This window comes from Marivita sp. NO-S04 (assembly GCF_059070475.1).
Genome location: NZ_JBKAEE010000002.1, coordinates 57672 through 115342, shown reverse-complemented (window position 1 = coordinate 115342; position 57671 = coordinate 57672). Strand labels below are relative to the sequence as shown.

Genomic DNA, 57671 nt, shown 5'->3' with positions numbered 1-57671 from the left:
AAATTGCTTTTCCCAGAAGGCGACGCAAACCCCGATAGACATGTGTTCGGCAGAAAAGCACTCACGTAAAACGCGAGTACGATTGCACAGCCATGGGAATTAGACTCTCCTTTTTCTGTATGTCGAACTGCGGTTCGGATCAGACGGGAAGATTCTTGATGTACAAGACGACTCATTGAGTTCTTCCTCAGGCCCAGAGAGCTCTGTATTAAAATTATACATGTTATTCTATAAAGATATAATCTATAATTTTAGTATTTAATTTACTATCTAAAATTAGATATAAAGGCTTTAGAGTATATTTCGCATTGCCAAGTATTCACTTTTTTCATTTATTAACAAGTGCTTAATGTATTGTTGCACATGGTATATAAAACACTGTACATTTCACTTGTCGCACAGCTTTTGATCAATTAGATCCTCAATACAGTTGACCCCTCTTCCTAAAAGCCGCGAATGGAATTTTCGCATGGCATGCTCTTTGAGCATGAATGGGGAGATACACGAAATCGTTATTACAGGGTAACTTCATGACCCTGAATCAAAAGGAAAAAGAACCATGGCGTTCAACCTAAGTGCACTGACCGCACAACAACAAGCCGCTGCGATCTACATCGGGTATTATGACCGTGCACCAGATCCGTATGGTATGGATTTCTGGGAAGCAGCAGTCAGAAATCCCCTTGTATCACTTGTGGAAATAGCCACATATTTCTCAGCCCAAGAAGAGACCTATGCAGTACACCCGTTTTTTGTCACACCATCAGCAAGTGCTGCAAACGCATTCATTTCCGAACTGTACCTGAACCTGTTCAACCGCGCACCTGATGTACCAGGCTTGACATTCTGGAGCGGTGTTCTTCAGCAATCCATCGATGGCACGGGTCCACTTTCAGTGGGTGAGATCATCCTCGCGATCATCGAGGGCGCACAAAACTCCGCTGAAGGTCAGGACATCACGACGCTTCTGAACAAGATCGAAGTCGCAAATGCCTGGACAGATGGAGCGGAAGCTGCTGGCCTGACGGCGCCAAACTCGTATGGTGACAGCGAAGTCGCACAGGCCAGCGCAAAATCGATCATTAACGATGTGACATTCGCATCATCCTCCGTGGACACAGCCAAAGCAGAAATCACATCGACTTTTGAAAACTTTGTGGATGGCTCGAAATTCACACTCACTACAGATGCTCCTTCGATCCTCGAAGGTGACAGCGGCACAAAAGTACTCGTGTTCAAGGCGACTTTGGACGAAGCGCCAAACCAGGCGATTTCGGTGAACTACGAAACCCTGTCCAGCGGCACCGCTGCTTCGGGTGATGACTTTATCGCTGCCGCAGGCGTGGTCACTTTTGCCCCGGGTCAAACCGTCGCGACTGTATCTGTGACAGTTCTTGGGGATGCGACGTTCGAAGCTGATGAGACAATTCAGGTGAAATTCTCTGGCGCGCGGCTCACAGCCGACGTTACCGCCACCGGCACCATCACCAACGATGACATTGATCCGCAAGTTGCTCTCGGCGCTGCATACACCGCCGCAAAGGCCACCTATGATGCAGCCGTCGCTGCAGCTGCGACCTCAAGCGCCGCCGCAACGGACGCTCAAACCGCTGCTGATCTGGCGGAAGCAGCCGTCAACAGCTTGGCAACAGCCAACGCCTACAGCACAGCCGCGCAGGCTGCACAAACAGCCGCTGTAGCTGCTCAGGCTGATGCCGCTGCCGTAGTTACGACTGCCGCCGCTGTCCAAGCAGCCGCAGCAGCGACACTGTCTATCGCTGATGATGCGGACGTTGCTGGGGTCAGTGCAACAGCCCTTGCGGCGAAAGCTGCCGCAGATACCGCAAAATCGGTGGCAGATGCCGAGGTTGCAAACGCTGCGGCTCAGATCGTCAATTATACGGGTCAAACATATACGCTCACCACTGGCGTTGACAGTTTCACCGCCACGGGCAGCAATGACACATTCAACGCCCTGCCCGGTGCGGCGAATGCCAACACGCTGACAGCACTTGACAACATCGATGGTGGCGCAGGAATTGACACATTGAATGTCGCAGAAATCGGCGCCGCGGGTGTAAGCGCCTACGTCCTCAACACTGCCGCGACAATCTCCAACGTTGAAATCCTGAATTACACTGTTTCAACCGACGATATCGGTGACACTGTGACAGCAGACGTTTCAGATTGGGGCGACTTCACGACCGTAAACATCGTGGTCGCAGGAACAGATGCCCCCGTTGCTGGCCTGACAACAAAGGCCAACGTGACCTCAGCGAGCGTAACCGGCGCAACGACTGCGGCAATCACTGACTCCGCTGCTGCCGGCCTGGACAAGCTGGCATCGGTTTCTCTCGTGAACACAACCGGTCTTGCAACCATCACGTCGGATGTAATGACATCCCTTTCCATGACGGGCGCATCGGGTGGCGCAACAATTCTGGCTGGCGCCGCAACCCGCAATCTGACCGTGAACCTGAACGCGACCACTGCCGGCACGATCACAGACGCTGAAGCAACAAGCGTCACGGTCAATGCAACCGGTGCGGCCACAACGGGTGTCACTCTGACCGCTGCCAAGGCAACCAGCGTCACCCTAAACGCTGATGAAGCGCTGACCCTTGCAGATATCAACGTTGCTGCAGCCGCCAACATCGCCATCACTGGCGAGGCCCTGACAACAATCACTGCGGCGTCGACTGTGACCGCCCTGACCAGCATCGATGCAAGTGGATCAACTGGCGGTGCGGATGTCGACGGCTTCGTTCTTGGGACTGGTGTGGCATTTACAGGCGGCGATGGTGCAGATGCCATTCAGCTTGGTGCAACCACCAAGGCCATCACCATGGGTGCAGGTGACGATCTGGTAACAATGACGGCAGCGGTTGGTACTGGTGGATCTGTCAATGCAGGCGACGGGACTGACACATTGTCGTTGAGTGCGGCCGACGCAGTCGCGTTTTCCGCCAATGCCACTTTTGAAGCGGGCATCTCCAATTTCGAAACGCTCTCCATCGGCCAGGTGGCAGATGCTGCTGCGACGGCCAACATCGACCTCGCTAACCTGGATGATATCAGCACGGTAATCTTCGCTGGTATTGATGACGGCGGCACATTGGCAAACGTTGTGAATATGAACAACTTTGCAGCCGGGGGTACCCTGACACTGACCGGGGCCATCCTTGTAACCGACAGGCTCAACGTGAACGTCAAGGATGCCGCCATTGGCTTAGCAGATACGTTCAACCTGGTGATGAACGACAATACCGACATCACGAATACGGGTGACCTTGTCATTGCCGATGTCGAAACGCTAACCATCACATCCGATGATGCGGACGACACCGGTGGGAACACACCAAACAGGCCAGAGGTCACTGCTGCTGCTGCGACCACGGTAAACGTGAATGGCGATATGGGTGTTGATTTCACCGCCTCTACATTTGGCGCCATAACAACCCTTGATGCCTCAGGCGTCACCTTGGGGGATGTCGATTATACGGGTGCCGCGGGAACGGAGGGTGCCAGCACGGCTGTCACCACGTTTGCAGCCATGTTTGCCACAACCGGGGTCAGCATCACTGGCGGCGTCGGCGATGACGTGCTCATTGGCAATTCAACGACTGGCACGACCGATAACATCATCGGTGGCGACGGGGATGACGTCATCACCGGGGCGGCAGGTGACGATGTTCTCACCGGTGGCACAGGCGATGACCTTCTGACAGGTGCCGCTGGTGCCGATGTCCTGACAGGTGGAGCGGGCAACGACATCTTCGATTACAATGCATCCTCGAACTCGACGCTCATCAATCTCGATGTGATTGCTGACTTCTTCGCAAACACGGTCGGCAATGGAACAGCCGGGGCGGCAGATGACAGCGGCGCCACCACAACTGCTGCAGACCGCAACGGGGATGTCATCGATATCTCTGGCATCGGAGCATTCACCAAGATCGATGTGAGTGTTCAGAGCAATGCCTCGGATGCCCAGACATTCCTGCAGAACTTGGCTGTCGCCAGCGTAGCGGATGCGGGCAACCTCTTCGTGGGTGCGGCGCTCGATGCAAGCAGCGGACGCCTCTATCTGGACTTCGATGAGGATGGCACGGTCGACAGCGTGATCGAGCTGACGGGCGTAACCACCATCGATGAGGCCGCCTTCATCATTTGATCCCGCGCCCTGAAAGGGGTCCCAACCAAATCGGTTGACAAGACATCAAACCCCCGGCCAATGCTGGGGGTTTTCATTTTCCAATTTGAGACAGGTGAGTAGGGTCAGGACTCATAGCCAGTAAATGACGAGTGCAGCAAGCGCGATGGCTGATAGGAACACTTTCGGACACCTGTCGTATCGTGTCGCCACACGCCGCCAATCCTTCAGCCTGCCGAACATGATCTCGATCCGGTTGCGCCGTTTGTATCGGCGCTTGTCGTACTTGACGGATTTCTTGCGCTGCTTTCGGCTTGGGATGCAGGCGCGTATCCCTTTGTCTTTCAACGCTTCTCTGAACCAGTCGGCGTCGTATCCGCGGTCCCCGAGCAGCCAGTCGACATCCGGCAGACTGCTCAACAATGCCCGTGCGCCGATGTAGTCGCTGACCTGGCCCGCCGTGACGAACAGGTTAAGGGGCCGGCCCTGGCTGTCGCAGATGGCATGCAATTTGGTGTTCATGCCTCCCTTGGTCCGACCAATCAGGCGTCCACGCCCCCCTTTTTCACGCCCATGCTGGTCGCTGTTCGGTGGGCCTTCAGGTAAGTGGCGTCGATCATAACAGTCTTCGCCTCGACGTGCTCGGCGGCCAGACCGGCCATCATCCGCGCGAAGATGCCCTTGTCGCTCCACCGTTTCCAACGGTTGTACAGCGTCTTATGCGGCCCATAGGCAGCAGGGGCATCGCGCCACCGTAAACCATTGCGATTGATGAAGATAATCCCGCTCAAAACACGTCGATCATCAACGCGGGGCTTGCCGTGGGACTTGGGGAAGAAAGGCTCAAGACGCGCCATCTGCGCATCGCTCAGCCAGAAAAGATCAGACATGTTCACAGCTCGTTTTTCGAACCGTGAATCACGCCGCTGTTCCGAAATCAATGGGTCCTGAGCCTAACACTGCCCAAATACATGAGGCCGTCTTCTGACCCGAGCACTGGCGGAGAGAACTCAATCTCTTGAACCAGAAGTTTCAAAACTCGGTCTGGAGTACATCCAATTTTGATTTTTGAATTCAGGTAATGATCAGGGTCTTTAAGATTGCATATATGGGCTATGGTGTGAAATCGGTTCAGAAATTCTTCAACACGATACTTATTTGAGAACTGGCTTGCAAAACTGACATTTCGCAGATGACGTGGAAATTTCGCAAGAGCTGGTACGAGGTCATCCAAATTGCGGGCATTCAGAAGTTGAGGGCCGATATCGGGATTTTCAAAAAGCACCTTGTAGAGATCAAGGTACCAATGATTGGCATGAGGTTTTACTCCAAGGCGCTTTAAAATGGTGATCATGGATTTTGGCAGTGTTCCATATGACACTTCCAGCAGACGTTCAGATTTTACAAATTGAAGCTGTGACGCCAGAACGTCGACATCGATTTCTAGATTTAGCTTTGCGATCACGGCGTACCAAACTTGGCGTCGGGAGGCAGGTGTCGTCAAAATGATGTCCGGGTTGAGAGGAAAATTCGTAAAAGTCGATTAGAAAAATGTCCGCACAGATAACAAATGTCATCATAATTTGCTGTTTTTGGTGATTGTTTCTTATTTGCGCCCATGAGCACCTCACAATGCTATTTCAATTGGAGGTGCTGCTATCACAAAATTCGAAAGATTGGCAGTGCTTCATGGATGTATGATCATAGTGTGTGCTGCTCAAATCACACCAGATGGACGAGAATACTTTTAGAATACTTTTCTGTCAGAAAATCGCACATCGACCAGAAATAAGGTCAAGATGGTTGACCTAAATACACCCAGATAGGTTACAGCCACTCTATCTCAAATGCGAAAATCTTGTGACCAATTCATCTTTAAGCTTTATGACCTGACGATCTATGAGCTGGTATTCAAACAGCCATTGGACCAGCTCGTAAGGTATATCGGTCAAGTCGAAGTAGTCGTGATGTATATCTTCATTCATGGATTAGTTTAATCATAGGATTGACAATCAACCCTTATGGAGCGTGAGTCAGTTGAGCCAAGGGAAAGACAGAGGTCAATCAATAGTGACCCCTGCCCTTTTGATCAGTTTTCCTTGGCCAGCTCAGCCTGAAGCGCTTGAGCATAGGCATTCCGGGCGGTCTGCTGGATCGCAAGTTCCTGCTGGGTGGAAGCAATCTTTTGATCAACAACCTGCAGATTCATCAGCTGCGCCTTTGCGGCCTCGGACAGGGTTTCGGTATCGTAGTCAGTGCCATCGATCTTGATCATCGGCATAGGTGTCTCCTTCTTCGGGTTGGTGAATTTTGTTTGCGGTCCAACAGATTCAGGTCACCTGCGGGACAGAGCATAATTTCGTGCAAGCTGTTGTTTCATCGATGTTTATAGGGATTTTTCTGCAGCTGCAACACCCCGATACCGGGTTGAAAACCGGAACCGGGCAGATCGGGAGAACAGACTGGACCGGGCGTATCTAACCCCACTTCTTGGCCTTGCTGGTCGAACACCCTTCCCCCTGATCCGGAGGTTCCGGCACGAAAAAACCCCCGCCTTGTGAGCGGGGGTTTCGAGAGCCTTCTCCCGATCACCGTATCGAACGGTGAACAGGGAAATTGTGCCTTTAGATCAGGTGAATATCACCAGCGACCTGCGTGAGCGACAGATCAGCTGCAGGAACGCCAACCAACTGAACAAGCTGAATGTCTGCGTCAGTATTGCTTTCCGACGCAACAAATGAGCTTTCAGCCACACCGTCGCCATTAGCGTCTACTTTGAAAATAAACACCTCATCGGCGTTTCCTGCAGCCGCATCACTCCGCAATGCTTCAGCAATCAACAACATATCTGCAGCAGTTTCTGCAAACACCTCTGTTGTTCCAACAGTGGCCGCCTCGTCGAACAGAGTGACAACACCAGTGTTTGAAATCAAGAAGGACTCGATAGTAACACCGTCAGTACGAGTGATCGCTGCTGTGAAGTTTGTCTGCACAAGTGCATCTGCGAGGTCGATGGCGCCCGGTGCACCTGAGACGATGTCAAGTCTGTCAACACCGACCTCAAAATCAGTGATGATTTCGAAGTCAGATGTAGCAAGAACCGGTGCGAGACTTTGGATATCAAGAACAAAGGTATCAATCCCTGCACCACCAGTCATGGTATTCGAGCCATCGCCACCAGTGATGATGTCGTTACCCGCACCAGCATTGATCACGTCGTTACCAGCAGCACCGTTGATGTTGTCGTTACCGTCGCCGGAATTGATCGTGTCAGCTGCTGCGCCACCAAGGATGATATCCGCTGCAGTACCCGTCGTGATCGTGTTGGCTCCGATAGCACCAGTAACGTTGGTAATGTCGTTTCCACTTGTGATCGTCAAAGCTTCCGTCTGAACCGAGAAGTCGAACGCAAACGCACCACTGATCGAGATGTTTTCAACGTTGACAAGATCAGTATCGAGCAAAGCTGCAGCTGTTACGGCAGCTGTGAAAATTGCCGTATCCGTGCCGTCACCACCATCAATGATGTCAGTGTTGTCTACATTCAGTGTATCGTTACCGGTCCCACCGACGATAAAGTCAATACCAGCACCACCTGTGGCAGTCATGCCACCAGCGCCGAGAGCGATATAGTCAGACAGCGAGGTGCCGATAACTGTTTCAACATTGCGAAGAGAGTCTACGTTGTCGAAAGCTGCGGCCTTTGCAGGACCCGTACCTTCAACAATGTAACCCGCAGTGCCGGCGGCGATACCGGTCGAACCTGTAGCACCAGCAATTGCACCAGCACCAAATGCAGCACTTATCTGAGCATCAGTGACTTCAGCACCTGTCAGGTTCACACCAATACCACTCAGTTCCGAGACAGCAGATGCCGCCTGTTCATGCGATGTAACCGCAGTGATGTCAGCAAACGAAATGGTGTCTGTACCTGCACCACCATCCACTGTGTCAGCACCGGCACCCGTCTGGATGACGTCATTGCCGAGACCTGCAGTCACAGAGTCGTTGCCAAAACCAGATGTGATGGTTTCATTGCCGGTACCTGCGGTGAACACAAACCCATCTCTCTGACCTGTGGTCGTGACAGATGCGCCGCTGCCGACTGTGATCGCTTCAACGTTCGTGATGATCGAGTCATCCGTGTTGAGAACGATTGTCGAGCCTGCAGAGACGGCAATCGTGTCAACGCCTGTTCCACCGTCGATGCGGTCGTTCGCATCAGCAGCCGTCGAGGTGTAGTTGATCGTATCGTCGCCTGCGCCTGCAGTGATGGTGTCAACACCTTCACCACCGGATGTAGTCACTAAACGACTAACTGATTGAGTTGACTCGAAATTATTTCACATGCCCACTAAGCAGAATAAAATTAGAACACTTTCACAGCGAAATCTCCGCCCGCACCACTTTAAGAAGAGCAAAAAACCACACAAAACATGGGTGAAATTGACCTCAATCTTGCTTAAATAGAAATTATTCCAGTATAAGCTTTATTCGTTGACTATACACCATAAAACAATTATAATTACTTTCAGTTTTCGAAAAATCACTACATGTCGTTTCCGAAAACTATCTCACAATAAAAGGAAAAATTTATCGACTGAAAGGATATCTATGCCAAAATTCTCGACCAAAAGTGACTTTGATAAAATAATGAATAAATCACATGTAGCAAAGACAATCTATACATACAGCAAAAATAATCAACTGCTACTTGAGTGCAGCACCACTAAGGCAAGTATCGTCTTTCGGGAGCGTATAAATAAAAAATACCAAAAAAGATGCATTGGCCGAGCCAATGGAAAAACGTATGATGAAATCATGAAGATATTTCATGATTGTCTTGCAAATGGTATTTCAAATAACCTCAACGACACACGTTTATCACTTGGAGATTATTTCTACAAGGAATACGTACCGGCCGTCAACTCATACAAAAGATCAATCGACCAAGATAAGTCATTCATGAAGCTGCATATCCTTCCAGTTCTTGGAACGACCGAAATCTCAAAAATATCTAAATCTGATATTCAAAATCTTATAAAAGTGCTTGCGGCTAAAGGGCAGAAACCGATGACACAACGACGACTTATCTACTGCCTAAGTGCCGTCCTAACACATGCAGTTTCATGCGATATCATATCAACAAACCCTATCATGCAAGTTAAAAAGCCGACCACAAAAACAAGTGTTGGAAAGGTTCCTGATTTCGACACATTTAAAAAAATGTTAGCGGCGTCACGTTCCTACGAAGATCGAATTATTGGAAGCTTGATCACAGCAGCTATCAGAACAGGAGCACGACTTTCTGAAATCAAAAATGCAAAATGGGATGAAATCGATTTTACTACAATGACATGGTTTTTTCCAATCACCAAATCAAATACATCTCGAACAATCTCTATCCCCCCGGACTTGGCGACCGACCTAAAGAACCTGCAGGCTCAACGTCCATACACCACATATGTTTTTGAATCAAAAAAAGCCAAGAAACCGATTGCAAAGCCACATGATCAATGGAAAAAATTCTTGGAAACAAATGGTTTTCCAGACATGAGATTTCATGATCTCCGACATAGCTTTGCAACCTATACACTCGAACAGGCCAATTTCACCCTTATTGAGTTAAGGGATCATCTTGGACACTCAAGCGTGGCAACCACACAGATTTATACGAAAGCAAGCCACAAAAGTACAGCAAGCAAACTTGAAGCGTTTATGATATAAACTGATTAAATACAAACATAAGGCTTTATTGTAGTAGACCTCGGTGGATTCTGAGGAACGAACCAACAAATTAAAAAATGTAAAAGCGGAAACCCACCGCTTTTTTAATCATGGAAAATGAAAGGAAAGATGAAATGAACCAAATCCAATACCAATAGTCACTATTCAATATCTCCTGTGCTATTTCTCATATAAATAATGCTCAAAATAAGTTATTCCATGTGTATTTTGCAACCAAGCACTACAACACAAATATAGATTATCTTTTTCAACAACTACGAACCATTGCCAAGAAGACAAATCAAGAAGTACCCGGAATATTGGTATGCGAAGATTTTGCAGATTCACGATCAAACAAACCAATCATGAATGATGGACGACATGCTCACCTTCTATTCTTTTTTGTTGATCATCCAAAGCTATACTTACTAACTGGCAAAGCACAGGAATTACTTCCCGCCTACTTTAAAGAATATGAGCCAAAAACCAGCATCGCAAGAACAGTACAATATGCAACAAAAATAGATGGTTACGAAACCAACCGAGATGGCGTTATTTCAGCATATGCTTTTCCATTAGATTATTTGCCTCGGAGCAAAAAACGAAAATACATGAAGGACAATATTGAAAAATATGTAGAGCTGCTCAAGAAGACAAACTTTATCGAAAGGAAATACAAATGAAACTACGGGACATCTATGAGCATCTTAAAAAATTATACTTGACATCGAGTTACTCAGAATTTTCGAGAAAATGGTGCAAAAGATCATGTAACTATTTGTCCGACACCGGCATATATAGAAATCGGCATCCAAGCACCAATGTTTTGAATAATATTATCATGCATCTCGACTACACGATCCATTGCATAAACCGGCTGCCAACAAATTTACATACTTCATTTCAAGTCAATATTGACGCAATTATCAACGCACGAAACATGCTTGCTCGGAACATGCTTGATAAACCCAGTACTTTTACAATCCCGACCAGCTTCAAACACCAAGAAATCCAATACCATAACCACTTCATCAACATCAGTCGAAAGGAAAAAAATGACAATAGAGATTGTGATCCCGAATTTTACCCATGAATTCTCTCAATACAACATTATGGAAATAATTTTTGATTAGGGAATCAATGTTACGCCCCTTGACATTATTTCATATACCTATTCAGTGGACAATGTTTTGCACATAACAATCAATAGGCCATAATATCAAATATCCATTGATCAGATTCAAAACTCAATAAACTGAACAATAAATAACCAAGTTGATTTCAAAATATCGAAAGCAGTATAATAAATTATACTGCTTTCTCAGTCTATATAATCATCGATATACGCTCAGAGATCGAAACATTATTCTGCTGCAATATTTCATTCATCTTTTCTTGAATTGCACCATCCACAAACAAATTGTCTTTATCTTCTGCTTCATAAAATTGCCATGAGTTATCGGCTAATTTCTGAATTGAGAATATAATTTCGTGACCATCAAATTTCAGATGATAGTGCTGATGGGCATTACAATGAGCAAGTTCGATACGATTTTCCAAGCAATTATTAAAGCTCTGTGCCGCATCAAGCATATCCTTGACGCTACCTAAATATTTAAGTCCATCCACTTTTTGCAAAACAGCTGGAGAAAACTTTATATCCTCATACATTAAACGAAGGACACGATCTGGGTTACATCCACTATTCATCTTAGATACGAGATATTGGTTTGGATCATTCAGACTGATTAGACCAGCAAGTACATTGAATTTCTGAAGAAAATCTTCCACCCGTTGCCGAGCATGAAATTTTGAAACAAAACCTACATTACGAAGATGACTAGGAAATTTAGCAAGAGCTGGAATGACATCGCTCAAGTGGCGAATATTCACCAGTTCATGACCAGTGGCGGGATTTTCTGTGAGCACCTGATACAAATCGAGATACCATTGATTAGCTTGAGGTGTCACACCAATTCGCTTTAGAATTGTCGCCATAAATTTTGGCGCTGAACCAAATGCCGATTTCAGCAAACACTCAGACTTCATGAACTGCAATTGTGATGCACTTGGAAGGGGAAGGTTAGCATGCAGATTTTTAGCGATTACAGCGTACCAAAATTGACGCCGATGTGCAGGAGTAGTCAAAATAACGTCGCTGTTGGACGGAAAAATATCTAAAATATGTTTGGTGAACGCACCACAAAGGTACTGGATATCTTCATAATATACTGACTCATCGTGTTTTATGCCCATGCACACCTCAAGCTGTAATTTCAACCAAATCTGTGTGTATCACAGATTATCGTGAAATGGCAGGCATCGTTATAACAAGATATCGTTTGTGACTCCCCAATCACATACTACTCCACAGAATACTTTTGGAGCACTTTCCGACCGGGAGAGCGTCACCTTTATGAGCACAACATCCACCTACCTCGATCTGATGACCTCTACTCGTGGTCAACCTGACTTCTTCTCATGGTTGAAAATATAAAATCTATTTCATTAGATAGCCGATTTATGTCATCACTGACGATCTGATACTCAAGAAGCCATTTCCTGATCTCGTAAGGCACGTCTGAGAGATCGGGCTGATCGGGATCGCCTGGGGTGTCGGGCATGGGGATGTCTTGAAATCGGGCCGGGACACCGGGAGCGGGTCACCTGGCCGGGGGGGAGTGTGGCAGGGGTGTTGCCCCTGCCCTCTCGGTCAGTTCTGCTGGGTCAGTTCGGACTGAAGCGCCTGGGCATAGGCATTCCGGGCGGTCTGCTGGATCGCAAGTTCCTGCTGGGTGGCAGCAATCTTTTGATCAACAACCTGCAGGTTCAGCAGCTGCGCCTTTGCGGCGTCCGACAGGGTTTCGGTATCGTAGTCAGTGCCATCGATCTTGATCATGGGCATGGGTGTCTCCTTCTTCGGGTGGGTGAATTTGGTCTATAATCCGACAGGGTCGGGGCACCTGCGGGACAGGGCCTGATTTTGTGCAAGCTGTTGTTTTATCACTGTTTATAGGGTTCTTTCTGCAGCTGCAACACCCCGATAGCCGGTTGAAAACCGGAACCGGGCTGATCGGGAGAACAGACTGGACCCGGCGTATCCACCCCCACCTCTTGGCCCTGCTGGTCGAACACCCTTCCCCCTGATCCAGCGGTTCCGGCACGAAAAAACCCCCGCCTTGCGAGCGGGGGTTTCGAGAGCCTTCTCCCGATCACCGTACAGAACGGTAATACGAGGTGAATGTGCCATTAGATCAGGTGGATATCACCAGCGACCTGCGTGAGCGACAGATCAGCGGCTGCAACACCAACCAGCTGTACGTACTGGACGTTGGCGTTGGTAGCGTTTTCCGACACAACAAACGAGCTTTCAGCCACACCGTTGCCATCAGCGTCTACCTTGAAGATGAACACTTCATCGACGTTGAGGCCGTCATCCCGCAGAGCCCGAGCGATCAACAGCATGTCTTCAGCTGTTTCTGCAAACACCTCTGTTGTTCCAACCGCCGCTGCCTCGTCAAACAATGTAACGACACCAGTTGCCGAGATCGAGAAAGACTCAATCGTTACAAGGTCCGAACGTGTAATAGCCGCTCCAAAGTTCGTTTGCACAGCCGCATCTGCGAGGTCGATGGCGCCCGGTGCACCAGAGATGATATCAAGCGAGTCAACACCCACTTCGAAGTCAGTGATGACATCAAGATCAGCACCAAGAGCGGCAGTGATTTCGCCAGCTGTCGGAACTGCAGCTGCAGCTGCAACAAGTGCAAAGTCCGTCAGCACAAACCGATCAGAGCCCGTACCACCTGTCATTGTGTCACTACCTGCACCACCGTCAATGATGTCGTTGCCCGCACCACCATTGATGACGTCGTTGCCCAAAGCACCAGTGATGTTATCGTTTCCGTCGCCGGAATTGATCGTATCTACAACGCCGCCACCAGCAATGATGTCCGCTGCACTACCGGTCGTGATCGTGTTTGCTGCTGTTGCCGAACCAGTGAAGTTGATTGCAACGTCCGCTGTTGTGTAGCTCGCTGCCTGTGTATGTGCAGCAAAGCTATACGTTCCAGCGGCAGTAAGCGACACGTTCTCGACACCGGTCATGACGTTAACAGCCATAGTACCGCCTGCTGCGAATACCGCTGTGTCCGTACCGGCACCACCAGCAATTGCCAAGTCAGTGAAGTCCGCATTCAGCGTATCATTGCCACTGCCACCGATCAAAGCGTCAGTGCCAGCACCACCAGTAGCTGTCATACCACCAGCACCCAAGGCAATGAAGTCATTCAGTGACGAACCGATTACCGTCTCAATGTTGCTGAGTGTATCGATTGCGTTGAAACCGGTGTCTGCAGCAGCAGCAAGATACCCAGCGGTACCAGCGCCGATCCCCGTTGAAGTTGCAGCACCTGCTACACTAGCACCAAGACCGATACCTGCAGCACCACCAATAACAATATTAGCAATTGCTGCGCCAGAAAGGTTGACTCCAACACCTGTGATATTGGCAGCACCACCAGCAGCCAGTGTCAGACCATGCGATGTCGCAGCGGTGATGTCAGCAAACGAAATGGTGTCTGTACCTGCACCACCATCCACTGTGTCAGCACCGGCACCCGTCAGGATGACGTCATTGCCGAGACCTGCAGTAACCGAGTCGTTGCCTGCGCCAGATGTGATGGTTTCGTTGCCGCTACCAGCTGTAAACACGAACCCGTCGGTCTGACCTGTGGTCGTGACAGAGGCACCGCTGCCGACTGTGATCACTTCAACGTTCGTGATGATCGAGTCATCCGTGTTGAACACGATCGCAGAACCCGCAGAGACGGCAATCGTGTCAACGCCTGTTCCACCGTCGATGCGGTCGTTCGCATCAGCAGCCGTCGAGGTGTAGTTGATCGTATCGTCGCCTGCACCTGCAGTGATGGTATCAACACCTTCACCACCGGTGATGGTATCGCTACCTGTGCCGCCATTGATGACGTCATCGCCCGCTGCAGCGTTCATGTTCGCACCGGTTGCACCGGAGATCATGATGTCTGCCTGGTCCGTACCCACGAAACGTTCCACGTTCGAGAAGTTCGTCACCATGCCCGAGCCGACATTGCCGTCGTCGTTGGAGCGTGTGTAGGCCGTGTTGGCAACAACAATCTCGTCAGAGTTTGCGTTGCTTCCGTCTTTGCCGTTCAGGAACGCATCGCCGGAACCCACGTTGATGATGATACCAGCCGCTTCTGTCGTGCCGGCCAGATCAAAGCTCAGAACGTCGCCCGAACCTGCACCCAGGTTGATGGTGTTTGTGCCGGAATTGCCATTCGCACCGGTACCGACAAAGACGGTATCCGCACCTGCACCACCGGTCACAACATCGTTCATGCTGGACAGCAGAGTAACCGTGTTGGAGCCGTCACCCAAGGTAACAACAGTACCAGCACCGCTTGTTTTCGCGTTGCTGACGGTCAGATTGGTCGAGCCGGTGTTGGTCGAGTTGATGGCCTTCGTGTAGCCTGCAGTGCCAGAGCCCAGCAGAACAGTGTTGAAGGTCGCTGCGATCGCACCACCACCCGACAGGGTGACCGTGTCGATGTCGCCGGCATCGTTGGTCAGAACGAGACCAGAGATGTCACCATCTGCAGCGGCCAGCGTGACATTGGTCACACCACCAACGTTGTTTGCAGCAACGGCACCCAGGAACACGTCCTCGGTTGCAGCCACATTGATCGAGGACAGACCGGTCGACGCAGCGTTGCCACCGATGGCGCCAACTGTGACTTCACCACCTGTCGAGTCGATGTTCAGGCTTGTGAGCGATTCTGCTTCTTCAATCGTTCCAACGGTCACGGCTGCACCGGTTGCGTTGAGGTTCAGCGTTTCCAGACGCGAGGAAGACGCCACGTTACCAAGGACAACGTTATCCGTTGCGTTTGTCGCAACACCAGCGTTGTTGATGGTCAACGATTTGACAACGTCAGACACAACGCCGTCGTTCAGCGACGTGTCGTCCAGCGTCACTGTCGGAGCAGAGCTACCAGCAACGATGACACCGTTTGCATTTGCAGCGCCGAGACCGTTCTGCACGTTCAGCGTGACGTCGGAGACGTTTGTGAAGCTGATCGCATCGTCAGCCGCATTGTGCTGTGTTGCCAGATCCACCACGAGGACAGCGTCTGTCGCCGAGTTGCGGTACCCGATGTTGATGTCGCCGCTTGTGGACAGGTCGGATGTGCGCAGCGATGTGCCGTTGATAAGGTTCGACAACGTAATGCCGGTCGAGCCACCAGCGACGTTGAACTCTGGCGTGGCTGTTGCTTTTGCCATGTCGATGTTCGTCGCGCCACCATCGAGCGTCTTGATGAATTCCATGCCAAGAAGCTCGGCCTGGGCACCACCGGTGGAGTTCCCGAGGTGAAGGGTGTCAGTCCCCGCGCCCATCACGATGGCGGAGCTGTTGGTCAGAGCGCTGTCCAGTGTGACAAGGTCGTTGCCTGCACCAGTCAGGATTGTCGTTGCACCAGCCGAGTGGATGTCTGCAGTCGACACGTAACGCGCATCGATTGTGGTGATTGTGCTTGCAAATGCGTTCGTGTTTTCAATCGCCGCATCGCCTTCGATGATCAGGGTACGGACGTTAGCGCCGACGACATCGGTGATGACGTTTTCGGCAGTACCGTTCGAGATCAGGCGGATGGTTTCAACGGTTGTTGCCGGTGTCAGCGTGAATGTGCCGCCTGCAACGCCATTGGACAGCTCGACGCCGACTTCATCTGCGAGACCGGTTGTCGCGAGATCGTTGATGCCGACAGTGATGTTGGTGCCGACGGTGCCGTTGAACTCGTAGGACGGCTCGGTTGTCTGAACGTCGGTGAGGATGACGTCACCTTCGCCGATGACCTGGTAGGTCTGCACACCGTCCCAGTTGGTGACACGGATCTCACGCTCGCCCGACAATGCGTTCAGCACGACGGTCTCGATGTTCTGGACGGTCACGTTGGACGCGATGTTCTCGATCAGTTCGACATTCAGCACGTCAGCGTCGGTTGTCGACGGGTCGATGATGGTATCGCCGATGCTGAGCTCGAGAACCACACCGGTCACGGTGTCGCTGCCACGGGTCAGTTCGACGATGTCGGCGTTCGGTGTCAGATCGACGGTCACGCCCGGGAAGAGCCCGTCAAATGCGGAGACGATCACGGTCTTGGCGTCATCTACGGTGGACGATGCGGAGGTCACGTTGTCGATGATCGACTTAGCGCTGTTCTGTGCGATCTCGCTGTCGCCATAGGAGTTCGGCTCGGTCAGGCCAACCTCGATGGCTTGAGCCGTCCAGGCGTTTGCAACTTCGATCTTGTTCAGAAGCGTCGTGATGTCCTGACCTTCGAGAGTGTTCTGGGCACCCTGAATGATCTCGAGGATGATTTCACCAACCGAGAACGCGTTTGTGCCAGCGATCGACCCCTGAAGAACCGAGCTCCAGAAATTCAGACCAGCCGCATCGGGCGTACGGTTGAACAGGTTCAGGTACAGCTCGGAAATGAACGCGTTTGCAGCATCAGCCGACGGCTCGACGAAGAACGGGTGCACTGCATATGTTTCTTCCTGGGCCGCAAAATAGGTTGCGATATCCACAAGCGGAACAACCGGGTTTGCGACTGCGCCCTCCCAAAAGTCCATACCATACGGATCCGGTGCGCGATCATAGTAACCGATGTAGATTGCCGCAGCCTGCTGTTGTGCAGTCAATGCGCTTAGATTGAACGCCATAAGTGTAGCTTCCTTTTAGGTTCAGGGACGCAGCGGCGCGCCCTAAAACGATTGCGTGTAGCTCCACAACCAACCCCCCAGATGAATTCCACTGGATGCGATTCAAATTCTGCGGTCGCAGAGCTCCGGGCTTGGGTTTAATTGGTGAATAGAAACGCCACAAGAAGAAATATACAGTGCTTTATATACCTCCTCAAATTTAATTTTAAATCATTGATATAATGAGAAAAAATATTTTGATGCCTGAAGAGATGGGGTGTGCATTTATTTTCGTGTTATGGCAAAGTGGTTGATTAGAAATAAAAATATGATATAATATTATCTTTATATATTTTATGTGGAAAAAGTTTTCCCTGTTCACTCACAGATACAAGAACTCAATCAATAAATCGCAGAATACCGGCTGAATTTCGCCGACACGCACTGCACGCGTCGCCTGTGTCCCATTGAGTTGAGGGTCCTGTTCCGGATGATTTTTGGAAGTTGTTTGTCACCTGAGATTGAGGCGCAGATATCGGATGACAGCGAATTTGTTGGGCGATGCGAGGTTGTGGAGCCTGGTCGTGGAAACCGACGGTGGCCCGATGGCTTGAAGGCATAGATGTTTCTCGTCTCGAGCGCGCGTTAATGATCTCGCGCGGCATCATGACATTGTGCCCCTGTAGCGCGACACGTCAGAACGTTCGTATGGCGACATCTAGGTTTACGATGTTTCGCCTTGGCTTGATCGATTTCCCGGCATTGGTCGCCGGGGGAGGACGATGGGTCATCTTCGAGATGAGGAACGAACGGCAATGTCGGTTTTGCTAGAGCAAGGCCATTCCCAGAGCGCGGTGGCGCGGCTGCTGGGGGTGAGTGAAGGGACGGTCCGGTATCATCGCAAGCGCATGAAGCGCGCCGTGGTCGACGACCGGAGCAAGCAGATGCCGAAGGCAGCAGCCTTCGCGGATGTGATTGAGGCCTGGCGGTTGCAACAGGTTGGAGGCCGGATCAATCTTGCCGTCCTGCACGACTGGCTCCGCCGGGAGCATGGCTACACCGGCAGCCTGAAGTCTATACAGCGGTATTGGAAACGCACGTATCCGGCACCGAAGATCCGGGCGCGGCGTCGGGTCGAGACACCGCCGGGCGCGCAGGCCCAGGTGGACTGGGTGGAATTCCCCGGCGTGACCCTCGGGCGTGAAGAGGTCGACCTGGTCGCGCTGATCGTGACGCTGTCGTGGAGCCGTAAGCGGGCGGTGGTCTGGGCAAGAAGCAAGGACATGCTGTCGTGGCAGTCCTGCCAGATCGGATGCCTGCGGCGTCTGGGCGGCGTGCCGGCGGTCCTGCGCATCGACAACGTCAAGACTGCGATCGCGACCGGGGGCGGCAGCTGGGGCAAGATCAACGAGACCTATCGCCGTTTCGCGACCCAGCTGCGATTTCACGTCGATGCGTGCCAGCCCCGTCATCCGCAAGGCAAGGGCAAGGTCGAACGGCACGCTCAGGATCTACGTTTGGTTGTCGATCCCCGAAAGGAGCATTTCGACGAGCTTGCTGCGCTACAGGCGGCAACAGATAGCCGTCTCGAGGACCGAGCACACGAGCTGAGCTGCCCGATGACCGGAACGCCGATCGCGGAGGCTTGAGAGCAGGAGCGCTGCTTGCTGACCCCATTGCCGGCTGCCATGCCGGATCCGTTCGATGTCGTTGTGTACCGACCGGTCGGTATCGACTGCATGGTAAACTTCGAAGGTCGCCGCTACAGCGTGCCGTTTCGGTTTGTCGGCCAGTTGGTGGAGGTGCGCGGCCTCGCCGGACGGGTACAGGTGCTGAAGGACACGGTCGTGATCGCAGATCATGCCCGCGGCACGGCCGAACTGCTGGTGCGGGACGAGGCCCACTACGAGGGCGAGAGCACTGACCGCGTCGAGGCCCCGATGCCGTTGGGTCGCATGGCCGGCGCCTGCAGGAGATCGCCGCCAGCGGCGTTCAGCATCGCTCCCTCGACCTCTACGCGCGCCTTGCAGAGGTCGCGCGATGACCGGGCCGCGCGTGAAGCTCGACATCGACGGCACCCGCGACACTCTCGGCGCCCTGGGGCTGAGCTACGCCGCAGAGGCACTGGATGCGTTGCTGGCCGAGGCGGTCCAGGCGGGGATGCCGGCGCATATGTTTCTGAACCGCCTGCTCGAGGCCGAACGCTCTGGTAGGGAAGAGCGCCGCGTCAGAACGATGCTGAAGTCGGCGAAGATCCCGACCGGACAAACGCTGGAGAACTTCGACTTCGCTTTCCAGCCAGCGATCGAGCGGTCGCGCATCGACACCTTGGCCACTGGGGCGTGGATTCGCAACGCCGAGGTGATCCTGATGCAGGGGCCGCCCGGCGTGGGGAAGTCGCATCTGTTGTGCGGCCTCGGCATCCGAGCGATCCAACTCGGGTTCTCGGTGCAGTATTTCCGTTTTGACGAACTGCTGACTGTTCTGCGAGCGGATGCCCATCTTCCGCCAGCCCGACTGAAAAGCCGGAAATATATGTCCAGCGCGCTGCTGCTGGTGGATGAGATGGGCTACGACCCGATGAACCGCGAGGACGCCAGCTTGTTCTTCCGGTTGGTCAGCTACCGCTACGGCCGCGGCGCCATGGTAATCACGACAAACAAGAGCATCCGCGACTGGACCGAACTCTTGGCCGGGGATGAGGTCTTGGCAACTGCCATCCTCGACCGCCTGCTACACTGGTCGCACGTTCTCAACATTAAGGGACGCAGCTATAGGTTGCGCGACCTCAAGGACGCCCTGAAGGGGTGAACCCACAGCCCAACGGCCCACGGGCCCGGGAGCGCGCGCTCTGACTCTTGGGGGTCAGCGCGCGTTCCCGGGCCCGTTCCGTTGCGCGACACCTCGTAAAACTGGGTGTCGCCTTAGCTCGTAAGACTGGGTGTCTCTTGACAATTTTTGTCGCGGGACAGCGGCTGCCAATCGTGATCGCCACGAAGCCGATAGATTTCCGCCGTGGCCATGACGGTCTGGCGGCAAAAGGGCAAAACGAGCTGGGGCTCGATCCACATTCCGGTCTGACAGTTGTCTTTCGCTCCAAGCGCGGAGACAGGTTGAAACTACGCCTCTTTGGCAAAGAACGGCTAGGACGCCACGCCTCCTCAGACTTTGTCCGTCCTTGAGTGAAGAAGCTCTTTTGAAGACTGTCCAAGCCGCGAGGCTCTCAGATTGATGCCCTCATTGGACATGCCACGCAACAACTCCTACCTGACGTTTGCCAAACTCAAGAGGCTAAATGCACCAAAGAGGTCATGCCGGTGCACCTAGAGATGCGGACTTGTCGCGAGCTCAAGGACAGCAATCGGCTCCACGGAAACGACCGCAACAGGAAGATCGGCGCCACATCCGTTCGCTCAACAAAATCTGGCAGATTACAGTTTGAAATTGCCAAGATCAGACACCCCGGATCACATTCTTTCACACCGCCACGAGGACGTTTGCCATCGGCAAAATCCTGCTGTATAGTGAATCACTGGATGTGTTCGTTTCGAAGGGGCGGACGTTTTACACCCGAAGCTGCCAATTAAGGGTATAACCATGCTTGCAGAGCTGCATAAATCAACGCCTGAAGAGGCAAAGGAACAGCGAGCGACTTTGGGTCTTTGGCTGAAATCACTGCGCGAAGCCAAGGGGCTGTCGCAGCGCGATCTCGCTGACCGTCTGTCGCTCGACTACTACACGTTCATCTCCCAGCTCGAGAACGGCCGGGGCAAGATTCCGTCGCATCGCTATGCCGAATGGGCTGAAGCTCTCGATCAGGAGCCACGCAACTTTGTGCGAGAACTTCTACGTTATTATGAGCCCCTGACCTACCAAATCCTTTTTGAAGATGCTGGTTGACTTCGTCAGCTGCCTTGTGGACGCGTCTTAGCGCTTTGTACGGACTGCATGTTGTCTGGATAGGTTTGGTAATTTGACGTATAAAAAGATGCACGATTAGGTTGGATCGGGACAGCTCTGAGATGGCGAAAATTCTATCATTCACGCAAAAGGAAAATTCTCTTCCAGAGCAGCATTTCCTGAACCCTGAAGCGCAGACATTGTCCTTCCACGTAAATGAGGATGGCGCCGTCAGCTTGGGTGGTCTTGTCACCACATCCCTGCCAAGCCTCTTCCCCGATCCCAAGAAGGATTGGAGCAATCAGGAATTGGCGAACCTTTTCCGTGTGCGCCAGCTTCTCAATGCAGCCAATGTACCAGTTGAAACGGATCGTGGCGTCACTGACGAAGGTGATCCGTGGTTTGTCTTTTGCCAACCCAGTGGAGAAGTCTTCATTCATCTCTGCCGGATCGATGGACTCTATGTGCTTGACAGCCCCAATGTGCTGCGGCCCCTGCGTGGGATGAATTTCAATGATCTGATTGCGGATTTTACCAATCAGGCCATTCCAGCTCGCGCGTCCGGAGAAGACACGGAACGTCGCGTGATCAGCTTGGACCGCGGTGGCAAGGTGAGTTTGCATCCATCAGCAATGCTGGCCGCCTTGGTGTGGACCCTGTTTCTTGCGTCCGAAGACCTGGTGCTTTTGGCGCCCGAAGAAACCGGGGCCGATCTGGACAGCCTACTGGATTTGGGCGGACTGGTGTCGCTTGACAGCACAGACGCCATCTTTATGGATTTGGATGTTAACAGCTTCTCAACAGGATTTGATCACTCGGGCAAGGAGACAAGCTCAGAAGCCTCATTTGGCCCCGTGGATACAGGCGGCCAGTCCGCATTTCGCGACAGCTCGCAACAACAAGGCCTGGCAGCTCATAGCAATGCCTTTGCTCTCGGTCTCAGCACCATTGCAATCGCAATGGGCTTCATGTCCGAAACTGTCTTGCTCGACAATCAGCGCAAAGTTCTTGAAGGTCTCAAAGAGCTGGGCCTTTCCAAGTTTGGAGAAAACGAAAAGGGAAGTGCTGACACCGGGTCACTGAACAACAGCCCAGAAGACAACACCATGTTGGCAATGCTAGCCGACTTTATTGGTCAGGATGGTCTGCAAGACCAGGCAAAGATATCCGCGGGCCAGTCTGACACTCAGACAATGCCCATTGAAGAGAATCTTGCTCACCTCACAGCTGACGTCATTGATGAAGCGACAATTTTCAAAGCCAAGACGCCTACATCGGTGATGGTCCGAGACAAATCCGTAGCATCTGACAAAGAGACGTCAATCATTAAAGCTGAGAGTAAGAATGATGTTGCCTTTTCGTTTGTAACAGAGTCCACTGGTCACATCCTGAAAAGTGAGCCGGACAGCCTGCCAGAGTTCCTTACAAAAATCTCTCCAACATGGCAGCCGCTCATGGAAGAGTTCAAGCTTGGGCAAACCACCATCAAAGCCAGCTTTGACATCAATGAATTCGACGGCTTTGCCATTTTCGAACTCATTGAAACGCCCGCCATAGAACGGACCACAAGTGTCAGAGAATTTGACACCTTGGCTCTGCGCCTGATTGAGTTTCTCGAAGCGAAGGACGGCGATATAGGCTTCATCGAACTTGCGAATGAAGTCATCATGATTGATCGGACAGCCGTAACAGGCGGTCAGACAGAATACATCCAGTGGGAAGCAGCTGATGGTCGCACGATATCCTTTATCGGATTGGCGGCGGATTTCGAGCAGTTCAACATGATTGCCTGATCATCGGGAAAAACCCGAATAAAAAAGACCGACGCTCTGACAAGAGCGCCGGTCTTTTTTATTGGATCAAAAGCAAAGGAGGACTCTGCCCTTTATAGATCACTCTTCGATCATGCTCTTGCGGACCGCATCCATCAAGGGAGAGACGATAAAATTCGCAACGGTACGTTCTCCAGTGGTGATGATCACATCCGCAGGCATGCCTGCCGTGATGCGGTCCCGAATCTCTTCCGGGATGTCATTCTCATCCACAGTTACGCGCGCCAGAAAGTAAGGCGGTTCATTGGGGTTTTCGGGCGTGATCACATCGCCAGAAACGCTTTCGACCTCACCCAACATGATCGGCGTCAGCTTGGTCTTGAAGGCAGTGAAGCGAACCTCGGTCAAAAGACCTGGCGCCACATTGTCCTTGTCGATCGGCGACACACGCGCATTGATGACCAACTCTTCATCCTCTGGAACCAGTTCCATCAAGACATCACCGGGGCGCACAACCGATCCGACCGTATGCACCTTGAGATTCTGGATCGAGCCAGACCCAGGAGCGCGAATTTCTGTACGATTGAGCACGTCAGCTGCCACTTTGCGGCGCTCCTGCAATTCACTGATCTCCGCACGGATCTGCTCGAGCTCGGTATTGGCGCGCTGTCTGTATTCCTGGGTCAGCTGCAGGATCTGCAGCTCAGTTTCCCCAATACTGGCCCGAGCCTGTGCAATATCCGAAATCACCTGGCCCAGATTGGCCTCGATCTCGATCATCTCGTCTTCGCGCTGGCTGAGCACGTTGCCTTGAATCAGACCACGACTTTCCCCATCGCGCATCCGGTCCAGCATTTCTGTGTAATTTTCGATGCGGCGCTGGAAGGCAGATTTCTGTAACTCCAACCCTTCGATCTGTACCTCGATCTGACCCATCCGCGCACGCAGAATATCTTCCTGCGATTTCAGGATCGAACGACCCTCCCGAAAGAGATCAAGCTGGTCTTCCTGAACAGCGCCGACAATCTGGTTTTCGCGGGAAACCAGATCTGCCGGAAACGAAATCTCTTCGGCCAGCTTGCGTTCGGCCAGAAGGCGCGCTTCTATCATGCGGGCCACGTCCAGACGGGTGGACAGGACGTCAAGGTTGGATTGCGCCTCGACGGAACTCAGACGCAGCAGCACATCCCCCTGATCAACACGCGTTGCTTCGGAAACGAGGATCTCCTCGACGATCCCTCCCTCGAAATGCTGCACGACACGACGGTTCCCTTCGAGCGATATCGTCGCGGGTGCAACAACAGCACTGTCGAGCTTGGCGACAGCAGCCCAGCTTCCGAGAACCCCGAAGGTCAGAAAAATCAGAACATAGCCCGCCAGAGCAACTGGTTTGGGACTTGGTTTATTGGCCATTGGCGTATCAGCTCCTTAAGAGCAATCGTCTTACAGATAGAGGCGGATCAGGCGCGCGGCTTGTCCACCATGCTCACGACAGCCGGAGATGCCGTCACGGCAGAAACTGCCTCTTTCTTTTGCTGCTCCTGTTGGGCTTGTGCCTGCTGTTGAGCTTGCGCAAAGATCTCGCGTGTCGGGCCGAACTTCTCAACCTGACCATTGACCAGCATCAGCGCCTTGTCCGATAGAGCCAGAAGGTTCGCCTTGTGTGTGACCAGAATAACGGTCTTGCCGCGCTTCTTCATCTCCTGGATGCAGTTCGCCAGTGCCTGTTCGCCATGGGCGTCGAGATTGGAGTTCGGCTCGTCCAGCACGATCAGGCTGGGTTCCCGGAACACCGCACGCGCCAGACCAACACGCTGCCGCTGACCACCCGACAGGCCATTGCCACCATCCCCCACATCAGTGTCATAACCATCGCTCAACGTTGCGATCATCTCGTGTGCGCCAGACAAAGTGGCGGCTGCCACAATTTCCTTGTCTTCAACCCCCTCGATGAACCGCGAGATGTTTTCTGACACTGTACCGCGGAACAGCTTAACGTCCTGCGGCATGTAGCCCATGTAGCGGCCCAATTGCTCGGCATCCCAATGGTGCAGTTCGACCCCTTCAAGGCGCACGGCGCCCGATTGCGGCTGCATTGCCCCGACAAGGTGGCGCACCAATGTCGACTTGCCCGAGCCGCTTGGTCCAATGACCGCGAGGACTTCACCCTGCGGGATCGCAAAGGAAATACCCTTGAGGATCGGCTTTTTTGAACCAGGAGCCGAGGCAATCAGGTTCTGGACCACGAGATTGCCTTTGGGAGCGGGCAGCTGCATCCGCTGTTCCTCGTCGCCAAGCCCCTCGAAGATTTCGGTCAGTCGCCTGTGCGATTGGCGTGCAGCCACAAATTGTTTCCACTGACCCACCGCCTGTTCCACAGGCGCCAGCGCACGGCCCATGATGATGGAGGCGGCGATCATGATCCCGGGCGAGATCTGCTGCTGGATCGCCAGATAGGCACCGACGCCAAGAATGGCGATCTGCAGGGACATGCGAACAAACTTGGTCGAGGCCATGATGGCCCCTGCCCTGCCCGAAGCCTTGGCTTGCGCATTGAGCACAGTGTCATGCTGCTTGAGCCAACGGTTGGTCAGCGGCTTTTCCATGCCGAGCGCACGGATCACTTCGGCGTTCTGCACTGTTGTGTTGACGAAATGCGCTGCTCCGGCATTGGCTGTGCCCGCCTCCTGCAGAAGACCGCGTGTGGCGAACTCGTTTGCCAGCGCCAGAGCAAAGATGACAACGGCACCGACAGTTGCCACCAGACCAAGCCACGGATGGAAGGCAAAGACCAGCGCCAGGAACAAGGGAACCCAAGGCGCGTCAAAGAACGCGAGGATCCCCTGCCCCGTCATGAATTCGCGCACCCGGTCCACATCCTGCAATGTCGCATGCGCGCCCGAGTTCGGTGCAAGCAATTGTTTGCGCACCACGCGGTTGAAGGCCGGATTGGCCAACATGTCGTCGAACTCCAGCCCCGCCCGCACGAGCATCTTGGAGCGGATGAATTCGAGAATCCCGTAGGTGACCAGCAAAGCCACCGCGATGCCGGTGATCATCAGCAGGGTGAATTCGTTCCGGCTGGCCAGCACGCGGTCGTAGACCTGCAGCATGTAAAGCGGCCCGACAAACATCAGGAGGTTCGAAAAGAAACTGAAGATCACCGTGGCAAGGATGATCGCCTTGAACCGTCCGTAAGCTTGTTTGAGGGGTGACGTGGCTTTCATGCGCAAACGTCCTTTCGGCTTAAAGCTGATCGGTTTCGATACTATCTGCTCGAAAACCGTCTGATTGTCGAATTCCATACACCAGACGTGCAAATGATGCAATTGACCTGCATCGCCTACCCTCGCACAGAGTGATGAAAATACAGTATGTCGGGCCGGGACATAAGGTCCGGCCCGCAAGAATGCGCTTACGCGTCCTTGGGCAGCGCGTTCTTGAGCGCCTGGGCATAGGCGTTACGGGCCGTCTGGGCCACTGCAAGCTCGCGCTTGAGGTCCGCCATTTTCTGTTCGCAATACTGCACGTTTTGGATGTGGGTCTTTGCCTCATCCGAGAGCACCTCGGTGTCGTATTGCTTGCCGTCAATGGTCACTTTGGCCATGTGCGTGGTCCTTTTCTCTGAAGTCGGAATATGCGTCGCGGGATGCTTATCCAACCCGCCGGGCGGATGCAAACCACCCCCAAAAAGAAAGCCCCCGGGGACGCCGGGGGCTTTCGACTCTCAGGTCCAAAGCCCCAAAAGGCTTTGGAAATGCGTCTTATACCAAGAAGTTGTAGAAGCCTTGATCGATCAGATCGTTATAGTCTCCCGATGCAACAAGGTTGACTTCTGCAAGGCTATCGAGCGAGTCGCCAAAGTCCATGGACCCCAGCAGCGAAGCCGATACCGGTGCGTCGTCAGTCTCTCCATCCCACGTCAGGAGGAAGAACTTGTACTCACCGTCATTCGCCTCGTTCTCGACGCCGAGGATCGCTGTTGCATTCCCAACCAGGGACGGCGTGTTGCCAGTCTTGGTGTAGGTGTCATCAGCATTGAAACCTGCAGCAGTCAGATCACCGAAGTTATCGGTTGTCGTGTTGAACAGAGCTGCAACATCTGCTGCCGTGATTGTAGCAAATGTCTCGCCTGCCGTTGTGGTGCTGTTCAGATCGACCAGAACCACTTCGTTTGCACGGACAACATCTGTTGGTGCAGTGTCGTCACCTGCAGGGTTGTCCAACGTCACGTCGATCAGTTCATTCGAGTCTGCTCCCGGTGCAGCCGAGTCGTTAAACTGGCTGGTCAGATAAGCCGTGAAGTCGAGGAAGTCGATGCCCGAGCCAACAACGACATCAACCGGCGTACCATCCACAGGGCCAACACCGAAGCTGGAAGTCGGGAAGTTCTGAACCGAGATTCCAAGTGCATTAACGTCGTCAACCGAAATCGTTGGCGCACCCGCCAGATCGGCCGAAAGCACCTGAATTGTTGTACCACCAACAACCGACGCAACTGTATAGCCAACAGCATCGTTGATTGCGCCAACAACTCCTGCCGCAACCTGTGCTGCTGTTTGGGCCGTGGAGAATGAGTACACTGCAGTTACAAGAGTACCATCCAAAGTAAGCCCGACAGTTACTTCTGTGGCCACAGCACCAGAAGCGCTTGGTGCAACCGTACCTGAGAAGTTCACTGCAAACTCCTGCGGAGTAACAGGCACAGTCGACACGTCACCCGCTTCGAAGTTCATCACGGTGTCGTTGCCGAAGTTCGAACCCGTCAAAACGATGGTCTCGTTGCTTGCGCCGTTGATCAGTGCATTGTTGCCACCATCGGTGAACTCAGTCGGCATTGTCGCAACCGAGTCTGTCGACAGAACGATGAGGTCGTCACCAGCGCCGCCGTTAATGACGTTGTCATTTTCGGTAGTGTCAGCCGTGCCTGCTGTCTTCTGGTTGTCGTCAGCAGAGTTTGCATCACCTGCAACGCTCAGACCATCATACCAGAGATTTGCATCCGCACTGTCGGTCAGATCGGCACCGGGAGCGGTTGTATCATCCTGATAAGCCGCCGGCGATGTGGTGCTGAAGCTTGTTGTGCCCCACAGATCGGTCAGCGACAAATCAGAATCTCCGAACACGGATTGTGCTTCGTCCAGTACGGAGTTTGCATAGGTGCTCGATGCCGCATCAACGGTGCTGATATCAATCCGCAGGTCGGTCGGTGCAAATGCGCCCGACGTGTTGGAGCTGATTGTCAGCGTATTGTTCGAAGCAATGGAAACCGTCAGAAGCTGGCTGAGGATCGCATCGCTTTCGATCGCGTCGATGATGGCGAGATTCACGTCACGCTGCGTACCGAAATACTGGTTGCCGTTCAGCAAGCTGCTGATCGTTGCAGTCGCTTCGTAGCCGTCATCACCTGCAATGGCACCTGCTGCCGCTTCGGCCATGACACCACCACCTGCTGCCAGGTTGGCAAGGCCAGCACCGGACAGGGTTACCGTGATGGTTGCACCACCGATATAGGCCAGCGACGGCTGAACGCCGGGCAGGTCATCCGTGGTGATGCCACCCAGGCCACCCTGAGCATCGACACGCACGTTGTCGAAGTTGAAGGCCCACAGAGCCGTAGCAGTACCACCATCCGTGAAGACAGTGTCGTTGCCCGAACCTGTTTCGATATTGGCATTGCCAACACCATCTACGTCGACAAAGTCGTCACCAGACCCGGTTTCGATATTGACGTTGTCCAGGATCGCCTGGTTGAGTTGGTTGTTGTTGTTGTCTTCTGGATCAAACGTAAATTGAACAACAACAGCATCGTCACCGTCACCTGTTGCGACGTTCAGCGAAGAACCTGCGTAGTCCAGCGCGTCACCATCAAGATCAATATTGATGTCGTCATCACCAGCACCAGTGGTCACGCTGAAGGCTGTATCGGTCTCGTTGCCGTCATAGTCGATGCCAAGTGTGACATCGCCACCGCCCTGTGCCGTGATCGTGTCCACGTTGACCAGGCCATTCAGGGTCAGGTCGCCAAGGAACGCATCCGCGTTGATCAGGCTCAGGGTGCCGCCGAAGCCTTCACGTACTTCGAGGCTGGCATAGGTGTCGCCCGCTGCGAAGACCGGATCGGTTGCGATATTGACAACATCCAGCGCGCCAAGTGTCGACTGGATCGTACCGAGGCTGGACGGCTTGGTCATGCCACCGTTCGGATCGTCGTTGCCAGCGCCCAGAACGTTGATGTTGAACACTTCGATGCCGCCAGCAATGCCGTCCTGAACGGACTTCGCCTTGCCACCGACGATCAGATCACCACCGTCGCCACCGCGGCCGACCTTGTGCAGGTCGATGTTGACAGAGATCGGTTCATCGATTGTGCTCTGACCGGAGCTCTGGAAGCGGCCGAAGACGTCGTATTCACCGATTTCTTCTTCGATCCGCGAGAAGCCCAGAGCTGTCAGCTCGGACCCGTCACCGGACTCCACCACGATTGCCGGGATCGGATCGGATTCGGAACCATCGTCGATGAAGGTTGTGGTTGTGCGTGTTGCGTCCAGGAAGATCCGCGTGCCGGCAGGCAGGGTGCCATCGGCGATCAAGGCCTGAAGCGGTGCCTGAAGCGCGTTCACAAAGCCCTGGTGCGTGCCCGCGATGTTTGCCTCGTCGGATTCGAGAACAATTTCGGTTGTGGTGCCGTCAGCGTTCGCAATGCTGAAACGGATACCGTCGACGTCGATGTTGTTCAAACGGTCGGTCAGGCCAGCGAGTTCTGCATCTTCGTCGAGGAGGAAGTACAGGATTTCGCTTTCATTGGACTGGCCCGACAGCAGGTAGTCGTTGTCGAACAGAACAGTCAGGTCGGACGCGTCGTAGTCGCTGTTGAAGTTGTCCGTGTGATCCATCGTGATGGTGATCTCGGACGTATTCCGTGCAACGCCGCCTTCAGCTTCCGGAGCGGTAAGAGTGGTCAGGTTTTCGATCGTCAGGTCGCCATCGGAGAAATAGGAACCGATTTCCTTGTGACCGGTGATGTTCTTCGCATCGACGATGATATCGGGGCCATCTTCTCCTTTGCCAAGAATGCTGGGGCCGTCGAAAAAGACCGGGCTTTCGTAACCACCAAATCCGAAATCACGTGCTTCGATGTCGATCTCTTCGATCGCTTTGATGCGGGGCGAATTGTCGGTCATCCCGACACTGTTGGTGCCCAGGAATTCGAAGGTCAGTTCGGCATAGAGGCGGTCATTTCCTGCGCCACTGCCCAGACGATCCGCGGATGCCAGCGAGTTGGAGATGCCGCCCGCAAACGGGTTCTGCTGGATGTAGGCATTGAATTCGTCATCATCGGCAGTGCCGGTGATCACGTCTGTTGCCGATGTCAGCAGGAATTCTTCACCCGGAACCGGCGCCGGCTCGAAGAAGTTGTCGATGGTCTGCTTGGCGGCAACGACAGTCGCCTGTACGTCGGTCACACCTTCGATGATCGACTTGGCGCTGTTCTGAGCAGCGGTATCGGTGGTGTAGTCGATGGCGGCTGCGTCAGCTGCATTGGTCCAGCTTGTCGCAACTTCGATCTTGTTCAGGATCGTTGTGCGGTCGTTGCCTTCGGCAGAATCCTGGGCACCCTCGATGATGGAGAGAATGATCTCGCCGACGGTCAATGCGCCTGTGCCATCGATGGCAGCAAGCAGTGCTTCACTCCAGAACTCGAGACCAGCCTCATCGGGCGCCCGGTTGAAAAGGTTCAGATAAACCTCGGAGATGAACGCGTTCGCCTGCTCCGCTGTCGGGTCGCTCAGAAACGGGTACGCGATCAGCGTTTCGGGCTGCGTTGCGAAATCCGTGGCGATGTCCGCAAGGCTCAGATTGGGGTTGGCAACGGCGCCTTCCCAGAAATCCTCACCCACGGGATCTGCCGCGCGGTCGTAGTAACCGATGTAAATCGCTGCGAGCTGTTGCTCGGTGGTCAGCGTGCTTAGGTCGAGAGCCATAGCTTGTCTTCCTCTTAAAATTCGGTGCCCGATTCAATCGGCCCCATCAACGATCATTGTTGCTCGCCGAAAAACCCCAGCATCTTGTTTATGTCGTTAGGGTGTCATTTAGAACAACTGAGCATCGTTCGAATATTTAGATGCTTTCTGAACAAGGGAAAATGTATAGCAAATTACACACCCCCAGACGGCTTTTGATGAAGTTAATGTTTTTAATATATTTTTTTATTTAGCTGCGTGCACTGGTTGCGGAATAGCAACAAACGTGAGGAAAAATCAGCACCCTTTTGATACTTGCAGCGCTCGTGAGAGAGGGCGAACGCCACGTCGCGCACGGCTGCGCCCAATGATGGAGGGCGCGGCTGCTGGGGAGACTTTGATCACTGAGGAGCCGCCGCCCTTGAATATCCGGTTTTACCGTTTACCGGATTTTAACATGTATTGGATATTTTGTTTTATTGGATTATTCATATAATCCGATTTGTTTACATACCGGATAATTATATTTACCAGATATTTTTTGTCATCGGATTTTATTATTTACCGGATTTACAATTATATCCGATTACTCTATAAATCCGATAAAACCGTAAATCCGGTCATCAATAAAATCGGATAAGCCAAGAGGACTCTACCGTGCCAACCATCGTCGTGGCCTCTCCCAAGGGGGGCGCAGGGAAATCAACCACCGCAGTACTCCTCGCAACCGAGCTCGCACATGAGGGCATCCCCGTGACCATGCTCGATTGCGACCCGAACAGGTCGCTCTCCCTCTGGGCGGGGCAATCAGACCTGCCAAGAAACATCAATGTCTTGTCAAACATCACCGAGGCCGACATCGTCCGGACGATCAAATCAAACGATCAGGATGGCCACATCGTCGTGGTCGACCTGGAGGGTGTGGCCTCGCGTCTAGTCAGCCGCGCCATCAGTCAAGCCGACATTGTGCTCACTCCCATGCGCGCCACCACGCTTGACGCCACCATCGGAGCTCGAGCCCTGCAACTCATCGCCGAGGAAGAAGAAGCGCTCGACCGGAAAATTCCCCACGCCGTCGTCTTCACCATGACCAAGGCAATCGTCTCAAAACAGCACAAAGGCATCGAAGCATCGCTCCGCGACCAGGGTGTCGACGTGATCGACCCACCCTTGATGGAACGCGCAGCCTTTTCCGGTCTCTTCGCCTTTGGCGGCGATCTCTACTCCATGCCAGAACAAGGCAATATGGACGGAGCACGCGACAATGCCCGCGCCTTCGCCATGCAGGTCTACAAACGTCTGGCACAGGAGGACTAACCCATGTCCGAGAGCAACCCGTTCAGCATCTCCTTGAACCCCGGCAAACTGCGCACGAAGCCAAAAGACACAAGTCCCGGCACCGTCGCCCGAACAGATGAAGCTGCCGAAAAACACGGCTTCGTCGATCGCAGCCCCCAAAAGCGCCGAGGGCGCAAACCCAGTCCCCGCACCGGTCAGGTCCACGCCAAGGTGATGCCGGATGTGGCAAAGGAAATCGCCGCCGAAGCACGGTTCCGTGGCGTGCAACAAGGTGTCATCATCGAAGAGGCCTGGGCCTTGTACAAATTGCAAAACAACCCGTGACGTCGCCGCACGTGGCTGCGCTCTTCGGACAATTCACGGTCAGCTTCGGCTTGAAAGGCCCAGCAGGATGCGCGATGCCACAGCCGGTGAACACACAAAAGATCATGTCCTGGATCGGCATGACATGTCGCATACACGTCGAAGGGGAGGGGACCGCACATGACACAAGAGTATTTGTCCCAGCCAGACCCTGGGTTGACCCAGCACCAACCATCCGTGGACGACCGCCTTGCCGCGCCAGCCCGAGAGACAGCCCCCCCGGCCACACAAAGACCGGCAAAAACTGGAGCCCTCGCCAACGTCACCGCACGCTTGACCGGAGCCCCCAAGACGGACCAGCACCCCGCATCCTCCGCAGAAGCAGGACCAAGACCCATGAGCACCCGCCGCAAACTCACGCCCCTCAAACGTCTGGAACGCTATGTGTCGGCCATCTTCAAACTGGGCCGGACCGAGTACATGGCCAAGGATGCCCGCAGGCGCATTGAACGCGCCGAGCTGCGCATGGACGACATCGAGGGCGAGCTGGGACGCTTCGGCCGCGACATCCGCGAAACCTGGCGCAGCTCCGAGGAGACGGAGCGCAGCGTGACCGAACTCCGGCACATGCTCCAGGGCACCGGAGGAACAGGTTCCAAACTGCTCGATGACATCGCCCTCCTGCAACAGCGGCTCGACCAGCATCGCGTGCTGACCGACAGCCTTGTGCACGAATTCCGCAATAAGCGCGCACATCTCCAGGATACCTTTCGGTCTGAAACCTCATTGATGGCGCGTGTATTCTCCGATCTCTCACGCCGGGTCGACATGATCGGGCAGCGGAGCGGCATGGCTCCCGAGGATCTGGCCACCCCGGCATCCCCAATCAACCTGCCTGCATCCGAGGGTTTTGAAGCCTTCAAGGACAGCTTCTACCACCGGCTGGAAAACCGCTATCGCGGGTCGGTCGACGAGATCGCGGACCGGCTGCGCATCTACCTGCCCGATGTGGAAGCCGCCGTGATGCGTACGGGGGGCAAGCCGGTCATGGATATCGGCTGTGGGCGCGGCGAATGGCTGGGCTTGCTCAAGCGCGCCGGGATCGAGGGCTTCGGCGTCGACACCAACGCGGTGCAGATCGAAGCGGCAAAAGAGCAGGGGCTGGACGTGCGTCTGGGCGATGCACTCCGGGCGCTGGCCGACCAGCCCGATGGCAGCCTGGCCATGATCAGCGCCCATCACCTTGTCGAACACCTGCCTTTTGACGCGGTGGCGTGGATCACCCGCGAGGCGCTGCGCGTGCTGGCACCGGGGGGCGTGCTGCTCTTCGAGACACCGCACACCCGCAACGTGCTGGTGGGGGCCACCACCTTTCACACCGACCCCACGCATCTGAAACCGATGCCGGAACAGGTGCTGACGGTGCTGTTCGACACCGCAGGCTTTGATCCCGTAGAGGTGCGCGCCCTCAACCCCCATGCGCGGTTCAAGGAATTCCTCGACACGCCCGATTTCAACGACGAACTGGCCTTCCTACTGTTTGGTCCGCAGGACCTTGCGGTGCTGGGCACCAAGCCTGCCCCAAAGGATGAGGAGTAAGCCCATGCGCATCGGTGTCCTTCGCACCCAGGTCCCCTTCGTGCAGGGCGGGGCCGAACGCCACGCCGCCAATCTGGTCAGCGCCCTCAACGCCTATGGCCACGAGGCGACCGAGATCACGCTGCCCTTCAAATGGTATCCCGGTGAAGTGCTGGCCGATCACATCCTCGCCGCGCGGATGCATGACATCTCGGAATTCGAAGGTGTGCCGATTGATCTGGCGATTGGCCTCAAGTTCCCGGCATGGCTGGCCAACCACCCCAACAAGCTCTTCTGGATCATCCACCAGCACCGCGCCGCCTATGACCTCTGGTCGGCGGGCGATGCCGATCTGATGCACGACCCCGATGGCGATGCGCTGCGCGCCCTCATCCATGCCGAGGACCGCGCCGCCTTCACCGCCAGCCCACATCCGCTTTATGCCAATTCCGGCAATGTGGCGAAACGCCTGCACCAGTATCTCGATCTGGAAGCCACACCGCTCTACCATCCGCCCCCCAATGCCGAGCGGCTCTGGCAGGGCGAGTACGGCGATTACCTGTTCGCACCGGGCCGGATCAACCCGTCGAAACGGCTCGAACTCATCCTGCGCGGGCTGGCCGCCACCCGATCGAAAATCCGCCTCGTGATCGCGGGCGTGGCCGAAAACCCCCGCTACCAGCAGGATCTGCACGCGCTGGCCCTCGAACTGGGGGTGGCCAAGCGGGTGACATGGCTGGGCCGCGTCGATGACGCCACGCTCCTGCGCCATTATGCCGAGGCGCGCGCGGTCGTCTTCGTCCCTCAGGACGAGGATTACGGCTACATCACCCTCGAGGCGATGCTGGCCGCGCGCCCGGTGATCACCGTTTCGGACGCCGGTGGACCTCTCGAATTCATCACCGACGGGAAAGAGGGCCGCATCACCGCGCCAAAGCCTGCCGATCTGGGTCAGGCCTTCGAGGAACTCATGGGTGATGCGGCCCTCGCTGAACGCATGGGGCAGGCGGGGCTTGCGCGCTTTACCGACATGCAGATCACCTGGGAACATGTGGTCGAGACATTGGCCGGGCGCTCTGATCAGGCCATCCACCCGACCCCGGTGACGGGTAGCGCGGGGCAGGAGGCCACGATGCCCCCGCAGAGCGCCGCAGGGGCCGCACCAGAGCTGTCGCCGCAGGACCTTGCGGTCCAGACCCTCAAGGCCGCCATCGCGCCCCCGGAGCCGCCAGAGGACCTGCCCTTTGCCAATATCGAAGAGGTGCTCGCCGCCTATGCCTTCGACGAATTGCCGGGCCTTCTGGGCGACGACGCGCCCCCCATCGATGCAGGGCTTGCCAGCTATCTCGGCACGCACTGGACGCGCTACATGACCACGCTGCGCGCATTGGACGGGCTCGAGATTGGCACGGCGCTCGATGTGGGTGTCTTCCCGCCGCTGGTGTTTCAGGCACTGCTCGCCAACCGCTTTCCGGGGGTGCAGATGTCGGGTCTCTGGGAAGGCCCCGATCCGTACGTTCAAACCATCCGAACCGTCCGGGAGAGCGACCTGCCCAGCTTCGACATCACGCTTCAGGCCGCCAATTCCGAACGCGACCCATGGCCCTACGCGGACAACAGCTTCGATCTGGTCACGGGGATGGAGATCCTCGAACATCTGGCGCTCGATCCGTATTTCTTCTTCTCCGAGGCCGCGCGGGTCCTGAAACCCGGCGGACATCTCCTGCTCACCACGCCGAACGTCGTCAGCCATCGCGGCGTGAACAAAATGCTGAACGGCATCGCCCCCTATTCGTTTGGCATCTTCGTGCCCTCGGGCGGCGTTTACGGGCGTCACAACCGCGAATACGCGCCCCAGGAGCTTCCCGAACTGGGACAGGCGGCAGGGCTTCAGACCGTGTCGCTGCGGACGGTCGATGTCTATGACCGCAAGGTGGACCCAAGCACAGCCGAACTTCTGGTCGCGCGCGAGGACGACCTGACTTTGCGCGGCGAAACCATCTTCTACCTCGCGCAGAAGACGGGCAAAGCCACCGGCCTGCCCAAACGCTTCTACCACGGCGATCCGACCCGCATGTCGGGCGCGCTCTCCGTGGCGTCCGTGGAAGGGGCCACCGGCCTCACCCGGATCATCGTCGAGAACCGCTCGTCCCAATGGTGGGCGGTCGCAGGCGATCACGCCACCTGTGTGCTGGCCGAATGGATCGACGCCGACGGCACGCTGCGCCACCAGCACCTGATGCAACCCATCACCGCCCCCATCGCACCGCACACCGCCGGAGAGATCGCCCTGCGGCTTGATCCGGAGGGCACGGACGGGCAGGGCCGCCTGCGCCTGCATCTCTACCAGTCCGGGGTAGGCGCCATGACTGGATCGGGCCGCGCCCCCACCCTGACGCTGCCCTGTTCGCGCGACGCCTTCCTGCGCGTGGTGCGCTCCACCCCGCTGCCGGGAGGGGCGGAATGAAACCGAAAGTGCATTGGGTCTCGCCTATCCCCGAGGCCAATACCGACATCGCCCATTACACCTACCGCATCCTGCCGGAACTGGCGGCGGCCACCGATCTGACCGTCTGGACTGATGCCCGCCACTGGGACCGGGCGGTGGATGCGATCTGCCCGGTGCGCAAGATCGACCCGCACCGCACCCTGCCGCGCGATTTCGCGCGGTCCGGCCATGGCGACGGGCCGGACGCGATCTTCATCCATATCGGCAATTCCTGGGTCTTTCATTCCGGGCTGCTGCAACTGGCCCGCCGGGTGCCGTCGGTGATCGTGCTGCATGATCTGGCCATTCAGGAAATGCTGCACGACGCCATGCGCTTTGCGGGCTTCCCCCGCGACCTCTACGAGGCCGAGATGCTGCGCTGGTACGGCGAGGCCGGGCGACAGGCGGGACAGGACGTGCTGGAGCGCCGCTCGGGCGCCAATGTGCTGTCGGAAACCTATCCGGGCTTTCACCTTGCGCTCGACCGCGCCGTCGCGGTCCTGTCGCACACGCCTGCCGCGTTTGATGCTGCCCGCGCAGCGGGCATCGTGCCCTCCTATCAGCTTGATCTGCCGTTCCGCCCCTCAGCAAAGGCGCCGTCGCCGCAGCGCGCCAAGGACGGCCCCCTGCGGCTGGTGCAGTTCGGCCATATCGGCCCCAACCGCCGCCTCTGGGAAGTGCTCGAGGCGCTTGGCCCCCTCAAGACCGAGATCGACTTCCGCCTCGACATCATGGGCAATGTCTGGGACCGCTCGGTGCTCAGCGAAAAGCTCGAACGCTTCGGGCTCGAGGACCGCGTTACCGTGCATGGCTTCGTGCCCGAACCGGATCTCGATGCGGCGCTGGCCAAGGCGCATCTGGTCTTCAACCTGCGATACCCGACCATGGGTGAGGCCTCGGGCAGCCAGCTGCGCATCTGGAACGCCGCCGCCGCCGCCGTGGTCACCGATCTGGGCTGGTACGGATCACTCCCCGACGACACCGTGTTCAAGATCCCGCTTCAAGGCGAGACCGCCGCCCTTCAGGACCTCGTGCGCCGCGTGAATGCCGACCGCGGCCTCGGGGCCACCCTTGGCCAGACCGGCCGCACCCGGCTCGAGACCCGCCACACGCCCGCACTCTATGCGAGGGGCATCGCCGAGATCGCAGACCGCTTTGCCGAGGATGCCGCCCTGTCGCTCCATGCCCGGCGGGTGCGCGAGACCCTGGCCAAGGCACCCCACAAGACGCCGCTTTACGACAGGGCGCTCAAGACGCGGATGTAAGAGCACTCATGAGTAGCCTGCTTCCTTCTGGTGCCGGATCGCAAGGATGGTCACGCCAGTCTCGCCGACATGGTATCTGACCACATATCCGCTGTCGCCGAAATCGACGATCCAGTCGCGAAATGCGTCTGGCAGATCCTCCACAAGCCGTCCGATCCCCGGTTGCGTCCCCAGAAGCGTCACACCTCTCCGGATCGCCTCACCGGCCCGTTGCGCGGCAGCCGGGTTCCTGTCCCGAAGAAACGTGCGTAGCCGCTCCAGATCCCGGATCGCGGCGGGCGCATAGATCACTCTCGGCATTCTGGCGGTGTCAGCTCGGCATCACTTCCCCAGCTTGCCAGCCAGTCATCCACCGCTTCAGCCGTCGCATGCTGTCCGGTTGTCTGAAACTCGTCCCATGCCTTCAACGTATCCTGCCGCAAGGCTTCGCGTTTTTCCTCCCGCTCGACATACTGGGCAATCGCTTCGCGCATGATCCAGTGGGACGTCCGCCTGCGGCTCTCGGCAAGGGCCTGAACCCGCGCCTTCATGTCGTCGTCCAGTTTGACGGATGTCGCAGCTGCCATGTCGATCTCCCGCATGAGGTATTACCTTCTGCTACTTCGTAGCACTTTCCGACAACCCTTTCCATTCTCGGGACCTCTGGAGGGAAAAGCCCCCCGGCCATCCATCTTTTCAAAGCAGACCTTTCCCTGATCTTCCTTTCAGAGGGCCTGTGTGCCGGGCGTGACTCACTTCTGTGGGTGTTAATATGTGTTAGACTCGTGTTACGCCTCTTTTGAGGGCCATTTTTCTAAGCATTTACAATCACTTCCCCGCACCCCCCGTGTGCAAAGTGGTGATTCTGCGTGTGTAGAGTGGTGATTCACCGTGTGTAGAGTGGTGATTCCCTTTTCCCGAATCATCCCCCATGAAAACCGCCCGACAACCCCTTGGGACGACTCGCGTTTTCCGCCTTGCCCGTGTGTGAAGTGTCGAAGCGCTTGTGTGTGAAGTGTCGTTTTGACCTTGGCGTGTGTGAAATGTCGTTGTACCTTGCCCTGTGTGTGAAGTGTCGTTCAGGAGCCTGCCCCATGTCCACAGCGCCCGCCGCCTATCCGCTGCTGCCGGACCGCCATCCGCAGGGGGATTTCTTTGTCTGCGACATCCTCGACGCCGCCCCCAAGGGGGACATGGGCTCGATGGAGCATCCGATCTTCTCGCTGTCCACCAAACCCGACACCCGGCCGCGCCGCTATGAACACAACGGCGTCACCATCGACATCAAGCCTTCGGTGGACGGGCTGGCCACCGTGCATGACCGGGACATCCTGATCTACTGCATCTCAAGCCTCATCAAAGGCATGAACGAAGGCCGCGAACCCCAGCAGGTGATCCGCTTTCAGGCCGCCGACCTGCTCAAGGCCACCAACCGCATGACCACCGGGCGCGGCTACAACCTTCTGAAGGCCGCGATGGAGCGGCTTGCCGGCACGCGCATCTCCACCAACATCACCACCGGCGGGCAGGAGATTTTCGAGACCTTCGGCCTCATCGAACGCGCCAGGATCGTGCGCGAAACCCGCGACGGGCGCATGCAGGAGGTCGAGGTCAAGCTCAGCGACTGGGTCTTCAACGCGATCCGCGCGCAGGAAGTCCTCACGCTCAGCCGCGAATATTTCCGCCTGCGCAAACCGTTGGAGCGGCGCATCTACGAACTGGCGCGCAAGCATTGCGGCCGGCAGAAGGAATGGCGCGTGTCGATGGCGGTGCTGCAAAAGAAATGCGGCTCGGGCTCGACCTTGCGCGAATTCCGCCGCCTCGTTCTGGCCATCGCCAAGGAAGATTCCGAATACAACCACATGCCGGATTACGAGATCCGCATCGATGACGACAAGGATCAGCTCATCGCGCGGTCCCGCGGCACCGTGGGGGACGACCGCTCCGAAGCGGTGGAGATCCCGCCCCTCGACCCGGAGGTCTACGACATGGCCCGCGCCGCCGCCCCCGGCTGGGACGTCCACGTCATCGAGGCCGAATGGCGCGCCTGGGCCAGCAGCACGCCGCGCAACCCCGAAATGGCCTTTCTGGGCTTCTGCAAGAAATGGGCCCAGCAGCGCGGAGAGCCTTAACACCCTGGCATTCGGGGTGCACATCAAGGCTGAGGAAGATGGCAGGAAATAGGGGGGCTTTCTTCGCATCGCTATCGGTATGCCATCACGGCACGAAATCTGTCCGCAGGATGCTCACCCCGCCAGCCCGAGAAACACCGCCAGCGCTTGGTTCACGCTGACCATGGTCGCTTCGTCAAGACGACCAAACACCGGACCGATCTTGTCGGCCTGCACGGTCATCGGCTTGTCCAGCATGATCTGGGACTGCGCGCGCAGCCCGTTCTCCGGTGTCGGCTCCACCGTCGGGCGCAGCAGCGGGGCATCAAGCAGAGTGGATGTGATCGGCAGGATCGCCACCGACCCCAGTCCGGCGAACTGGTCGGATTGGATGACAAGGGCAGGTCGGGGTTTGCCATAAGCCCCCTGAAGCGCCACAGTGACAAGGTCGCCGCGCCTCAGCTCCACCCGTCCAGATCCGCCGCCGCTGCATCCATGAAATCATGCAGAGCCGCATCCTGCCGCTCAGCCGCCGCGATCAGCGCCGCTTGTCTGCGGCATTCCTCGGCAAAGCCCGAGCGGCGGGTGTCGGGCACCCAGATCTGAACCGGACGCAGCCCTGCGGCACGCAGCGCGTCGCGATGTTTCTGCACACGGTCTGAAACGGGTGTCGGCATCTGTGTCTCCTTGTCGTTACATGTAACGGATACCAGGAGCCGTTTCAATACAGGTTGCACGCATCAGCACTGACGCCCCTTTTCGCGTGGAACGCCGTCAGGCGTGACACGCGCACTGGAGACGCGTTTCTTTAACAAACCCTGAATAGGACCGAACCGGACCCAATGTTTCGCGTGCGAAACATTTCCCTGACAGGCAGTTAACCCTCCAGCGCCGCCATCACGTCCCGCCCCACATCGTTCCAACTGCGCAGGGGGGTGTCTGCGATCCGCGCCTCCAGGGCCGCGCGCTCCGACGGATCGAGACAGCGCAGCACGGCGGCCTCAAGGCTCTGCATCGACGCAGGATCGCAATAGGCCACCATGTCGCCGCCCACCTCGGGCATGGACGCGGTCTGTGACACCACCCCGGTCTTGCCATAGCTCAGCCCCTCGCCGATGGGCAGGCCCCAGCCTTCGTAAAGGCTGACCGTCGCGGTAAAGAGGCAGTGACGGTAGAGGTGGTCCAGTTCGGCATCGCTGGGCGCATCGAGCCAGATCACCCAGCCGCCCAGGCCGCCCGTCTGCTCGAGCATCGCAAGGAACCCGCCCGTCAGCCAGCCGCGCTTGCCCGCCAGCACGAGGCGCGGCAGCTCGAGATCGTTTCGCTGCGCAAGACGCGCCCAGACCTGCACCAGCCGCCAGAGGTTCTTGCGTGGCTCGATCGTGCCCACGCAGAGCGCGTAAGGCACCGTGGTGGCCTCATGCACCAGCGGGCTGAGGGCATGGGGGCCGTCAAGTGCGGCGCCGACACCGGCCTGCGCCAGCGGGGTGACATGAACCGTGCCGCCAAGCCCTTGTTCCGACAGGAACTCCCGCAGGTCCCGCGCGGTGGCCTCGGAATTGGCGAGATAGCCGCTGACATAGTCTGCCGAGCCGACCAGCCACTGGTGATAACTCTTCGCCGCCTTGGGATCGGCCTGTTCGGGCAGCTTCATCGGGATGAGGTCATGCACCAGAAGCACCACCTTCACCCCGCGCGCATGGGCGCTGCGAAAGGCACTTTCCACCTTGCCACGGCCCCAGATCGCCCCCAGCCCGCAGACCGTGTCGCCCGGTTGGGCGACCTTGGCAAAGGCGCGCAGGGCGACGGGGCGCACCGCCTTGCGCGGGCCATAGAGGCGCTGCCAGAGGGCGAAATCCAGCCCGCGCTTTTCGAAATAGCGGGGCTTGCCCAGCTTGCCCGCCAGCCGCATCCGGACGACATGCACCGCCTGCTTGACCGGTTGGCCCCGGTAGCGGTCGAGAAACTGCGCCGGGATCTGCGCCTTGAGCGCACGGACCCCCAGCGCCGGGGCCAGCGCCTCGATGTCGAAGGCCTCAAGCGCGTCGATCAGATCTGCGGCGGGGCAGGTGAGATAGGCTTTTTTGACCGGATGGTAAAAACTCAGGAACACGTCGCGCCCGCGCAGCCGGACGGCCTGGGCGATGATGCGCACCGCGGCGCGCTGGATGCCGCTGACCGAGCGATGTTCGCGGATATAGGTGACGATGTCGCTGACATCGAAGAAAACCTGCGCCATCTCGTTTCTGCTGTCCTCAACCCTGATCCTTGCTGGAAGGTGTTACGGCAAGCGGCGGTCAAGGTCTATTGCGGTCTCCCCTGTGCCCGGAAGTGCTCTGTGCCCATAAAGATTTGAATGGGGAGGCCGCAAAGACAGCTTTACAGATCAGCAATCGTGCTCAAATGATTGTTTCGGGTATAATTTTATTTCAAAGGTGCGCAGGTCCATGCCGACAATTCTCTCCGAAGATTTCAACACCAGTGACGGCGGCTGGACCACCAATGCCGATGCCCGCAATTTCACCCATGTGCCGCTCAGTGGCGGTACGGGCGGCTATGTCGAGGCCTTTGACCGGGTTTCGGGCGATGTCTGGTATTTCGTAGGGGGTGCCCCCTTTACCGGGGATCTGTCGCTCTTTACAGGAGGCACGCTGGAGTATTCCATCCGCCAGTCCAGCACCTCCAGCCAGTTCGACGCGGTCGATGTCATCCTCGTGGGGGCCGACCGGTCTATCGGGTTCGACTTTCCGATCGACGAAAACCCCGGCACGGACTGGACCGATTACAGCATCAGCCTGACCGCATTGGCGGGCTGGTTTGATCTGGCGACCGATGTTGTGCTTACGACTGATGCCGAAATTGCCGCCGTTCTGGACGACCTTCAGGCGCTCCAGATCCGGGGCGAATACGTGACTGGCCCCGACTCCGCCCAGCTGGACGAGGTCACGCTGACCTCGCTCCCGGGGGCTGGCGGCGGGGGTGGCGGAACGGGCACGCCCGCGCCTTATCGCGACGGCTTTGCCACCGGCGACGATGGCTGGCGCATCACCGCGGACGGGCAGGACGCAAGATGGATCGCCACGGGCGGCAAGACCAACGGCTACCTTCAGGCCAGCGACCGCCCCTCCGGGGATGTGTGGTTCTTCAAGACGCCGGTGGCTCGCTGAACTATTCGCTGTTCCAGACCAGCCTGAGCAGCCAGTTCGACGACATCGATGCCAAGCTCATTGCCACGGATGGGCGCGAACTGGTGATCGACCTGCCCGCAGATGCCCGACCGGGTCTCGACTGGACCGATTACAGCATCGCGCTGGACAGCAAGGGCGGCTGGGTCGACCCGGACACCGGGCTGGCCGCCACCAATGCCGAGATCACGTCGGTGCTCGCGGCGCTCGATTCCATCGAGATCCGGGGCGAATACCGCACCGGATCCGATACTGCGGGACTGGACGATTTCGCGCTGCTGGGCGTGGGCCAGGTGCTTGAGGATTTCAGCCAGGCGGGCGGCAACGGGCCGGATGCGCTGGACGGCACCACCGGGGGTGACGAGTTGTCGGGCGCGGGCGGCGACGACACGGTGACGGGCAGTCCGGGCAATGACACGCTCTCTGGTGGCGAGGGTACGGATACGGCGCGGTATTCGGGCGATCAGGACAGCTACACGCTGCAGATCACGCCGGACGGATTTGTGCTGGATGACCGCCGCGACGCGGGCGACGGCACCGACACGCTCACGGGGTTTGAGTTTCTCGACTTCGAAGGGGGCAGTTACTTTGACGGCGGGGCAGGGGGTCTGACCCTCTTCGACCTGCGCCAGTTCGCCGATTTCGCAACACTCACGCCCGAGGATTTCCGCACCTTCGTCGAGATCTACATCGCCTATTTCGACCGCGCGCCGGATGCGGTGGGGCTCTATTTCTGGGGCACGGTGCTGGCCAAGGGGCAGCTGACACTGGAGCAGATCGCGGATGATTTCTTCAATCAGCCCGAGACCCAGGCGGCCTATCCCGACCTGAGCAACAACACCCTTTTCGCGCAGCAGGTCTACCAGAACGTGCTTGGCCGGGACTTCGACGCCGCGGGTCTGAACTTCTGGGTGGGCGCGCTGGATGGCGGGTTTGTGACCAAGAGCCAGTTCATCTTGGCCCTGCTTGAAGGGGTGGACGCCCCCGCCCAACCGGGCGACAGCGCCGAGACCATCGCGCAGCGGGCGCTGGATGCGCAGTACCTCGAGACCAAGACCGATCTCGGCGTCTATTACGCGGTGATCCTCGGCATGAGCGACGTGGAGGACGCGCGTGACAGCATGGCGCTCTTCACCGGCACCCCCGCCAGCGTCCAGGCCGCCCGCGCTGAGATGGACGCCGATTTCGCCGAGGCGCTGGATCCTGTGACCGGCGAATTCCTCATGCCGCTGGTCGGCGTGGTGGACGATCCGTTCATGGCCTGAGGCCAAGCCCTTCTGGCGTGTCGTCTCATGCCAGAAGGGCCCGGTTCGACGGATTTTCCATAATTCGTCCCGGTCTACCCAGCATAATCCTTATTGCCACCATCATTGTGCCCAGATGTGGCGGTAGCTTTTGCTTCCAATGAAAGTCGCACTCGCAACGCGCAAGTGGACCGGCTGAAAGCCTGTGCTTTTTGTCTCGGCTTGGAAAGGAGTCTGGCGTGTCGTTTGAGGCAGCATCTATCGACCGAACGGCACGTTCTGAACCCCTTGAGGGGAGTGCAGTTCTTTTGGCCGCGACAGGCGATGCGCATTCCCCGCACCAGGGCACACCATGCCCCGAAGCCTGGCACTATCTGCGTGGTTTTCCGCCCAAACGCGCCACTGCTCCCTTTGATGCCGGAAAATTTGATGCTACCAGATGCCTCAATCAGAACGGCGGCGCAGACCGTTGCGAACATGGCAGTGAGCAGGGCGTGTGTAAATTCAGTTTTAATCTTGTGTGTTTTACGCACTCGGTCGGCGATTTTGAGGCCATCTCATACAATCCGACGGCCTCGGCACGGTATTTGCCAGCTCGCAAGGACGTTTGTGCGTTGAATGAACAGACACCGCCCGGAACGGTCGCATGACCCTCTCAGGCAACAGGACATCTCTCGGTAGGAGGCAGTAACGTGAGCAATTCCACACCAGTCGGACCATTGGTCTTTCTTGGAGATCCTAATGTCGGGAATACTCTTATTGCCCGTCCCAATGGCATAGCAGACGCTGATGGCATCAACTTTGCCACAGAAACATTTCAGTGGCTCCGCAATGGCCAGCCTATTTCGGGTGCGACCGATCAAAGATATACCCTGACCGCCGCAGATCAGGGGGCAGGGATCAGCGTTTCCTACAGCTACCTGGATTTTGGTGGCACGCGGGAAACAGTCGGCAGCAAGTCAAAAACCGTCCTTGCGGCCTCAGATGACGGTGGGACTTATACACCGCCGACAATCGTTGGGATTGAGCCTATCCCAACTCCGAACAACTCTGCGCCACAAGGCCCTTTGAGTATTCTTGGCGATGCGCTTGTTGGGGAAACGCTGATCGCCCGGCCTAACGCCATCATCGATGCAGATGGCATCAATGACAGCACCAAAAAATTCCAGTGACTGCGTGACGGAGATGTGATCCCGGGGGCAACCGGCCAATCCTACGTTGTGACAAATGCGGATAGGGGCTCCCAGATCAGTGTTCTGTACACCTATTTCGACAATGGTGGCAGCTTTGAAGTCGTTGCGAGCAAGCCCGAGCCAGCTGTGCCTGGGGGCACGACGACGCCCCCGGTTGTCCAGCCACCGGTAGAAGAAGAGCCCGTCGAGGAAACTCCGATTGAAACCCCGACCCCGCCGACAGGCTTCATGAACTCCGTGCCGATCGGCAAGCTGGTCATCCTTGGCTTCCCGGTCGAAGGGGCCGATCTCTGGGCCCGGACCGATGCGGTGTTTGACCGCGACGGGTTCAACCCGGCGAATGCCCGATTCCAGTGGCTGCGGGACGGCGAGCCCATTCCAGGTGCCACCGCCAACACCTACCGGATCACAGAAGATGATCGCGGTGCGTCGCTCAGTGTCCAGATGAGCTTTGTCGACGGGGCAGGAACTCTGGAAACCGTGGTCAGCGAACCTGAACCGCCGGTGCCGGATCCCGATGCCGAGGAAACCCCGGAGCCTCCCACAGAGGGTTCAGAGCAGCCGCGTGCCACCGGTGTCCTTGAGGGCACTCCGGAAGATGATGATGCGCTGATCGCCACATCCGAGATCGGCCGTATCGACGGTCTGGACGGTGTCGACACGGCGGTCTTTGCCGGGGACCAGACCAATTACACGCTGGTGTTCAGCCCTGACGGGATCACTGTCACCGACCGTACGGATGGCGGTCTGGGCACCATTGCGCTGGACAATGTGGAACTGATCGATTTCGGAACCGAGCTGCCGGTGTTCGGCGGCGCGATGGACCTGCGCCAGTTCGGCGGTCACACGGCACTCGATCAGGAGACCTTCGAAAGCTTCGTCGAGATGTACATCGCCTATTTCAACCGCGCTCCCGATGCGGTGGGTCTGGCATTCTGGGGCACGGCCTTTGCCAATGGCATGTCTCTTGAAGAGATCGCGGCTGAATTCGCGACGCAACCGGAAACGCTGGCGATCTATCCCGCTGGAACGAACAACCTGAAATTTGTCTCCGACGTTTATGACAACGTGTTGGGCCGGTCGCCGGACATTGACGGTTTGCGCTTCTGGGCGGGTCAGCTGGATGACGGCAATGTCAGTCGCGGCGAGTTCATCCTGGCCATGTTGAACGGTGTTCAGGACGGCAGCGCAGACCGTGCCTATCTCGATCAGAAAACCGATCTGGGCGCACTGTTCGCGGTGCATCGCGGCATGTCGAACACCGACGACGCAGCCCAGGTCATGGCTCTGTTCACGGGCAGTGCCGAGAGCCTGACCGATGCCGTGGATGCTGTCGAAGCGCTCTACATGGCGTCCATGAGTGCAGAGAACGGCGATTTCCTGATGCCGCTTGTCGGCGTATTGGACGACACCTTCGGCGTGCTCTGAGCCGAAAACCCATTCCTCTGGGAATGGACGCATTCGTGAGAGCCAGCCCGGGGGCTACCCTGGCTGGCTTTTGTTTTGTCAAACTTCAGGTTTCCGCATGGTCACAGTCATTTAAGAGAGGGTTTTGAGGATAATTCTGACTGTTGTCGGGCCCAGTGGGAAGAAGAAGCGTATGTGCCGCAAGCCTTGATCTGCGACTCCGGTGAACCGCCCCGGGTTTACCGGAGAGTAAAACACTCAAAGGATGAGCCCTATGACAAAGCAGAGATTCACCCCCGCCTATCCGGCCGAGCTTCGCGAACGCGGTGTTCGGATGTTTCGAGAGAACCGTACCGATTATTCCAGCGATACGGCCGCCTATAAGGCCATCGCGCCGAAGCTTGGCTGTTCGCCGGACAGTCTGCGGGTCTGGTGTCAGCAGGCCGAACGCGATGCCGGGCAGCGGGCCGGTCTGACAAGTGCCGAGAAGGATCGGATCAAGGAACTTGAGCGTGAGGTCCGTGAACTGCGCCAGGCCAACGAGATCCTGAAGAAGGCCAGCGCATATTTCGCAGCGGCGGAGCTCGACCGCCCATTCCGCAAATGATCGCGTTCATTGATGATCACCGTTGTGTCCATGGTGTCGGGCCGATCTGCCGGGTTCTGGGGATCGCACCATCGACTTATTACGCCTTCAAGGCCGTGGAGCGTGATCCGGATCTGGCATCGGACCGGGCCAGGCAGGATCAGCTGGACATGGCTGCGATCAAGCAGGCCTTCGAGGGCAGCCGGGGCCGATATGGCGCGCGCAAGGTCTGGCACCAGCTACGCCGCAGTGGCCATGATATCGCCCGCTGCACGGTGGAGAGGTTGATGCAGGTCATGGGATTACAAGGCGTTGTGCGGGGCAAGAAGGTGATCACCACCAACCCCGATACGGCACAACCTTGCCCGCACGATAAGGTAAACCGAGCCTTCGTGGCGGACATGCCAAACCAGCTTTGGGTCAGCGACTTCACCTATGTTTCCAGCTGGCAAGGAATGGTCTACGTGGCTTTCATCATCGACGTCTTCGCCCGCAAGATCGTTGGCTGGCGGGTCTCGACCTCGATGACGACTGGTTTCGTCTTGGATGCCCTGAACCAGGCCATCTGCCAGAGGGCGCCGTCTGAGGCTGACAAATTGATCCATCACAGTGATCGTGGCAGCCAATACCTGTCGATCCGATACACCGAGCGGCTCGCAGAGGCCGGCATCGATACCTCGGTCGGAAGCGTCGGCGATTCCTATGATAATGCCCTCGCCGAAAGCATCATCGGCCTGTTCAAGACCGAGGTCATCAAGTTCCTCGGCCCCTGGAAGTCGGTCGGTCAGGTCGAATGGGAAACTCTGAAATGGGTCGACTGGTATAACAACACCCGCCTTCACAGCGCCGTCGGTTACATCACGCCACAAGAAGCAGAGGAGGCATTCTACGCAAGCTTGAACGCTGACGAAAAAGCAGCCTAACTATTGAACCAGAAACTCTCCGGTAAACCCGGGGCGGTTCACCTCTTCCATAAATGCCCTGCCCGGTGCCCATCTGGGTCTCGAGCGATGGGGAGAAAGTTGCCCTGAACTGGACCATCGATCCGTGTTTGTGGACTGGCATGACTATCAAGGCTCTTACGGATATGAGCAGGTCAATTACTGAAAACACTGCCACAGATTCCATTGCACGGCTGGACCGATCCTTATAAACGGCCCCGGCATCGTCAGTGCGATGCATTCCCGTCCCGACCCGTGAAAGGCTCGACGCGCATGCAGACGCCCTATTACCTCATCGACAAATCCCGCCTGCTTCCGAACATGGAAAAGATCGCGTGGCTGCGCGAAAACTCGGGTGCGAAATCGCTGCTGGCGCTCAAGTGTTTTGCCACATGGTCGGTCTTCGACATGATGTCCGAATACATGGACGGCACCACGTCCTCTTCACTGTTCGAGGTCAAGCTGGGGCGCGAGAAGTTCCCCGGTGAGACCCATGCCTATTCCGTGGCCTGGGCGCCGAATGAGATCGACGAGGTGCTGGCCTCGTCGGACAAGGTGATCTTCAACACCGCGCAGCAGCTTGAGCGGTTCGAGGCGGTGAGCCGGGACCATGTGCGGGGTCTGCGGGTCAATCCCGGAGTCTCGACCTCGAGCTTTGATCTCGCCGATCCGGCGCGGCCCTTTTCGCGGCTGGGCGAACATAGCCCCGAGACGATCGAGCCTGTGGCGGATCTGGTGTCCGGCTTCATGTTCCACAACAATTGCGAGAATGCCGATTTCGAGCGGTTCGACGCGATGCTGGGCATGATCGAACAGCGCTTCGGTCACCTGATCCGGCGCATGGACTGGATCAGCCTTGGCGGCGGCATCCATTTCACCGGCGAAGGCTATCCGCTCGACCGGTTGGCGGAACGGCTCAAACGCTTTGCCGGGCAGAACGAGGTGCAGGTCTATCTTGAACCCGGGGAGGCGGTGATCACCAAGTCGACCACGCTCGAAGTGACGGTTCTGGACACGCTCTACAATGGCAAGAACCTCGCCATCGTCGACAGCTCGATCGAGGCGCATATGCTCGATCTCTTGATCTACCGCGAAAGCGCCAAGATGGACGAGAGCGGCGATCGCGAATGGATGATCTGCGGCAAGTCCTGCCTTGCGGGGGACATTTTCGGTGAATTCCGCTTTCCCAAGGACCTCGCCCCCGGTGACCGCCTGTCGATGCAGGACGCGGCCGGGTATACCATGGTGAAGAAGAACTGGTTCAACGGTGTGCAGATGCCCGCCATCGCGGTGCGCGAGCTCGATGGAACCGAGCGCCTCGTGCGCGGCTTCACCTATGACGATTTCGCGGCGGCCCTGTCGTGATCTGACCGCGCCCCTTCGGGCGCCTCATCATCTCAAGGGAGTTCTGGCTTGAAAAAGACCGTTCTTATCATCGGCGCCGGCGGCGTCGCTCAGGTTGTTGCCCATAAATGCGCACAGAACAATGACGTGCTGGGCGATCTGCATATCGCCAGCCGCACCAAATCGAAATGCGAGGCGATCATCGCCAGCGTCCACGACAAGGGTGCGATGAAGGTTGCGGGCCGGTTTGACGCCCATGGCGTTGACGCCACCGATACCGACGCCGTGGCCGCGCTGATCCGCGAGACGGGTGCGCAGATCGTCATCAACGTGGGCACGGCCTTTGTGAACATGCATGTGCTGGATGCCTGCATCGCCACGGGGGCCGCCTATATCGACACGGCGATCCATGAAGAGCCGGACAGGATCTGCGAAACCCCACCCTGGTACGCCAATTACGAATGGAAGCGCCGCGATGCCTGCACTGAGCAGGGTGTGACCGCGATCCTGGGTGCGGGCTTTGATCCCGGCGTGGTGAACGCCTATGCGCGCTTTGCCATCGACCAGATGGACGAAGTGAAAAGCATCGACATCGTCGACATCAACGCAGGTAGCCACGGCAAGTATTTCGCGACGAATTTCGACCCCGAGATCAATTTCCGCGAATTCACCGGCACCGTCTATTACTGGGAAGACCAGACCTGGAAGGAACTCGCGATGTTCGAGAGCGGGCGCACCTGGGACCTGCCCGTGGTCGGCCCCTCCAAGGCCTACCAGTCCGGCCATGACGAGGTGCATTCCCTGGCGGTGAACTACCCGCAGGCGGATGTGCGGTTCTGGATGGGTTTTGGGGACCATTACATCAACGTCTTCACCGTGCTGAAGAATATCGGACTTCTGTCGGAACAGCCCGTCACCACCGCCGAAGGTCAGGAAGTGATCCCGCTCAAAGTGGTCAAGGCCTGTCTGCCTGACCCCGCGAGCCTTGCGCCGAACTACACCGGCAAGACCTGCATCGGGGATCTGGTGAAGGGTGTGAAGGACGGGCACGACATCGAGCTCTTCGTCTACAACGTGGCCGACCACAAGGAGGCCTATGACGAGGTGGGCAGCCAAGGCATCTCCTACACCGCCGGTGTGCCGCCCGTGGCCGCCGCCATGCTGGTGGCGACCGGAGAATGGGACGCAAAGACGATGACGAATGTCGAGGAACTGGACCCCAGGCCCTTCTTCACCCTGCTCGACCGCATCGGTCTTCCGACCCGCGTGCTCAAGGGGGGCTTGGGCGGCGAGGACATGGCCTGGACGGAGTACACGGCCTGAGTTTGACAGTGCCGGGGCAGGGGGGACCTGTCCCGGCTGTTCCTGTCAGCCCTGTTCCGGTCCGGGCAGGGTGCGCGCCGCCGCCATCTGGCGCAGCAGGACCGGCAGGGCAAGCGCCAGCCCGATCACCGTTGCGGTCAGTGCAGGCACCACCATGAGCAGGGCAGACACTGTCAGCGCCAGCCGTTCCATTCGCCAGAGTGGTGCAAAGAGCCAGCCCGAAATGGCGGCCGACAGCATCCAGATGCCCACCAGCAAGCCGAACACCGCCAGCGCAAAGGCTTGCAGGGTGAAATCCTGCGTGACGATCAGCACCGAGGGCGAGAAGACGAAGACGAAGGGCACCATGACTTTGCCCATGGACAGCCGGAAGGCGGTGTTGCCGGCGCGGAACGCATTGGCCCCCGCAATCCCCGAGGCGGCATAGGCGGCCAGTGCCACGGGGGGCGTGATGTCGGCCAGCACCCCGTAATAGAACACGAAGAAATGCGCCACGATGGGCTCGACGCCAAGCAGGCCCAGGATGGGTGCGGCCACCGCCACCATGATGATGTAATTGGCCGTGGTGGGAATGCCCGCCCCCATTAGGATGCAGACAATTCCGGTCAGGATCAGCGTGAAGAGCAGCGTCATCGTGGGCACGGTCATCACTTCGAAGGGCAGGACCGACAGCGTGGCGTGCAGGTCGCTGGCCCATCCCGCGGCAAGCCCCGTCACCATGTAGGCGAGCTTGAAGCCCACCCCGGTCAGGGTCACCACGCCGATCACCACACCCACAAGGGCGGCAGCGGCGGTGACGGCCAGCGATTGCTTGGCCCCCATGATGAAGCCTTCCCAGATCCCGAGGGCCGCCATGCGCAGCCCGTCGCCAAACCCGTGCCGCATGAGGCATTGCAGGATCAGCACCGCGATGCAGGCGGCGATGGCCCAGAAGGCGGCGGCAAAGGGTGTGCGCCCCGACAGCAGGATCGCGATCAGCAGCACCAGCGGCAAGAGGCTCAGCCAGCCTTCGCGCAGCACCTTCATCACGTTGGGCAGTTCGTCGGCGCTCAGCCCGCGCAGGCCCAGACGGCGCGCCTCGAGATGGACCTGCATCAGCACGCCGTAGAAATGCATGAAGGCGGGCACCAGGGCGGCGGTCAGGATCGTGGTCAGCGGCACACCCAGGTATTCGATCATCAGAAAGGCCACCGCCCCCATCACCGGCGGCGTGATCTGCCCGCCGGTGGAGGCGGCGGCCTCGACCGCAGCCGAGAAATGGCGCGGATAGCCGATGCGCACCATCGCGGGAATGGTCAGCGCCCCGGTGGTGACGGTGTTGGCGATGGACGATCCCGAGATCGACCCCAGAAGCGCCGAGGACAGCACCGACACCTTGGCAGGCCCGCCCGAATAGCGCCCTGCCGCCGCCGAGGCGAGGTCGATGAACAATTGCCCCAGCCCGATCCGTGTGGCCATCACCCCGAACAGCACGAAATGGAACACATAGGTGGCGATCACCCCCAGGGCCGTGCCGTAGATGCCCTGCGAGGTCAGGTAGAGATGGTTGACGATATTGGTCCAGCTGGCACCGGGATGCACCAGCACCCCCGGCATGGAGCGGCCGAAATAGGCATAGGCCATGAACAGGATCGCGATCACCGGCAAGGGCCAGCCCATCGACCGGCGCACCGCCTCGAGCAGGGTCACGATCAGCACCGTGCCCATGATCACGTCGATGGGCAGCGGGTTGCCGACGCGGAAGGCCAGCTGGTCATAGACCCAGGGCACGTAAAAGGCCGCAGCGGCAGCACCCAGCGCCAGCACCCAATCGGCCAGCGGCAGGCCAAATGGGGCCATCAGGCCGGGGCGCGTCACCCGTCCCGACAGCGCCGAGAAGGACAGGAACACCAGGAACAGCGTCACCCCCATGTGCCCGCCCGCATGGGTCGTGGCGCGGGGAATGCCGAACCCGGCAGTGTAGAAATGATAGCAGGACAGCAGGAACAGGATCGTGCCCGCCGCCAGCGTCAGGCCGGGGGGCAGGGGGCGGAACCTGGTCTCGGGATCGAAGCGCTGTTCAAGCGCCTCAAGCTCTGCGGCGGAAAGCGCGGGCTTGTCGGGGGTGTCATCCGTTCTGGTCATCGCCCGGACTCCTGCTGATGTCGGTCATGGAAAAGGCGGGGCAGTCGTGCCGCCCCGCCGTTTGGTTTCCCGGGGGTCGGATCAGTCGATCAGACCGGCTTCGCGGTAGAAGCGCTCGGCGCCCGGATGCAGCGGGATGCCGACACCGGAGAGGGCCGTTTCGGTCCGGATCGCCTTGCCCTTGGCATGGCCGCTGTCCAGGAGCTTGCGGGTGTTGTCGTTCCAGAGCGCCTGGGTGATGCCGTAGATCAGCTCTTCCGGCTGGTCCGCCGAGGTCACCCATTGCGCGCCCACGGCGAGGGTCGTGGTGTCCGCCGCCACACCTTCATAGGTGCCTGCCGGAACCAGGTCCTCGGCAAAGAACGGATAGGCTTCGCGGATCGCCGCCGCACCGTCGCCGGTGATCGGCACGAGGGTGATCGCCATCTGGCTGGCCAGTTCCGCGATCGCACCCGCCGGGAACCCGCCGACGAAGAAGAACGCATCCATCTGCCCGTCGCGCATCCGGTCGGCCGCCTGGTTGGGTTTCAGGAATTCGGCCTGGATGTCGGCCTCGGCAATGCCGAAACCTTCGAGGATGATGCGGGCATCCACCAGCGTGCCCGAGCCGGGTTCATCCAGCGACACGCGCTTGCCGCGCAGGTCGGCCACCGACGCGATGCCGGCATCGGCACGGGCGACGATGTGGATCGATTCAGGATAGAGGTTCGCAATCGCGCGCAGGCTGTCGACGGCGGGCTTGCCGTCCCAGATGCCGGTGCCGGAATGGGCCCAGTTGGCCACGTCGGACTGCACGAAGCCCGATTCCAGCGTGCCGCCCGCGATGGCGTTCACGTTGGCAACGGACCCGTTCGACGACACCGCCGAGGCGATCAGGCCCGGCACGCCACAGCTGCCGCCTTCCTCGCAGGAGCGCGAACCCGGCGGGTTCGAGATGGCGTTGGCGAGCAGGCCGCCGATCGGATAATAGGTGCCCGCCGTGCCGCCAGTGCCGATGCGGAAGAAGCTCATGTCCTGCGCCGTGGCCATCGAGCCACAGGTCAGAGCCGCCGCGAGCAGGGCGGTCTTGAGATGGTGCAACATTGATCTCTCCTCTGTTGGATCGTTGTCATGCCGCATCCTTTGCTCTTTCCGAGGCGGCTGCAACGGCTCCCCGACGGAATTTATCCTCCAATGAGTTCAGCGGTTTGATCCGGTCCCGTGTCGGGTCGATCCAAATTTGGCCTTGTTTGTGAACGATAATCAACACTCGTGGCCATTATCGGGATTCGCATCATGGAAGCTGCCATCTTCTTGGGCCTTGCAGCCTTGCTGGGCGTCTCGGTGGGTCTCTTCGACTTTTCCGAGCCCGAGCCACCTGAGGCTGAAGACGACACCGCCTCGACGACCGAGGACACGGCAGTCACGATTGACGTTCTGGCCAATGACGAAGATCCGGATGGCGATGCGCTTTCTGTGACGTCTGCATCGGCTCTGAATGGCTCTGTTGCGGTCGGTGCCAGTGGCAGCCTGACCTATACACCGAACCCGGATTTCGCGGGCACTGACTGGATCAGATACGGCATCGAGGATGGCGATGGGGACAGCGACGATGCCTTCGTCACGGTGAATGTCATTGCCGCAAACGACCTGCCTGTGGCCAACGGGGATGCCGCCTCGACCGTGGAGGACACGGCGGTCACGATCAATGTGCTGGGCAATGACAGCGATGTGGACGGCGATGCGCTCTCGGTAACGTCGGCCTCGGCGACGAATGGCACGGTGGCGATTGCTGCGGGTGGCAGCCTGACTTACACGCCGAACGCGAATTTCGCGGGCACCGATACGATCAGTTACACGATCAGCGACGGGGCTGGCGGCACCGCCAGTGCGAGTGTTTCGGTGATCGTTGCCGCCGTGAACGACGCACCTGTTGCGGTGGGTGACACCGCCACGACGGTTGAGGACACGTCGGTGACCATCGGTGTGCTGGGCAATGACACTGACGTTGACGGCGATCCACTCTCGGTGACCTCTGCGTCTGCGACCAACGGTTCTGTTGCGATTGGGGCCGGAGGCAGCCTGACCTATACGCCAAACGCGGATTTCTTTGGCACCGATACGATCAGCTACACGATCGGCGACGGCGCGGGTGGCACGGCCACCGGCAGCGTTGCGGTGAGCGTGGGCGCGGCGAATGATGCGCCTGTTGCGGTGGCGGACACGGCGACCACGGCCGAGGACACGGCGGTCACGATCACCGTTCTGGGCAATGACACGGATGTGGACGGCGACCCTCTCTCGGTGACATCCGCTTCGGCGACGAACGGCACGGTCGTGGTCGAGACGGATGGGAGCCTGAGCTACACGCCGAACGCGGATTTCTCTGGCACTGACACGATCACCTACGAGATCAGCGACGGCGCGGGTGGCACCGCCACGGGCAGCGTTGCGGTGAGTGTTGGGGCGATCAATGATGCGCCTGTGGCCGAGGATGACACGGCCTCGACACTTGTAGACACCGCCGTCACGATTGATGTGCTGGGCAATGACACGGATGTGGATGAGGATCTGCTGACAGTGACCTCTGCGACGGCACCAAACGGCACGGTTGTGGTCGAGGCGGACGGCAGCCTGACCTACACGCCCAATGCGGCGTTCACGGGTGCGGATGTGATCAGCTACGAGATCAGCGACGGGGCGGGTGGAACGGCCAGCGCCAGCGTGGCGGTGGATGTGCTGGCACCCCCCGTGGCCCCTGCGGCGCGGATGGCGCTCGACAGCGGGCCGGACGGTGAGCTGGTCTCGGGCAGCGACGGTGATGACGAGATCACGGGTGGCGCGGGGGCGGATACCATTTTCGGCCAGGCGGGTTCCGATACGCTGACTGGCGGTGCCGGAGATGACGAGATCAATGGCATCTGGGACGGCAGCGACGACACCCGGATTGCAGCGCGGGATCTGGCTGACCCGGATGTCCTGCTGGGGGGCGACGGCAATGACGAGATCTTCCTGGGCAGCGGCGACGCGGCAACGGGAGGTGACGGACCGACACGTTCTACACTGGCACATGGGTCGATCCGGACAATGCGCCTCTTGTCCTTGATCTGGCGCCCGACGAATTCCGTAACCGCGCCATTGGCACCGCCTGCCTGAGGTTGGTGCGGTGATCTAAGACACGTGTTTAACTACGTCGTTAGCGACGTGTCTTATGCGGGGTCCCTGATGCGTGGTGAAATTCTTGGGATGGAGCGGCGGCGCTTCTGGCGTGATGAGGACAAGCTCGAGATCATCATGTCGGTCGGGGTTGGTGGCACAACGGTGACGCAGGTGGCGCAGCGCCATGAAGTGACGCGGCAGCAGATTTACGCTTGGCGGCACGACCTGAAGAAGAAGGGTCTGTGGTCGCCGGAGGCCGGGGCGCTTTTCTACCCTTTGGATATGCCAGTGGCGGCTGGAGTGCCGACAGCGCAGGATACGGCCGCTGAAACGTCGCCACCGGTTGCGGTTGAATTGCGTTTGCGTGGCGGCCGTAGTTTACATTTTGAAAGCACGATTGATCCGACTGCACTGTCGGTGCTGATCCGCGCGGTGGACGCCGCATGATCGGTCCCGGCACTGGTGTGCGTGTGTATCTGGCGTGTGGTGTCACGGATATGCGAAAGGGAATCGCGGGGCTGGCCGCTTTGGCGCAGGATGTGTTGCGTCAGAAACCAGCCAATGGTGCGGTATTTGCGTTTCGTGGGCGACGCGGGGATCGTATCAAGCTTCTGTTCTGGGATGGCCAGGGGTTTTGTCTCTACTACAAAGTCTTGGAGCGTGGCCGCTTCCCCTGGCCGAATGCTGCGGATGGGTCGATGCGGCTAACATCAGCACAGCTCGCGATGCTGTGGGAGGGGATCGACTGGAGACGTCCGGATTGGGGCGCTCCGCCAGCGCGCGTGGGGTAATTCTGCGCACGAATTATCGTTATTTATATGGCGCTTGAGCCTGTTTTTTGGTAGTCAAGCGCATGTCTGAACCTGCTGAAAACCTGCCTGATGATCCCGCTGAATTGCGCGCT

44 protein-coding genes, 3 pseudogenes and 1 other annotated feature (1 of these 48 only partly in view) are annotated in these 57671 nt (G+C 57.3%); of the genes and pseudogenes, 29 read left to right on the top strand and 18 right to left on the bottom strand.

Annotation, left to right across the window (positions count from 1 at the left end; translation table 11 throughout):
* Positions 1 to 559: 559 nt before the first annotated feature.
* Positions 560 to 4174: a beta strand repeat-containing protein gene (locus tag ACK3EW_RS23015; RefSeq protein WP_493809822.1), complete on the top strand. Its 3615-nt coding sequence runs from the start codon at positions 560 to 562 to the stop codon at positions 4172 to 4174.
* A gap of 111 nt (positions 4175 to 4285) precedes the next feature.
* Here the strand turns inward: ACK3EW_RS23015 and ACK3EW_RS23010 are convergent.
* The 4 genes from ACK3EW_RS23010 to ACK3EW_RS22995 all read right to left on the bottom strand — a co-directional run bounded on the left by ACK3EW_RS23010 (position 4286) and on the right by ACK3EW_RS22995 (position 8460).
* A protein-coding gene (locus ACK3EW_RS23010; protein WP_493808768.1) for an IS5 family transposase occupies positions 4286 to 5043 on the bottom strand; the annotation gives its coding sequence in 2 pieces (ribosomal slippage) (positions 4286 to 4722 and positions 4722 to 5043; 759 coding nt in all).
* Positions 5044 to 5090: 47 nt separating this feature from the next.
* The gene (locus ACK3EW_RS23005; RefSeq protein ID WP_493809821.1) at positions 5091 to 5657 is read right to left on the bottom strand and encodes a hypothetical protein; all 567 of its coding nucleotides are present in this window, start codon (positions 5655 to 5657) and stop codon (positions 5091 to 5093) included.
* A 585-nt stretch (positions 5658 to 6242) separates the two neighbouring features.
* Positions 6243 to 6434: a DUF6447 family protein gene (locus ACK3EW_RS23000; RefSeq protein ID WP_493809820.1), complete on the bottom strand. Its 192-nt coding sequence runs from the start codon at positions 6432 to 6434 to the stop codon at positions 6243 to 6245.
* Positions 6435 to 6777: 343 nt separating this feature from the next.
* Positions 6778 to 8460, bottom strand: coding sequence for a beta strand repeat-containing protein (locus tag ACK3EW_RS22995; protein WP_493809819.1), 1683 nt, complete (start codon positions 8458 to 8460; stop codon positions 6778 to 6780).
* Positions 8461 to 8767: 307 nt separating this feature from the next.
* On the opposite strand from ACK3EW_RS22995, the gene ACK3EW_RS22990 reads away from it, so the two are divergent.
* The 3 genes from ACK3EW_RS22990 to ACK3EW_RS22980 all read left to right on the top strand — a co-directional run bounded on the left by ACK3EW_RS22990 (position 8768) and on the right by ACK3EW_RS22980 (position 10973).
* A complete protein-coding gene (locus ACK3EW_RS22990) occupies positions 8768 to 9880 on the top strand; it encodes a tyrosine-type recombinase/integrase (protein ID WP_493809818.1) in 1113 nt (370 codons plus the stop codon).
* A gap of 221 nt (positions 9881 to 10101) precedes the next feature.
* Entirely contained in the window at positions 10102 to 10563 is a 462-nt protein-coding gene (locus ACK3EW_RS22985; RefSeq protein ID WP_493809817.1) for a hypothetical protein, read from the top strand.
* Entirely contained in the window at positions 10560 to 10973 is a 414-nt protein-coding gene (locus tag ACK3EW_RS22980) for a DUF6626 family protein (protein ID WP_493809816.1), read from the top strand. Before ACK3EW_RS22985 ends, ACK3EW_RS22980 begins: the two co-directional genes overlap by 4 nt.
* Positions 10974 to 11206: 233 nt before the next feature.
* On the opposite strand, the gene ACK3EW_RS22975 is transcribed toward ACK3EW_RS22980, so the two are convergent.
* The 3 genes and pseudogenes from ACK3EW_RS22975 to ACK3EW_RS22965 all read right to left on the bottom strand — a co-directional run bounded on the left by ACK3EW_RS22975 (position 11207) and on the right by ACK3EW_RS22965 (position 17644).
* Positions 11207 to 12136: a hypothetical protein gene (locus ACK3EW_RS22975; protein WP_493809815.1), complete on the bottom strand. Its 930-nt coding sequence runs from the start codon at positions 12134 to 12136 to the stop codon at positions 11207 to 11209.
* 457 nt (positions 12137 to 12593) lie between these two features.
* Positions 12594 to 12788, bottom strand: a pseudogene (locus ACK3EW_RS22970) (DUF6447 family protein); the annotation flags it as partial.
* 341 nt (positions 12789 to 13129) lie between these two features.
* A complete protein-coding gene (locus ACK3EW_RS22965) occupies positions 13130 to 17644 on the bottom strand; it encodes a DUF4214 domain-containing protein (protein ID WP_493809814.1) in 4515 nt (1504 codons plus the stop codon).
* Positions 17645 to 18113: 469 nt separating this feature from the next.
* Between ACK3EW_RS22965 and ACK3EW_RS22960 the strand changes: the two are divergent.
* The 7 genes and pseudogenes from ACK3EW_RS22960 to ACK3EW_RS22930 all read left to right on the top strand — a co-directional run.
* Positions 18114 to 18303: pseudogene (locus ACK3EW_RS22960) on the top strand (hypothetical protein); the annotation flags it as partial.
* 102 nt (positions 18304 to 18405) lie between these two features.
* On the top strand, positions 18406 to 19272 hold the full coding sequence (istA, locus tag ACK3EW_RS22955) for an IS21 family transposase (protein WP_493809813.1): 867 nt from the start codon (positions 18406 to 18408) through the stop codon (positions 19270 to 19272).
* Positions 19273 to 19311: 39 nt separating this feature from the next.
* A pseudogene (locus ACK3EW_RS22950) lies at positions 19312 to 19485 on the top strand (Mu transposase domain-containing protein); the annotation flags it as partial.
* 178 nt (positions 19486 to 19663) lie between these two features.
* A complete protein-coding gene (gene istB, locus ACK3EW_RS22945) occupies positions 19664 to 20434 on the top strand; it encodes an IS21-like element helper ATPase IstB (protein ID WP_493809812.1) in 771 nt (256 codons plus the stop codon).
* Positions 20435 to 20607: 173 nt separating this feature from the next.
* Positions 20608 to 20805, top strand: coding sequence for an IS66 family insertion sequence element accessory protein TnpB (gene tnpB, locus ACK3EW_RS22940; protein ID WP_493809811.1), 198 nt, complete (start codon positions 20608 to 20610; stop codon positions 20803 to 20805).
* Between the two features lie 415 nt (positions 20806 to 21220).
* Positions 21221 to 21523, top strand: coding sequence for a helix-turn-helix domain-containing protein (locus tag ACK3EW_RS22935; protein WP_493809810.1), 303 nt, complete (start codon positions 21221 to 21223; stop codon positions 21521 to 21523).
* Between the two features lie 122 nt (positions 21524 to 21645).
* Positions 21646 to 23316 (top strand): hypothetical protein, encoded by a 1671-nt coding sequence (locus ACK3EW_RS22930; RefSeq protein ID WP_493809809.1) that lies wholly within the window; start codon positions 21646 to 21648, stop codon positions 23314 to 23316.
* 99 nt (positions 23317 to 23415) lie between these two features.
* Here the strand turns inward: ACK3EW_RS22930 and ACK3EW_RS22925 are convergent, their stop codons facing one another.
* The 4 genes from ACK3EW_RS22925 to ACK3EW_RS22910 form a co-directional block, all read right to left on the bottom strand.
* Positions 23416 to 24708, bottom strand: coding sequence for an HlyD family type I secretion periplasmic adaptor subunit (locus ACK3EW_RS22925; protein ID WP_493809808.1), 1293 nt, complete (start codon positions 24706 to 24708; stop codon positions 23416 to 23418).
* Positions 24709 to 24755: 47 nt separating this feature from the next.
* The gene (locus ACK3EW_RS22920) at positions 24756 to 26522 is read right to left on the bottom strand and encodes a type I secretion system permease/ATPase (RefSeq protein ID WP_493809807.1); all 1767 of its coding nucleotides are present in this window, start codon (positions 26520 to 26522) and stop codon (positions 24756 to 24758) included.
* Positions 26523 to 26710: 188 nt separating this feature from the next.
* Positions 26711 to 26902 (bottom strand): DUF6447 family protein, encoded by a 192-nt coding sequence (locus tag ACK3EW_RS22915; protein ID WP_493809806.1) that lies wholly within the window; start codon positions 26900 to 26902, stop codon positions 26711 to 26713.
* Positions 26903 to 27059: 157 nt separating this feature from the next.
* Positions 27060 to 31280: a hypothetical protein gene (locus tag ACK3EW_RS22910; protein ID WP_493809805.1), complete on the bottom strand. Its 4221-nt coding sequence runs from the start codon at positions 31278 to 31280 to the stop codon at positions 27060 to 27062.
* 636 nt (positions 31281 to 31916) lie between these two features.
* Between ACK3EW_RS22910 and ACK3EW_RS22905 the strand changes: the two genes are divergently transcribed.
* The 5 genes from ACK3EW_RS22905 to ACK3EW_RS22885 all read left to right on the top strand — a co-directional run bounded on the left by ACK3EW_RS22905 (position 31917) and on the right by ACK3EW_RS22885 (position 38192).
* Entirely contained in the window at positions 31917 to 32576 is a 660-nt protein-coding gene (locus ACK3EW_RS22905; RefSeq protein ID WP_493809804.1) for a ParA family protein, read from the top strand.
* A gap of 3 nt (positions 32577 to 32579) precedes the next feature.
* On the top strand, positions 32580 to 32882 hold the full coding sequence (locus ACK3EW_RS22900) for a chromosome partitioning protein ParB (protein ID WP_493809803.1): 303 nt from the start codon (positions 32580 to 32582) through the stop codon (positions 32880 to 32882).
* A gap of 375 nt (positions 32883 to 33257) precedes the next feature.
* The gene (locus tag ACK3EW_RS22895; protein ID WP_493809802.1) at positions 33258 to 34460 is read left to right on the top strand and encodes a class I SAM-dependent methyltransferase; all 1203 of its coding nucleotides are present in this window, start codon (positions 33258 to 33260) and stop codon (positions 34458 to 34460) included.
* A 4-nt stretch (positions 34461 to 34464) separates the two neighbouring features.
* Positions 34465 to 36906 (top strand): glycosyltransferase, encoded by a 2442-nt coding sequence (locus tag ACK3EW_RS22890; RefSeq protein ID WP_493809801.1) that lies wholly within the window; start codon positions 34465 to 34467, stop codon positions 36904 to 36906.
* Positions 36903 to 38192, top strand: coding sequence for a glycosyltransferase (locus tag ACK3EW_RS22885; RefSeq protein WP_493809800.1), 1290 nt, complete (start codon positions 36903 to 36905; stop codon positions 38190 to 38192). Before ACK3EW_RS22890 ends, ACK3EW_RS22885 begins: the two co-directional genes overlap by 4 nt.
* Positions 38193 to 38198: 6 nt before the next feature.
* Here the strand turns inward: ACK3EW_RS22885 and ACK3EW_RS22880 are convergent, their stop codons facing one another.
* Together ACK3EW_RS22880 and ACK3EW_RS22875 are read right to left on the bottom strand one after the other, a co-directional pair.
* Complete coding sequence (locus tag ACK3EW_RS22880; protein ID WP_493809799.1) at positions 38199 to 38492, bottom strand: type II toxin-antitoxin system RelE/ParE family toxin; 294 nt, start codon at positions 38490 to 38492, stop codon at positions 38199 to 38201.
* Positions 38480 to 38758, bottom strand: coding sequence for a CopG family ribbon-helix-helix protein (locus tag ACK3EW_RS22875; protein ID WP_493809798.1), 279 nt, complete (start codon positions 38756 to 38758; stop codon positions 38480 to 38482). The genes ACK3EW_RS22880 and ACK3EW_RS22875 overlap by 13 nt, the downstream gene beginning before the upstream one ends.
* Before the next feature lie 507 nt (positions 38759 to 39265).
* On the opposite strand from ACK3EW_RS22875, the gene ACK3EW_RS22870 reads away from it, so the two are divergent.
* Positions 39266 to 40303 (top strand): replication initiator protein A, encoded by a 1038-nt coding sequence (locus ACK3EW_RS22870; protein WP_493809797.1) that lies wholly within the window; start codon positions 39266 to 39268, stop codon positions 40301 to 40303.
* Between the two features lie 114 nt (positions 40304 to 40417).
* Here ACK3EW_RS22870 and ACK3EW_RS22865 read toward each other — a convergent pair whose 3' ends face one another.
* The 3 genes from ACK3EW_RS22865 to ACK3EW_RS22855 all read right to left on the bottom strand — a co-directional run bounded on the left by ACK3EW_RS22865 (position 40418) and on the right by ACK3EW_RS22855 (position 42437).
* Positions 40418 to 40744, bottom strand: coding sequence for a type II toxin-antitoxin system PemK/MazF family toxin (locus ACK3EW_RS22865; RefSeq protein WP_493809883.1), 327 nt, complete (start codon positions 40742 to 40744; stop codon positions 40418 to 40420).
* Complete coding sequence (locus tag ACK3EW_RS22860) at positions 40741 to 40959, bottom strand: antitoxin MazE family protein (RefSeq protein WP_493809796.1); 219 nt, start codon at positions 40957 to 40959, stop codon at positions 40741 to 40743. Before ACK3EW_RS22860 ends, ACK3EW_RS22865 begins: the two co-directional genes overlap by 4 nt.
* A gap of 200 nt (positions 40960 to 41159) precedes the next feature.
* Positions 41160 to 42437: a glycosyltransferase family 4 protein gene (locus ACK3EW_RS22855; RefSeq protein ID WP_493809795.1), complete on the bottom strand. Its 1278-nt coding sequence runs from the start codon at positions 42435 to 42437 to the stop codon at positions 41160 to 41162.
* Positions 42438 to 42729: 292 nt separating this feature from the next.
* On the opposite strand from ACK3EW_RS22855, the gene ACK3EW_RS22850 reads away from it, so the two are divergent.
* The 8 genes from ACK3EW_RS22850 (at position 42730) to ACK3EW_RS22815 (ending at position 51505) form a co-directional block, all read left to right on the top strand.
* Complete coding sequence (locus ACK3EW_RS22850; RefSeq protein WP_493809794.1) at positions 42730 to 43449, top strand: laminin B domain-containing protein; 720 nt, start codon at positions 42730 to 42732, stop codon at positions 43447 to 43449.
* Entirely contained in the window at positions 43419 to 44732 is a 1314-nt protein-coding gene (locus ACK3EW_RS22845; protein ID WP_493809878.1) for a DUF4214 domain-containing protein, read from the top strand. The genes ACK3EW_RS22850 and ACK3EW_RS22845 overlap by 31 nt, the downstream gene beginning before the upstream one ends.
* Positions 44733 to 44950: 218 nt before the next feature.
* Positions 44951 to 45361 (top strand): hypothetical protein, encoded by a 411-nt coding sequence (locus ACK3EW_RS22840; protein WP_493809877.1) that lies wholly within the window; start codon positions 44951 to 44953, stop codon positions 45359 to 45361.
* Between the two features lie 42 nt (positions 45362 to 45403).
* Positions 45404 to 45883 (top strand): hypothetical protein, encoded by a 480-nt coding sequence (locus tag ACK3EW_RS22835; RefSeq protein ID WP_493809876.1) that lies wholly within the window; start codon positions 45404 to 45406, stop codon positions 45881 to 45883.
* A gap of 15 nt (positions 45884 to 45898) precedes the next feature.
* The gene (locus ACK3EW_RS22830) at positions 45899 to 47332 is read left to right on the top strand and encodes a DUF4214 domain-containing protein (RefSeq protein ID WP_493809875.1); all 1434 of its coding nucleotides are present in this window, start codon (positions 45899 to 45901) and stop codon (positions 47330 to 47332) included.
* Positions 47333 to 47585: 253 nt separating this feature from the next.
* Positions 47586 to 48820, top strand: a protein-coding gene (locus ACK3EW_RS22825; RefSeq protein ID WP_493808251.1) for an IS3 family transposase whose coding sequence is annotated in 2 segments (ribosomal slippage) — positions 47586 to 47886 and positions 47886 to 48820 — 1236 coding nt in all. Because the reading frame shifts where the segments join, the coding sequence is not laid out codon by codon here.
* Positions 47873 to 47989: a sequence feature (AL1L pseudoknot), on the top strand. It overlaps the preceding gene by 117 nt.
* A 291-nt stretch (positions 48821 to 49111) precedes the next feature.
* Positions 49112 to 50203 carry a carboxynorspermidine decarboxylase gene (locus tag ACK3EW_RS22820; protein ID WP_493809874.1) on the top strand — a complete coding sequence of 364 codons (1092 nt, stop codon included), beginning with the start codon at positions 49112 to 49114 and terminating at the stop codon, positions 50201 to 50203.
* A 48-nt stretch (positions 50204 to 50251) separates the two neighbouring features.
* The gene (locus ACK3EW_RS22815) at positions 50252 to 51505 is read left to right on the top strand and encodes a saccharopine dehydrogenase family protein (RefSeq protein WP_493809873.1); all 1254 of its coding nucleotides are present in this window, start codon (positions 50252 to 50254) and stop codon (positions 51503 to 51505) included.
* 45 nt (positions 51506 to 51550) lie between these two features.
* Here ACK3EW_RS22815 and ACK3EW_RS22810 read toward each other — a convergent pair whose 3' ends face one another.
* Positions 51551 to 53629, bottom strand: a complete 2079-nt coding sequence (locus ACK3EW_RS22810; protein WP_493809872.1) for a TRAP transporter permease — start codon at positions 53627 to 53629, stop codon at positions 51551 to 51553.
* An 81-nt stretch (positions 53630 to 53710) separates the two neighbouring features.
* Positions 53711 to 54712 (bottom strand): TAXI family TRAP transporter solute-binding subunit, encoded by a 1002-nt coding sequence (locus tag ACK3EW_RS22805; RefSeq protein WP_493809871.1) that lies wholly within the window; start codon positions 54710 to 54712, stop codon positions 53711 to 53713.
* 192 nt (positions 54713 to 54904) lie between these two features.
* Here ACK3EW_RS22805 and ACK3EW_RS22800 point away from each other — a divergent pair, with 192 nt between their 5' ends.
* The 4 genes from ACK3EW_RS22800 to tnpC form a co-directional block, all read left to right on the top strand.
* Complete coding sequence (locus ACK3EW_RS22800; protein ID WP_493809870.1) at positions 54905 to 56764, top strand: Ig-like domain-containing protein; 1860 nt, start codon at positions 54905 to 54907, stop codon at positions 56762 to 56764.
* Positions 56765 to 56833: 69 nt separating this feature from the next.
* A complete protein-coding gene (tnpA, locus tag ACK3EW_RS22795; protein ID WP_493806895.1) occupies positions 56834 to 57214 on the top strand; it encodes an IS66-like element accessory protein TnpA in 381 nt (126 codons plus the stop codon).
* Positions 57211 to 57558 (top strand): IS66 family insertion sequence element accessory protein TnpB, encoded by a 348-nt coding sequence (gene tnpB / locus ACK3EW_RS22790; protein ID WP_037967155.1) that lies wholly within the window; start codon positions 57211 to 57213, stop codon positions 57556 to 57558. Before tnpA ends, tnpB (ACK3EW_RS22790) begins: the two co-directional genes overlap by 4 nt.
* A 62-nt stretch (positions 57559 to 57620) precedes the next feature.
* Positions 57621 to 57671 carry the 5' end (the start) of an IS66 family transposase gene (tnpC, locus tag ACK3EW_RS22785; RefSeq protein WP_493806894.1) on the top strand. The gene runs 1587 nt beyond the window's last position, so 51 of the gene's 1638 nt are visible here — the first part of the coding sequence; the start codon lies at positions 57621 to 57623; its stop codon lies off the right edge, out of view.

Bases quoted from the DNA above. Each gene is read 5' to 3' on its own strand.
- ACK3EW_RS22990 (WP_493809818.1), top strand. From the start codon at position 8,768: ATGCCAAAATTCTCGACCAAAAGTGACTTTGATAAAATAATGAATAAA.
- ACK3EW_RS22875 (WP_493809798.1), bottom strand. From the start codon at position 38,758: ATGGCAGCTGCGACATCCGTCAAACTGGACGACGACATGAAGGCGCGG.
- ACK3EW_RS22820 (WP_493809874.1), top strand. From the start codon at position 49,112: ATGCAGACGCCCTATTACCTCATCGACAAATCCCGCCTGCTTCCGAAC.
- ACK3EW_RS22805 (WP_493809871.1), bottom strand. From the start codon at position 54,712: ATGTTGCACCATCTCAAGACCGCCCTGCTCGCGGCGGCTCTGACCTGT.
- ACK3EW_RS22935 (WP_493809810.1), top strand. From the start codon at position 21,221: ATGCTTGCAGAGCTGCATAAATCAACGCCTGAAGAGGCAAAGGAACAG.
- ACK3EW_RS22910 (WP_493809805.1), bottom strand. From the start codon at position 31,280: ATGGCTCTCGACCTAAGCACGCTGACCACCGAGCAACAGCTCGCAGCG.
- ACK3EW_RS22880 (WP_493809799.1), bottom strand. From the start codon at position 38,492: ATGCCGAGAGTGATCTATGCGCCCGCCGCGATCCGGGATCTGGAGCGG.
- ACK3EW_RS22980 (WP_493809816.1), top strand. From the start codon at position 10,560: ATGAAACTACGGGACATCTATGAGCATCTTAAAAAATTATACTTGACA.
- ACK3EW_RS22930 (WP_493809809.1), top strand. From the start codon at position 21,646: ATGGCGAAAATTCTATCATTCACGCAAAAGGAAAATTCTCTTCCAGAG.
- ACK3EW_RS22850 (WP_493809794.1), top strand. From the start codon at position 42,730: ATGCCGACAATTCTCTCCGAAGATTTCAACACCAGTGACGGCGGCTGG.
- ACK3EW_RS22965 (WP_493809814.1), bottom strand. From the start codon at position 17,644: ATGGCGTTCAATCTAAGCGCATTGACTGCACAACAGCAGGCTGCGGCA.
- ACK3EW_RS23015 (WP_493809822.1), top strand. From the start codon at position 560: ATGGCGTTCAACCTAAGTGCACTGACCGCACAACAACAAGCCGCTGCG.
- ACK3EW_RS22800 (WP_493809870.1), top strand. From the start codon at position 54,905: ATGGAAGCTGCCATCTTCTTGGGCCTTGCAGCCTTGCTGGGCGTCTCG.
- ACK3EW_RS23000 (WP_493809820.1), bottom strand. From the start codon at position 6,434: ATGCCGATGATCAAGATCGATGGCACTGACTACGATACCGAAACCCTG.
- ACK3EW_RS22915 (WP_493809806.1), bottom strand. From the start codon at position 26,902: ATGGCCAAAGTGACCATTGACGGCAAGCAATACGACACCGAGGTGCTC.
- ACK3EW_RS22925 (WP_493809808.1), bottom strand. From the start codon at position 24,708: ATGGCCAATAAACCAAGTCCCAAACCAGTTGCTCTGGCGGGCTATGTT.
- ACK3EW_RS22920 (WP_493809807.1), bottom strand. From the start codon at position 26,522: ATGAAAGCCACGTCACCCCTCAAACAAGCTTACGGACGGTTCAAGGCG.
- ACK3EW_RS22900 (WP_493809803.1), top strand. From the start codon at position 32,580: ATGTCCGAGAGCAACCCGTTCAGCATCTCCTTGAACCCCGGCAAACTG.
- istB (WP_493809812.1), top strand. From the start codon at position 19,664: ATGACCGGGCCGCGCGTGAAGCTCGACATCGACGGCACCCGCGACACT.
- ACK3EW_RS22885 (WP_493809800.1), top strand. From the start codon at position 36,903: ATGAAACCGAAAGTGCATTGGGTCTCGCCTATCCCCGAGGCCAATACC.
- istA (WP_493809813.1), top strand. From the start codon at position 18,406: ATGGGTCATCTTCGAGATGAGGAACGAACGGCAATGTCGGTTTTGCTA.
- ACK3EW_RS22895 (WP_493809802.1), top strand. From the start codon at position 33,258: ATGAGCACCCGCCGCAAACTCACGCCCCTCAAACGTCTGGAACGCTAT.
- ACK3EW_RS22890 (WP_493809801.1), top strand. From the start codon at position 34,465: ATGCGCATCGGTGTCCTTCGCACCCAGGTCCCCTTCGTGCAGGGCGGG.
- ACK3EW_RS22870 (WP_493809797.1), top strand. From the start codon at position 39,266: ATGTCCACAGCGCCCGCCGCCTATCCGCTGCTGCCGGACCGCCATCCG.
- ACK3EW_RS22975 (WP_493809815.1), bottom strand. From the start codon at position 12,136: ATGGGCATAAAACACGATGAGTCAGTATATTATGAAGATATCCAGTAC.
- tnpB (WP_037967155.1), top strand. From the start codon at position 57,211: ATGATCGGTCCCGGCACTGGTGTGCGTGTGTATCTGGCGTGTGGTGTC.
- tnpA (WP_493806895.1), top strand. From the start codon at position 56,834: ATGCGTGGTGAAATTCTTGGGATGGAGCGGCGGCGCTTCTGGCGTGAT.
- ACK3EW_RS22860 (WP_493809796.1), bottom strand. From the start codon at position 40,959: ATGCCGACACCCGTTTCAGACCGTGTGCAGAAACATCGCGACGCGCTG.
- ACK3EW_RS22810 (WP_493809872.1), bottom strand. From the start codon at position 53,629: ATGACCAGAACGGATGACACCCCCGACAAGCCCGCGCTTTCCGCCGCA.